The organism is Phenylobacterium kunshanense, from assembly GCF_003254525.1.
GTDB lineage: Bacteria > Pseudomonadota > Alphaproteobacteria > Caulobacterales > Caulobacteraceae > Phenylobacterium > Phenylobacterium kunshanense.
This window is the reverse complement of sequence record NZ_QFYS01000006.1, coordinates 108647-163467: the sequence shown is the minus strand read 5'-3', so window position 1 is coordinate 163467 and position 54821 is coordinate 108647. Positions and strand designations below refer to the sequence as shown.

Sequence of the window (54821 nt, the reverse complement as noted above, 5' to 3'; positions counted from 1 at the left end):
CGCCGTAGACCGCGAGCGGCAGGGGCCTGGTCACACCACCTCGGCAGGGGCGAGGCGGCAGGCGTGCGCGGCGTCAGTCTCGATCTGCAAGGTGGCGTGGCCGATGCGGAAGCGGGCCTCCAGGCCTTCGCAGGCCATGTGGAGGAACTGGTCGCCGTCGCCGTTGGCCGGCCGCAGGATGTGCGCGGTCATGGCCGTCTCGGTGGTGGACATGGCCCAGACGTGAAGGTCGTGCACGTCCTCGACGCCCGGCAGGCCCTTCAGCCAGGTGCGGACCTCGTCGACATCGATGCCGCGCGGGGCGGCGTCCAGCGCCAGGTCCATGGAATCGCGGAGGAGGCTCCAGGTGCCCAGGACGATGACCGCGGCGATGATCAGGCTGAGCGCCGGGTCGATCCAGAGGATGCCGGTCTGGGCCATGGCGAAGGCGCCCGCGACGACGGCCAGCGACACCCCGGCGTCCGCCGCCATGTGCAGGAAGGCGCCGCGAACGTTTAGGTCGGAATGGCTGCCGCGCATGAACAGCATGGCCGTCGCGCCGTTGATCAGCACGCCCAGGCCGGCGGTCAGCATGACGATGTCGGTGTCCATGTGGGCCGGCGCGCCGATCCGGCGGACAGCTTCGGAGACGATTGCGCCGACCGCGACCAGCAGCAGGATGGCGTTGGCCAGCGAGGCCAGGATGGTGCCCTTGCGCAGGCCGTAGGTGCGGCGACCGGCGGGCGCACGCCGGGCCAGGATCGTGGCGCCCCAGGCCAGCAGCAGCGACAGGACGTCCGAGAGGTTGTGGCCGGCGTCGGCCAGCAGGGCGAGCGATCCGGTCCAGAGGCCGGCCGCGACCTCGGCGACCACGAAACCGGTGTTGAGGATGACCCCGATGGCGAAGGCCCGGCCCATGTTGGCGGGCGCATGGTGGTGATGGCCGCCGTGGTGGTGATGCCCGTGCGCGTGTCCGTGCCCGTGATCGTGGTGATCATGGGCATGGTGGTCGTGATCGTGGGCGTCGTGGGCCATTCGGGCCTATGTCTCACCCTCGCGCAGCCAGGGCAATGCGGGCCGCCTGGGTTCAGACCGTTCCGGCGACGTGTGCCGCCTCTTCCCGGTCCGGCGACGTCACGATGGCGGCCTGGGCGTCCGCCACGTCCGCCAGCAGCCAATCGCGCTGATCTTCCGCAGCGGCAGAGGCGAGGACCAGTCCCACGCCGCTGCGCATCTCCAGGGCGAAGCGGTCGGCGCCCCAGTCGCCGGCCAGCCACGCCTCGGTGACGCCGGAGATCGTGCGGAGCAGGGCGTCTGTGGTGGGGACGGCCTTCAGGGACGCGGACAGCTGGCCGGCGTCCATCGCTGCGCCCACGAGGCCGCACCAGAGCTGCCGGCCTTCGCCGGACATGAAGTCGCGAACCTCAGGCGAGGCGCTGCCGAGGGCGGCGTGGAAGAGGCCGCGATAGAAGGGCCGATCCTCGACGTAGTGGTCGACCACCAGCCGCGTGGCCGCCAGCAGCCGCTGGAGCGGGCCGTCCGCGGGCAGGGCGCCCAGCTTGCGGCCGAACCGCTCGAACTCGTCGCGAACCACCAGGCGCAGGACATCGGCCTTGCCGCCGACGAGGTTGTAGGGCGTGGCGGGGCTCAGCCCCGCGCGGGCGGCCAGGTCCTTCATCGAGAAGCCGGCGTCGCCAGCCTCCCGCATCAGGACCTGCGCCGTCTCCACCAGATGGCGGCGCCGGGCCTCCCTGCGTTCGGGGGACAGCGCCAAGGCTAGACCGCCGCCTGGGGGATGTTCTCGTAGTAGGGGATCATGACGTCGCGGCTGCCCTCCGCGACCTGTCCCAGCATCGACACCGTGACCGGGTGCACGATGTCGGCGTCGACCATGATCTCCACCAGGGCCGGGCGGCCGGCCGACAGAGCGCGCTCCATCGCCGGGCCGACCCCGGCCAGCGTCGTGACGCGCTCGGCGTGGCAGCCGAAGGCGGCGGCGATGTCGGCATAGTGCGTGCCGGCGATCTGGGTGATCACGTTGTAGTTCGCCCCGTACATGAGCTGCTGGCCGTGAATCGACATGCCCCAGACTTCGTTGTTCAGCACGACCGTCACGATGGGCAGCCGATGGCGCACCATGGTGTCGAATTCCTGGACGTGGAAGCCCATCGCGCCGTCGCCGGTGACCTGCACCAGGCGCCGGTCTGGGTGCGCGAGCTGGGCGCCGATGGCGAAGCCCGGTCCGATGCCGAGGCAACCCAGATAACCGTGGCTGAGGACCCGCGCCGGCGCATCCACCCGCACCGCGCCTCCGGCCCATGAGGCCGCTTCGCCGCCGTCCAGCACGAACACCGCCTCCGTTCCCGCGGCCTGCGCCACCGCGGCGGCGGCGTGGGCGGGATGGATCTTCCCCGTCTCCGAGGGTGGCGGGACCATGGCCGCCATCGCCGCGCGTACGGACGTCGCCTGGGCCGCCCACCCGCTCCAGTCCTGTCCGGCGAAGCCTGCGGTGGCGGTGTCGAGCGCCGACAGGGTCTCGGCGGCGGCGGCCGCGATGGCGAGGTCCACGTCGCGAATGCGGCCGATCTCCCCCGCGTCCAGCGCCACCTGCGCCACCCGCGCGTCGTGCGGCACGATCGCGCCTGAGCGTCCGCCCAGCAGCAGTCCCATCCGCGCGCCCAGCAGGATCACCAGGTCGGGCCGCGGCAGCCCCAGCATCGGCAGGACGCCCAGCCCGCTCGCGGCGCCGCCGTCCAGCGGATGACCGGGCGGCAGCAGGCCGGCCGCCTGCGACTTGACGAAGACGGGGATCCGGAGACGCTCGACCAGCGGCCGGATCGCCGTGGCCGTGGCGTCGTTCGCCGCTTCAAGGCCGGCGATGATCACAGGGCGCTGCGCCGCGGCCAGCAGGTCCACGAGCGCCTGGGTCTCGGAAGGCGCGGGCGCTGGCCGGGGGCGGACGTTGACGCCGGCGGGTGGCGTGGCCTGCGAGAGCGGGACGCTCTGGTGGAGGATGTCGATCGGCAGTTCCAGCACCACCGGCCCCGGCCGTCCGGTGACCGCGCGGCGGATCGCCATGGCCGTGAGGTCGGGGATGCGTTCGGTGGCGGGGATGCTCAGCGCCCACTTCGAGACGGGCCGGGCCATGGCGATCTGGTCGATGCCGCCCTGCAGCGGATTGGTCTCCACCTCGCGCAACGGCGGGGCGCCGATGATGAACAGCACCGGCGAGCCGTCGAGGTGGGCGTTGGCGATGGCGGCCGTGGCGTTCGCGTAGCCGGGGCCAGCGGTGATGATGCAGACGCCGAGCCGGCCGGTGGTGCGCGCATAGGCGTCGGCCGCATGGCCGGCGGCGGCCTCGTGCCGGAAGTCCGTGATTGCGATGTCGTGGTCCACGCAACCCTTGAAGAGCGCTTCATGGTGACCGCCGTGGAGGGCGAACACCCGGGTCACGCCCGCGGCCTTGAGCGTGCGCGCGACCAGTTCGCCTCCCGTCACGCGCGTCTGCGAAGTTTCCATGCAATCCTCCCGCGTCGCCCTGTGGCGGCTTGCGCGCCGGGCGTTTCCATAATTAGAGTACAATATAATTATACAGTAGGGCGGAGCTGACCAGCCCTTCGGGAGGACGTGAGGATGCGGTTTTCCAACAAGGTCGTGATCGTCACGGGCGGCGCGTCGGGCATCGGCCTCGCGGCGGCGCGGCGCTTTCATGCCGAGGGCGCGGCGGTCGTGATCGCCGACGTGCAGGACGAGCTGGGGCAGCGCGCTGCGGCCCAGCTGGGCGAGGGTCGCTGCGTCTACCGTCACACCGACGTCGCCTCGTGGGATGACGTGCAGGCGATGGTGGCCACGGCCGAGGCCGAGTTCGGCGGACTGGATATCCTGTTCAACAACGCCGGCGTCGGCTGCTTCGCCGCGACCCCGGACCTCACGCCCGAGGAATGGCGGCGGGTCATGGCCATCGACCTCGACGGCGTCTTCTACGGCTGCAAGGCGGCGCTGCCGGCGATGCGCAAGCGCGGCGGCGGGGCGATCGTCAACACGGCCTCGATCTCCGGGATGGCGGCCGACTTCAGCTTCGCGGCGTACAACGCCGCCAAGGCGGGCGTGATCAACTACACCCGCGCCGTCGCCATCGACCACGCGCACGAGCGAATCCGCGCGAACGCCGTCTGTCCGGGGCCGGTGGACACGCCGATCATCGCTGGCATCAACGAGATGCAGGGCGTCCGGCAGGTCTGGGACAAGGCCGTGCCGATGGGCCGGTTCGCGCGCGCGGAGGAGATCGCGGCCGTAGTGCTGTTCCTGGCCTCGGACGATGCTTCCTACATGACGGGCGCAATCGTGCCGGTGGACGGCGGCGTAACGGCGCACACCGGCCAGCCAGACCTCCCCGGCATGCTGGGCCTGCGCGGCGTCTAGCGGCCAGAGACCATCGCTTCGGCCCGGCGAGTGGCCGCAGAGAGGCGTGCGGACCAATCGGCGATCAGCCCGGTGATGACGGCGTCGTCGGCGTCGGCGGGCACGTGGAGCGGGCCTTCCCAGACCACGGCGCCGCGCCCGAACGGGGCGGCGAACATCACCTTGTCCCAGGTGTTCTGCAGCCGCCACGCCGGGGCGGCGGCTATTCCCATCAGGTAGACCGGCTGGCCGGAGCGGCGGGCGATCTGCAGCGAGCCGGCGGCGATCACCTCGTTGGGGCCGCGCGGCCCGTCGGGCGTGACGACCAGGGCGCCGCCGTCCTTCACCCAGGCGGTGGCCTCGCGGATGGCGGCGACCGCCTGCCGCGCCTTCGCCGCGTCGCCCTTCTTGGCGGAGGAGGCGCGGATGGCGGGGAAACCCGACATGTCCAGCGCGCGGGCGATGAACTCGCCGTCGGCCGAGGGCGAGATCAGGCACTTGGTCCGCTTGCGCCACCATTGCGGCGCGGTGGCGAGGCAGAGCGGGATGCGGCCGTGCCAGAAGAGGGCGATGGCGCCCTTCGCGTCGTCGGCCAGCACCGGCTCGACGCAGGCGACGTTCTCGTGCCGCCAGCGCACGGTGCGCAGCACGAGGCGCAGGTAGGTCCCCAGCACCCAGCCGAGAACGGCCTGGACGCCGTCCGATCGCAGGAAGGCCTTCACGCGGCGGGCTCCGCCTCCAGGTCCTGGCTCCTGGCCAGCCGGGCGTAGAGGCCGCGCTTGGCGACCAGGCTCTCGTGGTCGCCGGTCTCCACGATGCGGCCGCGGTCGACGACGTAGATCCGGTCGGCGCCCCGCACGGTGGAGAGGCGGTGGGCGATCAGCAGGGTCGTGCGGCCGGCCATCAGCCGCTTCAGCGCCGCCTGCACCTGCGCCTCGCTCTCGGTGTCCAGCGCGCTGGTGGCCTCGTCCAGCAGCAGGATCGGGGCGTCCTTCAGGAAGGCGCGGGCGATGGCGATGCGCTGGCGCTGGCCGCCCGACAGGCGCGCGCCGGCTTCCCCGACCAGGCTGTCGTAGCCGTCGGGCAGCTCGCCGATGAAGTCGTGCGCCGCCGCCGCGCGGGCCGCGGCCTCAACCTCGGCGGGGCTGGCGTCGGGGCGGGCATAGGCGATGTTGGCGCGGATGGTGTCGTCGAACAGGAACGGCTCCTGGGTGACCAGGGCGATCTGGTCGCGCAGGGAGTCCAGCGCCACGTCACGTACGTCGCGGCCGTCCAGGGTCACGCGGCCGGCGGTGACGTCGTAGAAGCGCGGGATCAGGTTCAGGATCGTGCTCTTGCCGCCGCCGGACGGGCCGACCAGGGCCACCGTCTCGCCGCGCCGAGCCTCCAGGCTGACGCCGTCCAGGGCGGGCGGGCCTTCGCCGCCGTAGCTGAACGCCACGTCCTCGAACCGGATCGTGCCCTCGGCGCGGGCGAGGCGCGGGGCGCCCGGCCGTTCGCGCACCTCGGGCTCCACGTCCAGGGCGGCGAACAGGCGGCGGGCGGCAGACATGCCCTCGGCGAAGACGGTCTGCAGGTTGGCGAGCTGGCGCAGGGCCTGGCTGGCCATGGTCAGGGCGGCGATGAAGGAGAAGAAGGCCCCGGCGTTCATCTCGCCGTGGGTGGAGCGCCAGCCCGCGTAGGCGAACACGATCGCCACGATCAGGGTCATCAGCAGCTCGGTGGCCGGGGCGGCGCGGGCGCGGGCGTTGGCGCCCTTGGTCAGGTGCTGCTGGCGGCGGCGGACCACCTCGGCGACGCGGGCCTCCTCATAGGCCTCGCGGTTCTCCAGCTTCACGACCCGCACGCCGTCCAGGCTCTCCATAATCGCCGAGGAGAGGGCGGAGGTCTCGGCCATGGCGCCCTTGGCGGCCTTGGTGGTGCGCTTGGAGAAGCGGCGCATGATCACGCCGGCCAGGGGCACGACGCCGATCAGCACCAGCGAGAGCATCCAGTCGTTGGCCACCATCACCAGGACGGCGCCCAGGAAGATCAGAAGGTTCTGGGTGTAGTTCACGACCCCGGCCGTGGCCGCCTCGCGGATCAGGCCGGCGTCGTAGAGCACCGACGACACGTAAGCGCCCGAGTGCTGGCTGCGCAGGTGGGCGAGGTCGGCGCGGACCAGCTTCCCGAAGAGCTGCACCTGGACGTCGCCGACCACGGCGTTGCCGATGCGGTTCACCAGCGTGGCCTGGACGACCTGGGCGATCGTCCGCGCGGCGGCCAGGGTGGCGATGGTCAGGGGCAGCCAGAGGAGAGCGCCGGGCTTGTGGAAGACGAGCAAGTCGTTGGTGGCGGGCTCGATGATCCGCACCAGCTCGGCGCTGCAATAGGCGACGACCACGGCGGCCAGCATGGCGACCACCCAACCCTTCCAGCGGGGCGCCATGTAGATGCGGGCCACCCGCGCGATCAGGTCGCGGGCGGTCGGCTCCGGCCGGCCCGGGTCGCTCATGAGGCTCGATCGCTCATGGGGTTGGGGTCGGATGTTGCGGGGGCGAAGTCAAGCGCCGCTCAGCGGTCGGCCAGCGCCGTCTCGATCTCGGCGATGGCCTCGGTCACCGCGCCGTCGTCGTCGCCGAAGATCCCGTCCCAGACCATCTTGAAGAACGGGCCGGCCTGGCGGGCCCGGTCCTCGTCGTGCTGGACTTTCCAGGCCGTGAGCCGCGCCAGCACCCGGCGGGCGGCTTCGGGATCGGCGCCGTCCCGGTGGGCCCGCCACCAGGCCAGGTCGGCTGAAATCCCCTGCGGCTGCGCCATCTCGCCTTCCTGCACACTCCGGGCGGCATCCTGACCGCATTTTGCGCGCGGAGCCATTTCCTTAGCCGGAAGTTAGGCGCCTGGGCGGGAGAATGGCCCCTCGCTTTCGGGGGACGCATGAGTCTGAAGGGGATCGACATCGGCCAGAACCGATCCGACGCCTTCGCTGGGGCAGCGCAGCTGCTCCGCCGCGCATGGGGCCAGGAGGGCCGCGCCCGGCGACCGGACACCCCCGTTGTCGAGCAGCTCCTCAGCCTGGAGGCCGGCTTCGACTTCGGCGCCGCGGCGCTTGTGCCCCCGGAGGCGATCGCGATCGCCGTGCTCGGGCGTCGCAACGAGGTTCTCGACGCCGACGCGGCCTTCGCCGCCGCCTTCCCGGAGCCGGCCGCCGTTCCCGACCTCTACCGGCTCGCCGAAAGGGCGCGGCGGGAAGGTTCGGCGATGGGCCTGATCGAGGCGGCCGACGGCGCCCTAGCTCCGGCCTGGTTCGGGCGGGGGGAGGCCGCGCTTCGCTGGGTCAGGACGCCGACCGGGGCCCGCGCGGCCAGCCAGCCGCAGGCGATCGTCGCGCTCCTCTTTGCGCCCTCCCGGTCGAGCGATCTTGCGGCGCGGGCGGCCGCGGCGTTCGGTCTGACGGCGCTGGAGGCTCGGCTGGCCCAGGCCTTCCTCTTCGCGCCGACCTTGGAGATCGCTGCGGCCCAGGCCGGTGTCGGCGCGACGACCGCGCGCGACGCTCTGAAGCGGATCATGGGCAAGCTGGGGGTCTCCCGGTCCAGCGACGTGGTGCGTCGGCTGGCCGAGACGATGAGCGTCGCTCACGAGGCCCCTGAGGCGGACGCCACCCTACTGAGCGACGCCTTCGGTCTGACCCTGGCCGAAGCTGGCGTCGCCGCCGAGCTGGCGGCCGGCGCCACGCAACGCGAGGCTGCCACGCGGCTCGGGCTCCAGCCCGAGACGGTTCGGACCTACGCCAAGAGCGTGCTTGCCAAGACGCGGGCCAGGCGCGCCAAGGATCTCGGGCGCCTCGCAGCCGAGACCCGCGCGCTGCGGGGCCTGGTGGATGTCGCCGAGCCTGTGTTCAGCTCGGACGCCCCGGTCGCCCGGCTGCGGCTGCTGCCGAGGGAAGGGGAGCGCCGGCTGGCGTTTCTGGACTACGGACCCGCAAGCGGGCGGCCAGCGGTCATCTTTCACGGCTTCACTGCCGGGCGGAGCCTGCCGGCCGAGCTGGCGACCGCCCTTCAGGGCCATGGGCTGCGGCCGCTGATCCCCCAGAGGCCGGGCTTTGGTCTTACCAGTCCAGCGACGCGAGACTACCTGGTCGAGGCGGCCGACGACCTGGAGGCCCTGATGGTGGCCCTGGGCGCTCGCAAGGTCAGTCTGTTCGCACGGGATGGCGGGACCGCCGCCGCTCTCGCCTTCGCCGCCGCCTATCCGCATCGCATCGCCCGAGGCGTTCTCCTCAACCCTCGCGCGCCCGGCCACCTGTCGGCCGAGCACAAGAACGGCGTCGTCCTTCGCATGACCCGGCTCATCCTCGATCATCCGCACCTGATCGACGGGCTGGGCGAATTCATCCGCCGGCGCACGCGAAGCGACTTCCTGGATGCGGCGCTCGACCGGACTTTGCGGGCGATCCCGGCGGACGAGCAGGCGCTGCGGGACCCGCTCGTCCGGGCGCAGCTGATCCGCGACATCCAGGCCCAGTTCGCGCACACGAGCGCAGGCTATGCGGCGGAGCATGCGATCTACGCGCGGGGCTGGCGTCCGCCTGCGCTGACATGCGGTCCCTGGCTGGTGGCCGAGGCCACCGGGGTGGGGCAGGCGTCGCGCGAGGCTTGGCGGGCCCTGCCGGAAGTCTCGTTCCATCCACTGGCGGACGCCGGGATCCTCGTGCAGTTCACCCACCCGACGGCGCTCGCCGCTTTGATCGCCGGTTGACAGGCGAGGCGCGGGTCAGGCCCCGACGAACCATCGGGGCCTTTCCCAGGCCTCCCGCTGGGGTCAGGCCGTCAGCGCCTGGGCGGACCTGGCCCGACGCAGGACGGCGCCCGCGCCCCCGAAGCCGAGGATCATCAGGGCCCAGGTCGTCGGCTCGGGAACACCCGCCACGGGATCAACGATCGCGTTGCAGGCGGCGTTTCCATTGGTCGTGAAGCAGATCGACTGGTTGTCCTGCAGGATCGCTTGATTGTGGCTCCACTGCACGAACTGGCCCTGGGACTGGATGCCCTGGATACCGACGGTGGCGCTTGCGCCATGGTCGAAACCGGCGTTGCCGAACGTCGTCTGGGTGTAGCGCATCAGGATGTCGCCCGTGGCCTCGTCCAGCACCGTCTGGAAGTTGATGGACGAGCCGCCGATCGAATAGGAGTTGGCGATCTGCTGGACCACGAACTTGCGGCTGCCCGGCGTCGTGCCGATCGTCTCGTAGTAGACACCCCGCATCGGATCCGAGTCCGGCGTCACCAGGTCGTCCCAGTAGGTGAAGATGGCGGGTCCACCCGAGAACTGGGACGCTGTCAGGTCATAGTTCGTGTAGCCCGTGTTCGGTCCGCCGAACATGATCACGCCGTTGCTCGACAGGAAGGCCGTGTCATAGGTCTGGCCGTAGAAGTCGAAGTTCATGCCCAGCGACACCTGAACGTATGAGTCGTCGACGTTCGTCAGCACCTTGGCGCCCGTGCCGGTGATGTCGTTGAACGTATAGGTCACCTGGTCGGTGGCGACATAGCCGAAGCTGTCGGGCCCCCGCGTCTCGGCATTGGCCGCCGTCGCCAGGGCCAGCGCCATGGCCGCGCTCGCGCAGATCAGAACTCGTTTCATTTACAACCCCACAACTGAACGCACGCTCCACAGCGAAGCGTCGGATGCGTTTCCGGCCCGAGCTGTAGGATTTGGCGATCGCCGCCAGCCACCCCCTTTTTGAGGTGCGGCGGATGCGCAACGCTTTCTCGTGAAAGGGGAATTTCACTTCGCGCAGGCATGGCGAGGCGCGAAAGCACCGGCAGCCCGCTGCTCGCAGCAGGTCGAATGCATTGCCGGAGGCGGTTCCCACCACAGACCGCCACGTCTAGGCTCAGGACCACGGAGCCTCATTCGAGACGGAGCTGGCCGCGTGACCAAGCCTATGAAGATCGACTTTGTCTCCGACGTGTCCTGCCCTTGGTGCGTCATCGGCCTCGGCGGGCTTGAGGAGGCCTTGGCGCGGGTCGGCGATCTGGTCGATGCGACGATCACCTTCCAGCCGTTCGAGCTCAATCCGGGCATGCCGCCCGAGGGCCAGAACCTTCGCGAGCACGTTTTCGAGAAGTACGGCGCGACGCCCGAGCAATCCGCGGCGAACCGCGAGCAGATCCGCGCCCGCGCGGCCGAGGTGGGCTTCACCATCGCCACAACCCCCGAGAGCCGGATCTACAACACCTTCGACGCCCATCGCCTGCTGCATTGGGCGGGCCTTGAGGGACGCCAGCTGCCGCTGAAGCACGCCCTGTTCGAGGCCTATTTCACGCGTGGCGAGAACCCCTCGGATCACGAGGTGCTCGTCGCCGCCGCCGAACGGGCCGGGCTCGATCCCGTCGCGGCCCGTGACGTGCTGACCTCGGACCGCTTCGCCGGCCACATCCGCTCTCTGGAGCGCCAATGGTACGAGGCCGGCATCAGCTCGGTCCCGGCTGTGATCATCAACGAAAAGTACCTGATCTCCGGCGGCCAGCCCGCCGCCGCCTTCGAACGGGCGCTCCGCACGATCGCGGCGGAGTCGTAGCGGCGCCCCCATCCTCGTTTCGCAGCCGCCAGCCAGCCGCGTCTGCGACGTCAGGCCGTGCGGCGCGCATACGCCCCGCGCCATCCTGCGCCCTTCCACCGTCCGGCGGCTGGCCTTACCTAGGCGGCATGAGCTCCGCCCCTGCCGAGGACCGCTTCGACCTCTCCACGCCGTGGGGACGGACGCGGACCTATCTGGACTACCTCTGGAACGACCACGCCTATCTGCGGCTGGGGTTTTCCAACGCGCACTGGATCTCGGACGAGCTGGTGCGGGCGAACCAGCCGTGGCCGCATCAGATCGCGGCGTGGAAGGGCCGGGGCATCCGCACGATCGTGAACCTGCGGGGCGGGTTCGACGCGAGCTTCCATGCGCTGGAGAAGGACGCCTGCGAGCGGCTGGGGCTGAACTTCGTCAACTTCACGATCACCTCGCGCGAGGTGCCGTCGCGCGAGCGCGTGCTGGGGGCCAAGCGGCTGTTCGAGACGCTGGAGTATCCGGCGCTGATGCACTGCAAGTCGGGCGCGGACCGGGCGGGCATCATGAGCGTGCTCTACATGCACTTCCGAAAGGGCAAGACGATCCGCGAGGCGCTGGACCAGCTGCACATCCGCTACCTGCACGTCCGGCACGGCAAGACCGGGGTGCTGGACTATACGTTCGCGCGCTACCTCACCGAGGGCGAGCCGGCGGGGATGAGCTTCCTGGAATGGGTGCAGAGCCCCATGTACGACCCGGCCGGGATGAAGGCCGACTTCCGCACCAACATGTGGGGCAACCTGCTGACCGAGAGCGTGCTGCGCCGGGAGTAGGCGAGATCCTCCCCGCAGGGGGAGGGGGACCACGAAGTGGTGGAGGGGGTTCCGCCGCAGAGGCCGCTGATGAACCCCCCTCTCCTGCTTCGCAGGAGCTCCCCCAAGGGGGAGCATCTTCGGCGCTCCTAGTCGTCCGCGCCCGGGGTCAGCAGCTTGTGGGCGTGGAGGATGAAGTAGCGGACCAGGGCGTTGTCGACGGTGGCCTGGGCCTTGGCGCGCCAGGCGCGGACGGCCTCTTCGTAGCTGCCGTAGGCGCCGGCGAAGTCGATCTTGGAGAAGTCCTTGAACTCGGGCGGACCGTCGAGGGACTTCAGTTCGCCGCCGATGACGAGGTGGAGGAGTTCGGTGCTGGGCATGTGTGAGGTCGTTTCAGCTGAAATCAATTGCGCGCGCCCATATGCCGGACGCGCTCCAGGATCAATGGGGCGAGACCAGGGGTCGCACAGATGAGGCTGGCCTGCGAGGGGCGGGGGGCGTTGTAGCGGAAGGCCGATCCGGTGTGATCGCCGACGAAGCAGCCGGCCTCGCGGGCGATCAGATCGCCGGCGGCGACGTCCCAGTCAGACTTGCGCACCGGGGCCACGGCGGCGTCGAAGTCGCCGGCGGCCACCAGGCACATGCGCAGGGCGGTGGAGCTGCGCTGCTCGACCTGCATGGCGGGCCAGGGCGTGGGCCAGGACCAGTGCTCGAAGACCAGGGTGTCGCCGACCATGCGGCAATTCTCCAGCGCCATCGTCTCGCTGGGGCGGATCGGCAGGCCGTTGCGGGTGGCGCCGGCGCCGGCGGCCGCGGCATAGGCCTCGTCCAGCTCCGGGGCGAAGACCACGCCGGCGACCGGCAGGCCGTCTTCCACCACCGCGATCGCCACGGACCACCAGGGGCGGCCCTTCAGGAAGGCGCGGGTGCCGTCGATCGGATCGACGACGAAGATGCGCTGGTGGGCGAGGCGGCCGTGATCGTCGGCGGTCTCCTCGGACAGCCAGCCATAGCCGGGGCGGGCGGCGCGCAGGCGCTGGGTGAGAAGCGAGTCGGCGGCGAGGTCGGCGTTGGTGACCGGGGTGCCGTCGTCTTCCTTGTATTCGATCTCCAGGCCCTGGCGGCGGATCGTGCGGGCGAGGTCGCCGGCTTCGCGGGCGGCGTCCAGGATCAGCGTCAGGTCGTCGTCGACCGCCAACTTGGTCAGCGTCCCGCGATGGCGAGGGCGTCGATCAGCAGCGAGGGGGCGTTGGCGGCGCCGCGAATCTCCAGATCGGAGCCGGGGACGACGCGGCTGAAGATCTCCAACAGGTTGCCGGCGACGGTGATCTCGCTGACCGGATAGGCGATCTCGCCGTTCTCGAACCAGAAGCCCGAGCAGCCCACCGACCAGTCGCCGGTGTTGGCGTTGAGCGAGGGGCCGAACATGGAGGTGACGAGCAGGCCGGCGCCGGCGTCCTTCATCAGCCCCGCTTGGTCCCTGTCCCTCGGCTGGAACGTGAGGTTGGAGGTCGAGACGCCGGGCGGGCCGGCGAGGCCGCGCGAGGCGTGGCCGGTGGTGGAAAGGCCGAGCTGGCGGGCCGAGGCGGTGTTGAGCAGCCAGGTGGTGAGCACGCCGTCGTCAATGAGGTTCACCGGCGCGTTGGCGACGCCCTCGTCGTCAAAGGGCGAGGAGCCGAGGCCCCGCAGCCGATGCGGGTCGTCGCGGATGACGACGCCCTTGGCGAAGATCTGCTGGCCCAGCCGGTCCTTCAGGAACGAGACCCCGCGGGCGATGGAGGGGCCGGAGATGGCGCCGATGAACGGGCTCATCAGCGAGCCGGCCAGGCGGTTCTCGAAGATCACCGGGGCGGTGGTGGAAGCGATCTTGCGCGCGCCGAGTCGGGACGCGGCGCGCCGCCCCGCCTCCGCGCCGAGGCTCTCGGGGCTCGGCAGGTCGGATTGCCAGCGGGCCGAGCGACCGTCGTAGCCGGTCTCCATGCCGCCGCCGTCGCTGGCGATGGCCGAGGCGCCGATGGAGAATCCCGAGGCGCGGTGCACGCCGCGGAACCCGCCGCTGGTGACCATCGTCCACTGGGAGGACGACCAGGAACCGCTGGCGCCGTCGGTGTTGGTGACCTTGGGCGCGGCGCGGGCGGCCGCCTCGGCGGCCCGGGCGCGGTCCTCCAGCGCTTCGGCCGAGGGCTCGGTCGGGTCGAAGAGGTCGAGGTCGGGCAGCGGGCCGCGCGCCAGCCGGTCGGGATCGGCGAGGCTGGCGTAGGGGTCTTCCGGCGCGAGCCGGGCCATGGCGACGGCGCGCTCGACCAGCTTGGCGCGGGCCTCGGGCGAAACGTCGGAGCCGGAGACGGTGGCCTGCCGCTGGCCGACGAAGACGCGCAGGCCGAGGTCGCGAGACTCCTCGCGCTCCACCTCTTCCAGCTCGCCCATGCGCACGGAGATCGAGAGGCTGCGGCGCTCGGCGCCCACGGCTTCGGCGGCGTCGGCGCCCGCCTTGAGGGCGGCGGCCACGACGTCGTTCAGCAGGTTTTCGTCCATGGCCCGGATATGGCCGACCGGAGCCGTCGGAACAACCCTAAGGGAAGGCGTAGAACAACAGTGACGCAGCCATGGCCACGTAGGCGATCCAGGTGGCCAGCACGCCGACGGCGCGGGGCCAGGTCGCCGCGATGCTGCGCGAGAGGCCGAAACCGTGCAGCACGCGACCCACGAACAGCGTCAGGCCGACGGCGTGGATCAGCAGCGGCAGGGCGCCCACCAGCGCCAGCAGGGCCAGGCCCGCCAGGGCGGTGGGGACATACTCCGTCGCATTGCCGAAGGCGCGGATCGCCTGGGTCAGGGCGGGCACGCCGCCATCGCCGATCTCGACCTGGTGCTTGCGGCGCTGACGGGTGACCAGCACGGAGAGCACCAGCAGCAGGATGACGTGCAGGCCGGCCCAGAGGGCGGCGGCATGGGCGGAAGCCAGCGGGTCCAACAGCATGTCTCTCCTAGCCGACCGGCCGGCCGTCGCCGGGCAGGCCCAGCCTGGACCACTTCTCGGTCACCGTGTCGATGACGGCCTGGTCCATGCCGAGCTTCTCGCCCCACTCGCGGTGGGTCTCGGGCGGCCATTTGTTGGTGGCGTCGAGGCCGATCTTCGAACCCAGGCCGCTCTCGGGCGAGGCGAAGTCGAGGTAGTCGATCGGCGTGTTCTCGACTACGGTGATGTCGCGGGCCGGATCCATGCGGGTGGAGATCGCCCACATGACGTCCTTCCAGTCGCGGGCGTCGATATCGTCGTCCACGACGATCACCCACTTCGTATACATGAACTGCCGAAGATAGCTCCAGACGCCCATCATCACGCGCTTGGCGTGGCCGGGGTAGGCCTTCTTCATCGACACCACGGCGATGCGATAGCTGCAGCCCTCGGGGGGCAGCCAGAAGTCCACGATTTCCGGGAACTGCTGGCGGATCAGGGGGATGAAGACCTCGTTCAGCGCCTCGCCCAGCACGCTCGGCTCGTCAGGCGGCCGTCCGGTGAAGGTGGTCAGGTAGATGGGGGCCTTGCGCATGGTGACCGCGGTCACCTCGAAGACCGGGAACTTCTCCACGCTGTTGTAGTAGCCGGTGTGATCGCCGTAGGGGCCCTCGTCGGCGTACTCGTCGAGGTGGACCAGGCCCTCCAGCACGATCTCGGCCTGGGCCGGGACCATCAGGGGCACGGTCTTGGCCGGGACGAGGTCCAGCTTGGCGCCCCGCAGGAGGCCGGCGAACTGGTACTCGGACAGGGTGTCGGGAACGGGCGTCACGGCGGCCAGTATCGTGCCCGGGTCGGCGCCGATGACCGCGCAGGCCGGCAGGGGCTCGCGCTTGCCCGACTTCTTCCAGCGCTGGTGGTGCTGGGCGCCGCCGCGGTGCGCCAGCCAGCGCATGATGGTGCGGTTCCGGTCCAGCACCTGCATGCGATAGATGCCGAGGTTGTAGTCGTCCTCGCGCGCCTCGGACGGGCCCTTGGTGACCACCAGCGGCCAGGTGATCAGCGGCGCCGGTTCGCCCGGCCAGCAGGTCTGGATCGGCAGCTTGGTGAGGTCGATCTGGTCGCCCTTCAGCACGACCTCCTGCACCGGGCCGGACTTCCGGACCTGCGGGCGCATGCCCATCACCGTCTTGGCCAGGGGCAGCATGTCCCAGGCGTCCTTCAGGCCGCGGGGCGGCTCGGGCTGGCGAAGGAAGGCCAGCAGCTCGCCCACCTCCCGCAGCTCGCCGGCGGTGGTGCGTTCCTTGCCCTCCAGGGTGACGCCCATGGCCACGCGTTTCACCGTGCCGAAGAGGTTCACCAGGCAGGGCATCGACGAGCGCTCGCCGTCGGCGCGCGTGACGTTCTCGAACAGCACGGCGGGCCCGCCGGTCGCCAGCAGGCGCCGCTGGATCTCGGTCATCTCGAGGACGGACGAGACGGGCTCGGAGACGCGCACCAGTTCCCCGGCCGCCTCCAGCTTGTCGAGGAATTCGCGCAGCGACCGATATGCCATGCGCGCGGTTTACCCGCGCCCGCGGAACCGGTCTAGGATGGGCCATGGCTCAGCTCGACCTCGACGACCTGCCGCCCAAGATCGCGGCCCTGCTCGCCGGCCTGTCGGCGGGCGACGAACTGGTGCTGGTGCAGCACGGCGCGGTCGTGGGGCGGCTGGCGATGTCCGAAGCCTCGCCCGCCGCGGCGCCCGAGCCGCCGCTCCCGCCCGAGCAGCACGCCGCCGAGGTGTTCGAGAACTTCCGCGCCTCGATCGAGGACGAGTTCTAGGCGTCCGCCGCTGTCGGCCGTCCGCGTAGAGCGCTCCCCGCCAACCCGAACCCCAGGATCATCAAGGCCCAGGCTTGCGGCTCCGGGACTGCGGCCCCAGCCGCGGTGAGGGAAACGTCATCCAGCGCGGGCGCCCCGCGCGCCGTGGAGCCACTGGCGCCGATGAACTGAACGCGTACGGTTCCTGAGGTCGGCGCGATCGCCGTCACGACATACTCGGTCCATGTCGCGCTGGTGGCGCCAGGTGCATACGGTAGGGTGACCGTCGTGCTGCCAAGTACGGTTGCGCCATCCATCAGGCTCGCCACTAGTGTGCCGGAGCTGTTCTGCGCCCATCGCCCGGACCAGAAGCTCATGGTGAGGAGGCTGCCGGGTGTGAGTCCGGAAATGTCCTGATAGAGGCCGCCCGTCGGGCTGGCGCTGTTCGTATCGAGATACCGGTTTCCACCGTGCGCCGAGAGCAACTGCGCAAATCCAGCGCCGGTCTGGACATAGGCGCTGCTGAGGATGTCGGGCGGGGTGTAGCCGGGCAGGGCGCTCCAACCTGTCGGCGTCAGGGGGCCACGGTAATAGGTCCCGAAGTTGAGGGCCGGCCCCTCCTCGAAACCGCCGTTGGTCAGCAGGTTTGCCGCTTGGGCGCCTCCCGCTAGGCAACATGCAGCTCCAGCGAGCGCCAGGGTAAAGAAAGGTCTCACAGTCACCTCCGCCACCACCCGTTTGGTGGTGGCAGACAAGCGCACCTCCGTGATCCGGGCATCCCCTGAAAGGGGGTCCTGACGTATCGTGGGTGGGTCAGTCGGTTACGCGTCGCTCGGCCTCCCAGGCCTTCACCACGCTCTTCTTCGCGATCTTGCGGAAGCGGCGTTCGAGAAAGGCGCGGAATGAGCCGGGATCCAGGGTCGCGATGCGCGCCAGGACGCTCGGATAGTCCTTGTAGTGCGGCGTGATGTGGAAGGTCTGCGGCTCGGCCTCCATCAGCATCTCCCGCTCGTCGAAGCCTACTTCCAGCAGAACCAGGCTGTCGTCCTCATCCCGGATGCGCGTGAAGAACTTGCCGTTCAGCTTGAAGGAAGGGCGGCCGTAGCTGAGCCCCTGCTCGCAGCCGGGGAAAGCCAGGGCGATGGCGGCGACCTCCTCGCGGGTCATGGCGCGGCGTCCTGAAATAGAGAGGCGAGGATCATGCGCTGGCCCCGCGCAGCGTCAATCGGGGGTGGCGCCGAACCGGCGGAGATGGGAGTTACCGGCTCATGGGCATGGGATCGTTCGTGCGACGCGTGGCGTCCGGGGTCCGCCGGGCTGTCCTCTCGGTGGTGGGGCCGAGGCTGGACCGCGCCTACCTGATCCCGGACCTCCCCAGGCCGGACCTTACCGCCCACCAGGCGCTGCAGGAGCGCGTGATCGAGGCGGGCGACCGGCCGGGCTTGCGCATCCTGGAGGTGGGCAGTCGGGAGGTGACCGGCAGCTACGGCCTCAGGCAAAGGCTCAAGCACGCCGAGTACGTGGGCTTCGACTACTATCCCGGCCCCAATGTGGACGTGGCGGGCGACGCGCACCGGCTGTCGAAGCTGGTGGAGGGGCGCTTCGACGTGGTGTTCTCGACGGCGGTGTTCGAGCATCTGGCCATGCCCTGGGTGGTCGCCGAGGAGATCGCGAGGGTCCTGAAGCCGGGTGGGATGCTGTTCCTCGAAACCCACTTCTCGTACTCGGCGCACGAGCGGCCCTGGCATTTTTTCCAGTTCAGCGACATGGGCCTCAGGGCCCTGTTCTCGCCGGCCCTGGGATTCGAGTGCGTCGAGGCCACCCTGCAGAACCCGATCGTCGGGCGCTTCTCGGCCTACGCCGACCGCTACCTGCGCTTCAGGCCCGTGCCGGCGCTCTACTGCCACGCCACCATCGTCGCCCGGAAGACCCGCGACGTGGAGGGCTTCGACTGGCGCAAGATCACGGTCGCCGAGGTGGTCGGCGAGACGCACTACCCGCCGCCGGTGGGCTAAGGGTTCAGCGGCTTGGCGTCAGGGACAGCGCGCGCAGTGCGTCATCGATGGGGATGAAGAGGTTGATGCCCACCGGCGCGCCGCCGATCTCCATTCCCGACACTGTGATGCCGACGACGGAGCCCTCTTCGTCGAGGAGAGGCCCGCCGCTGTTGCCTCCGTTCACCACCGCGTCGCTCTGGATGTAGGCGCGGCCTTCGTAGACGCGAGTCGCTGAGACCACGCCCTTGGTGACCGAGCCCTGGAATCGCTGGTCCAGCGGCGTGCCGACCACGAAGACAGCTTCGCCCAGCCGTGGCGCCAACGTGCGTAGAACCAGTGGCGACGACCGGGGCGCGCTGGTTCGCACCAGCGCCACGTCGCGACCGGGGTCGGAACGCAAGACTTCCCCAACACCTTCCCCGCCGTCCGGCCAGCGCACCTTCACGTACCGGGCGCTTCCGACCACATGATGGTTCGTGAGCAGCAGGCCGTCGCCGGCAATCAGGAAGCCACTGCCCATGCCGTCACCCGCAAAGATCGTGACCACGGCGCCGGCGGAGCTGGCGATGGTGCGGACCGCCGGTGGCGGCGCAGCGAAAGTCATGGGCGGGAGGCTGGGCCTGCTCGACTCCTGCGTGGGCTGCGTCATCAGCTCCCGATACTGAGTAGACGCCAGCAGGGCCCTGACGTTCTGGCGAAAGGCGTCGTAGAACGTGCGCTCGACACCGTCCGAGGTATAGCGCTTCTGCTCTCCGCCCGCCGTGGTGGGGACGCGTGCGACGATCTGCCGGCGCACACTGTCGAAGACCTGCCATTCGACCGACATCCGCATGCGACCGCTGTAGACGACGGGGTTGGCCTCCACATTGCTGCACAGGCGAGCGTCCATCCCCGTGATGAGTGCGGCGACCTGATAGCGCTCAGAGCTCGGGCCCGTCTCGAACAGGTTGACGTTCTGGCTGCTGGCGAACCCCGCCTGCCCAGACTCCTCGCGGAAGACGGCCCCCAGCCGGGCAGGATCGAGCTCCCAGTCCGCCGCGTTCCAGCGAAGAGGGCTGGAAATGAGGCTGCAGGTGAGTATCGACCCTGTGTAGGCCCAGGTTGCACCTTCGTTCAGTTGGAAGGCGCCTCGGACGAACTTCGCTCCTTCGACCCGCGTCCCGGCCGCCAGCGGCGCCACCTGGACCGGCGGGGGAAGATCGAGCGACGGCGCAGCCTCGGCGCCGCCAGCCATGGCCACGCAGCCGATGGCCGCCAAAAGCAGGTCGCGAATTCTCAACGCATTGCCCCCAACTCGATAGTCCGATTCTGCAGCAATCTTGGGTTGCGATCTACCCCTCGCTCCACACCGCCAGCTCGTTGCCCGCCGGGTCGGCGAAGTGGAAGCGGCGGCCGCCGGGGAAGCTGAAAATCGGCCGGGTGATCTTGCCGCCAGCGGCGCGGACCTTGGCCTCCATGGCCTCCAGGTCGTGGGCGTAGAGCACCACGAGTGGCGCGCGTGTCGCCTCCGCGGGGTCGGCGTCGAAGCCGCCGTCGAGGCCCTCCTGGAAGGCGGCATAGCTGGGGCCGTAGTCGGTGAAGACCCAGCCGAAAGCCTGGCCATAGAAGGCCTTCAGCGTCGGGAGATCGCCACCGCCGGGCAGTTCCACATAGTCGATCTTGCCGTCTTCGCGCACGAGAGCGCCTCCCGATTGTTCCCAATTTGTTCCGAGCCTAGATCGTCGTCACGGCAGTGTCCAGACGGCCGTCTTCTTGACCTCCATGTCCTCCAGCTCGCGGGTGGTCGGGACCTGGTATTCGGCGAGCTTCGTGAGCCCCTCGCGCGGGAAGTAGCTGCGGCCCGGGTCGCCGATCAGCACCGTCTTGCCGGCCGCGCGGGCCTGGCCGAGCCAGGCCATGACCCGATCGGCGAGCGGCTTCTCATAGCAGATGTCGCCCGCCAGGATGACGTCGGCCCAGGCCGGCGGCGGCGCATCCAGCAGGTCGTCGCCGGTGAAGTCGCAGGCGACGCCGTTGGCCTCGGCATTGACCGCCAGCGCTGCGCCGCAGAACGGGTCCACGTCGGCGGCGAGCACGCGGGCGGCGCCGGCTCTGGCCGCGGCGATGGCGACGATCCCCGAGCCGGAGGCGAAGTCGACCACCGCCTTGCCCGCCACGATCTCGGGATGATCCAGGACATAGCGCGCCAAGGCCTGCCCCCCGGCCCAGGCGAAGGCCCAGAACGGCGGCGGCAGGCCGATCTGCTCGAGGGCCTCCTCGGTCATCCGCCAGATCGGGGTGATTTCATCGGCCAGGCGCAGGACCAGTTCGGGGGTGTGGGGCGGAGCCTGTGGCCGGGTGTTCTCGAGAACGAAGGCGCGGCGTCCCTCGGGCGTGGGGTCGATCATCCGCGACCTCTCGCCGCAGAACGCCTGTGGATCAACCGGGTGTGCTCGATATTTGCGCGCGGTTAAGCTCTGGCTGAACAGGGTTCGGATTGGGAGTAGCGGCCTGGGAGGCGGCGAATGGGCGTGTTCCGCCGGGCGGACGCGCTGCGAACGGAGGGACTGGGACGGAGCCTCGAGGCGCGCGTTGTCGGCGTGGCGCTGCTCTCGACGCTCACGGCGCTGGTCGTGGCCTTCGCGGTCTATCAGTGGCGAAACTGGTCTTCCGACCGGTCCGAGCTCGCGCGTGAGTCGCTGATCCTGGCGGCGGCCATCGCCGCGGCCGCCGATCGCGAGCTGGACATCGGCTCCACCGAAACCCAAGCGGCGACCGCAGCCCTGCTCTACAGCAGCAAGAGCGCCGCGGTGGCTGTCTACCGGGACACCGAGGGACGCGAGTTCAGGCTCGCCAAGCCGGGGGCCGAGGATGTGCGCCTGTCCCTGACCGGCGCCATCCGGCCGACGGCCCGCTATCGGGGCGCCGTGCTGGAGGTTCATGCGCCACACCTGGTCGAGGGGCGTCGGGCCGGCGAAGTGGCGCTGTGGGTCGATGGCGGCCACCTGATCACCGAGCGGCTGGCGAACATCGGCATCGCCCTTGGGCTGTCCCTGGCGGCGACGCTCGCAGGCGGGTTTGTCGCCCGCCGCCTGGCGCAGCGCGCGCTCGCGCCGCTCCGCGCCCTGGAGCAGGCCATGGACGCGGCGGCCTCGTCGCGCGACTTCAGCGTTCGCCTGCCCGTGGCGCACGACGACGAGGTCGGCCGGCTTACCGAGCGCTTCAACCGCCTGCTGGGCGGGCTCGAAACCTATGACGAGAGCCTGAAGAGCGCGCTTCGGGACGCGACCGCCGCGCGCGACGCGGCCGAGGCCGCCGGCGCCATGAAGGCGCAGTTCCTCGCCAACATGGGCCACGAGCTGCGCACGCCTCTGAACGGCGTGCTGGGCATGAGCCAGGCGCTGCTTCGCGACCCGCTGACGCCCGCGCAGCGCGAGCGCGTCGACGTGATCCTGAACTCGGGATCTGCGCTGCTCACGGTGCTGAACGACATCCTGGACCTCGCGGACATGGAGCGGGGTGAGGTGCGTCTGGAGAACCAGGCGTTCGATCTCGCACAGATCGTCGAACAGGCCTGCGCGACCGCCTCGCTGCTCGCCCGGACGAAGGCGCTGACCCTGGAGGTGGACATCGCGCCGTCGGCCGGCGGCGCCTGGATGGGCGACGCCGCGCGGCTGCGTCAGGTGGTGTACAATCTGGTCTCGAACGGACTGAAGTTCACCGACCGCGGCGGGGTCACCGTGCGAGTGACCGGGGGTGAGCGCGGAGTCGTCATCGTCGTCACCGACACCGGCATCGGCGTGCCGCCGGACGTCCTGCCCCGCCTCTTCGAGAGTTTCACCCAGGCCGAGGCCGGGGCGACGCGCAGATACGGCGGCGTCGGCCTGGGGCTGGCCGTCTGCCGGCATGTGGTGGCGCTGATGAACGGCACGATCGCCGCCGAAAGCGAAGCCGGAAAGGGCAGCACCTTCACCGTTCTCCTGCCGCTTGATCGGGCGGAGGCGCAGATGGGCGGGCCGCAAGCTCACGGCGTCGCAGGGCTCAAGGTGCTGGTGGCCGAGGACAACGAGACCAACCAGCTTGTCGTGCGCACGGTGCTCAACGCCCTGGGGGTGGACCCGACCATGGTCGCCGACGGCAGGGCGGCTGTGGACGCGTGGAGCGAAGCGGACTGGGATCTCGTGCTGATGGATATCCAGATGCCCGTGCAGGACGGCGTCGCGGCCACGCGGGAGATCCGCCAGAGGGAGGTCGAGCGCGGCCTCGCGCCGACGCCCATCATCGCCCTCACGGCCAACGCCATGCCAGGCCAGGTCGACGGCTACCTCGCCGCCGGGATGGACGGGGTGGTGCCGAAGCCGATCATGATCGAACAGCTCCACGGCGCGCTGGTCGCCGCGGCGGCCAGCCGGACCGAGGCGCATCCCCGGATCGAGTCGTCGGCCTCGATGTAGGCGGTGGCTGTCGCTACTGCAGCGCCCGGAAGGCGCCGGGGCGCACGCCCCGCTGCTCGGGCGTCGCGCCGCCGCCCTGGTCCTCGTTCGCCGGCTTGGATGACGCCATGCGCAGGACGTCCATGTAGCCGGGCGCGGTCAGCATGCCGGGCAGCACGCCCTTGGCCTTCAGCAGCCGGTGGGTGCGGGGCAGGTGGTAGCAGGGCACATGCATGAACATGTGATGCTCGCAGTGGTAGTTCACGTAGTACGGCGCCAGGAACATCCGGGCGACCAGGCCGGCGCGGGTGGTGCGGGCGTGGCGCAGGGGATCGGGCTCGTCCTTCGCGACGCAGGCGTGCTCGGCGATGTTGCGCAGGCGGGTGATCATCGGCAGCCACGTGGCCGACGGCAGCCACCACAGCACAGGCCAAGCCCACCAGTAGCCGAACGGCGCCGTCAGCGCGATCGTGACCGCCCCACCGATGAAGAAGCGTGGGCGCCGCTTCACGAACGCCCAGACGACGCCCAGCGCGCTCTCGCCGGGTTTCCGCTCGCGGATGCGGCGGAACAGCGGAGCCCAGCGCTGTTTGAAATGGGTCTGGCCGCTTAGGTCGCGGACGATCTTGCGCCGCAGGCTGAGCGGCGTGATCGGGAACGGAGCCGACAGCCCGAGGTCGGGGTCTTCCGCCTGCTGGGCGTACTTGTGGTGGCCGAGGTGATAGGCGCGGTACTCCGCAAGTCCGCCCGGCGTCAGGTATTCCCCAAGCCAGTCGTTGATCTTCAGGTTGGGGTGCAGCGCGCCATGGGCCGCGTCGTGCATCAGGATGGCGAGGCCGAGCTGGCGGCCGCCGATGATCATCACCGCGAGCGGGATGGTGATCGGGAACAACATGGCCATGGCCGCGGCCGCGCCGATGACGATCCACGCATGGGCGACCAGGGCGGGGCCCTTCCACGCGGACTTGCGCGCGAGCGGCGCCCATTCCTCTGGCGTGAAATAGTCCTTGGGGGCGACACGGGCGGCGGCGGCCATCAGGCGTCTCCAGTCTGGTTGTCGGCGGTGGCCCGGACGACAGGCGCGGCCCGCAGCAGGGCCATCATCTCTTCGGCGGCGTCGGCGACCGTGGCGTCGGTCGCGCCCTCGCGCAGGGCGACGCCCAACGCCAAGGTCCAGAAGCGGCGGGCGACGGTGGCGGTGGGCTCGGGTCCGGTCCAGCCGCGGGCGCGGCGGGCGTCGGCGTAGGCGCGGTCGCCCTCCGCGTGGAGCCGCTCGAACGTCCGCTCGATCAACGGCGCCAGGTCCTGGCGCCGGCGGGTCAGTGAAAGCGCCTCGACGAACAGCGCCAGGCCAGGCGACCCAACCACGGTCTCCACGAGCCGCCGATTGTAGTCGGAGCCGGTCGTCGCGCCCGCGGCGGCGGACTCGGCCTGCCGCGCCACGTACAGCACCTCGCGGCAGGCCGCCTCGACGAAGAGGGCCTCCTTGGTGCGGAAATAATAGGTGACCTGGCTGGGGTAGGCGCCGGCGGCCCGGGCGATCTCGGCCACCGAGGCCGCAGTCAGACCCTTGGCCTTGAACAGCTCCACCGCGGCGTCCAGCAGGCGCGAGCGCATCCGCTTGCCGGGCTCGCGCACGGCGCGCACTTCCGCCAGGGATTGCACGTTCGCCATGTCTTGTTTGTATGGCGTACAAATTCAGTAGGCAAGGCCCGCGCACGCCCGCGGCAAGCCGCCGGATGCGTCATGCGCGCTTTCGCCGCTGGCTCTTCACCATGCTTCGTCACCTCGCGGCCACGAACACAGGCGACTCTCTCCTGCGTGAGGAGATGCAACCTATGCTGAGTGGATTGATGCGACTGTTCGGCTTCCGGCGGCGGGGCGCGAAGGCGAAGAAGATGGCCCTCCCGGGGTGGGCGGGTAAGCGCTAGTAGGCGCCCGCCGCGACCGCCGCCGCGAGCAGAAGCCCGGCGGCGGAATTGGACTTGAAGAGGCGCAGGGCCAGCGCCGGATCGTCGGTGCGAACCCGGCGCGCCTGGACGATCAGCAGCGCGCCGTAGGCGGCGGCGAGCCCCCAGAACGGCGCGCCGAGGCCGGCGGTCCAGCCGGCGGCCGCCACCAGCGCCAGCGAGGCTAGGTAGAAGCCCAGCACCGCCCGCGGCGCGCCCGCGCCCAGGCGACGGGCTGAGGACTTCACGCCGGCCAGTGCGTCGTCTTCCAGGTCCTGGATCGCGTAGATCGTGTCATAGCCGAGGGTCCAGAAGACCCCCGCCGCGTAGAGCAGGAAGCCGGGGAGCCCTAGGGCGCCAGCGGCGGCCGCGAAGCCCATCAGGGCGCCCCAGTTGAAGGTCAGCCCCAGCCAGGCCTGCGGCCACCAGGTGATCCGCTTCATGAAGGGATAGGCGGCCACGAGGCCGAGCGAGGCCACGCCCAGGGCCCAGCACAGCGGCGGCAGGCTGAGGAGGATCAGCAGCGAGACGAGGCTGCACCCCACCACGAACGCCCAGGCCTGCTTCACCGAGATCTGGCCCGAGGCCAGCGGCCGGCCGGCGGTGCGGGCGACCTTGGCGTCGATGTCGCGGTCGACGATGTCGTTGTAGGCGCAGCCCGCCGCCCGCATCAGCGCCGAGCCCAGGAAGAACAGGATCAGGAGCCAGAGGTCGGGCGTATCGTCCTGCATCGCGCCGGCCAGGGCGATCCCCTGCCAGCCGGGCAGCATCAGGAGCCAGATGCCCGCCGGCCGGTCGAACCGCCCGAGTTTGAGCCATGGCCGCAGGCGCGCGGGCGCCCAGCGGTCCACCCAGTTGGTCGGGGCGGCGTCGGGCAGGGGCGCGGCGGAAGTCATAGGCGGCGGCTTAGCAGAACCCGGGGTGTTGCCGAAATGCCGCTCGTCCGGTCGCACGCTGACGTTGCGGCCGGGCTTCCTTGACCGCCGTTCGGCCAGCCCCTAGCTTTTCATCCTTCGAGGCCTGAACGAGGGAGGTTCGTCAGAATGACAGCTGTCGACATGACCGCCTTCAGCGTGCATCGCCTCGGGCCGCCGCCGCACCATTAAGCTGCCCGAACCGCTTCGCCGCACGGCCTGACCGGCCGCCCTCGCGAAGCGATCCCGCGCGCCCGCCACCCACCGCCCCTCCGGCTACCGCCCATTCGTGGCCCGCCGAGCCGTCTGCGGCTCCAGGGCCCGAGCATTCCATCCCTGATTCCGCGCCGGCCCGGCGCAGCTCCCGCGTCGGAGCGCCCGGGCGGCGCCTTCGATTTCGAGACGAGCCATGACCGACCACTACGAGGACGAAGAAGAGAACCGCCAGCGCCAGCTCTCGAACCGCCAGGTCCTGGGGTTCGTCGCCGGCTACTGGAGGCGGCGCCCCTGGCTGATGGCCGGGACCGTCGTCCTGACCCTGATCGCCATCGGGTTCGACCTGATGCTGCCTTGGGCCGCGGGGCGGCTGGTGGACGCCGTGGCGGCAGGGCCGGCCAACCCCGACCCGGCCTGGCGGGCCTGGTTGCTGTTCGTGGGGGTCTATCTGGCCTTCTCGGTGATCCGGAACACCGCCATGCGGTTCCTGATCCCGTTCTCGGCGACCAACATGAAGGAGCTGACCGACGACGGGTTCCGGCAGGTGCAGGGCTTCTCGTCCGATTGGCACGCCGACACTTTCGCGGGCTCCACAGTGCGCCGGCTGAGCCGGGCGATGTGGGGCTACGACGTCGTGACCGACGCGGTGCTGATCTGGTTCGGGCCGGCGGCCGTGGTGCTTGGCGGCCTGTGCGTGATGATGCTGCTGCGCTGGCCATCGGTGGGCCTGTTCGCCTGCGCGGTCACGGTGATCTACGTGCTGTCCAACATCTATCTGACGGCGCTCTGGGCCCGGCCTGCCAACCTGAAGTCGGTGGCGCTGGACTCCCGGATCGGCGGCGCCTTGGCCGATTCCATCTCCTCGAACGCCACGGTGAAGACCTTCGGCGCAGAGGCGCGGGAGGAGGCCCGGATTGGCGGCGTCACCGAGATGTGGCGCAAGGCGACCATGAAGACCTGGGGCCGGTTCACCGACCTCTGGCTGCTGCACAACATGATGCTGGTGGCGCTGCAGGCGGGCCTGACCGGCCTGCTGCTGCTGGAGTGGAGCCGAGGCCGGGCCAGCACTGGCGACATCGCCTTCGCCGTGACGGCCTTCATGCTGATGAGCGGCTACCTGCGCAACATCGGCGAGAACATCCGCACGGCGCAGAAGGGGATGGACGACATCGAGGACGTGGCCCGCTACGCCCAGACGGAGCCCCAGGTCGTGGACGCGCTCGCGGCCGCGCCCTTCCGGCCCGAGTTGGGGGAGATCGTCTTCGACCGCGTGGTGTTCCGCTACAAGTCGGCTGAGACGCCGCTGTACGACCGCTTCACCCTGCGAATCGCGCCGGGCGAGCGGGTGGCCCTGGTCGGGGCGACGGGGTCGGGCAAGTCCACCTTCGTGAAGCTGATCCAGCGTCTTTACGACGTGCAGGACGGAACGATCCTGATCGACGGCCAGGACATCGCGAAGGTGACCCAGGGCTCTCTGCGGCGGGCGATCGCCGTGGTGCCGCAGGACCCGGCCCTGTTCCACCGGACGTTGGCCGAGAACATCAGCTACGCGCGCCCGGACGCCACCCACGAGGAGATCGTGCTGGCGGCCCGGCGGGCGCGGGCCCACGACTTCATCATGCGGCTGCCCAAGGGCTACGACACCCTGGTCGGCGAGCGCGGCGTGAAGCTGTCGGGCGGCGAGCGGCAGCGGGTGGCCATCGCCCGCGCGTTCCTGGCGGATGCGCCGATCCTGGTTCTGGACGAGGCGACGAGCTCTCTCGACGTTGAGACCGAGCTGCAGGTGCAGGCGGCGATGGAGGAGCTGATGGTGGGCCGCACCACCATCGTCATCGCCCACCGGCTGTCGACCATCCGCAGCGCCGACCGGATCCTGGTCTTCGACCACGGCCGGATCATCGAAGAGGGCCGCCACGCAGAACTGGTCAAGCAGGGCGGCGCCTATGCCCGGCTGCACGCGGTGACGGAGGGGGTGGTCTAGAGCGCCCCCTCCAGCATCGGGGCGAGGTCGCCCCGACGCTCGACCCGCACGGTCTCCAGGCCCAGCCAGGCGGCCATGCGCTGAAGCTCGGCGGCGAGCTTCGGCGCGGTCGCGTCGCTGGCCCAGGGTTCGGCGTGGCTGGACTGGACGATCAGGACGCCGGACTTGCGGTCGGCCTTCAGGTCGACGCGGGCGGTGAGGGCGTCGCCCTCCAGGAACGGCAGCACGTAGTAGCCGTGCTGCCGCTTCTCTGCCGGGACGTAGATCTCGATCCGGTAGCGAACGCCGAACAGCCGCTCGGTGCGCTCGCGGAACCAGATCAGGTTGTCGAAGGGCGAGAGCAGGGCGGTGTGGGAGATGCGCCGCGGCCGCCGTGCGCCGGGGTCCAGGTAGGCCGCCTCGCGCCAGCCCTTCACGGCGACCGGCAGGAGCTCGCCGCCTTCGACCAGCTCGGCGATCCGGGCGCGGGTCTCCTCGAGCCCCATGCGGAAGTAGTCGCGCAGGTCGCGTTCGGTGGCGATCCCCATGGCGCGGGCGGCGATCCGCACCAGCTCGCGCTGGGCGTCCTCCCGCGGCGGGGTCGGCGCCTCGACGATCGCGCGGGGCAGCACTTTTTCCGGCAGGTCATAGACGCGCTCGAACGTGCCGCGGCGGGTGGCCGTGGTCAGCTCGCCGGCCCAGAACAGGCCCTCAACCGCCCGCTTGGCCTCGCTCCAGCCCCACCAGCCGCCTTGTCCCTTGTGGCCCATCTCCAGCTCGCCGGCAGACATCGGCCCGCGCCGGTCGATCTCGTCGCGGACGGTGTCCAGGAAGTCGCGCCGCTCGCGGATGAACCGGGCGATGCCCTTCCAGGCGCCGCGGCCCTCCTGAGCGTCCGCCATGCGCCAGCGCAGCAGCGGCTGGGACGAGAGCGGCAGCAGGGAGGCTTCGTGCGCCCAGTATTCGAACAGCGGGCGCTTACGCGCCCAGGCCACCTCCTCCAGAAGCTCGCGCGGATAGGCGCCGAGTCGGGAGAAGGCGGGCATGTAGTGGGTGCGCGACACCACGTTGACCGAGTCGAGCTGGACGACGCCGAGGCGCTCGATCGTCTTCACCAGCTGGCGTTTGCCGACCGTCGCCTCCCGGTCGCCGCCGAACCCCTGGGCGGCCAGGGCGATGCGGCGGGCCTCCCCGGCGGTGAGGGTGTCCTTCATCTCAGCTCCCGATGGGAATCGACCCGCGCAGCCTAGCTTGCGAACAAAAAACGAACAATCATCGTAAACGCATGGTTAAGCGATGTGGTTAACGTCTCGGTGGCCGCGGGAACAAAGCGGGACCTGGATTATGCGTGAGCAAAACGCCGATCTCTGACGCTGGCGTCAAGTTCCGTGCTTGACGACGGATCTCAGCGTTGCAGGCGGCCGTCGGTGAGGGCCGACGCCTCGAACTGGAACACGACGCGGGGATCCGGCGGCGGCACGGAGCCGGCGATGGCCGGCGGGGCGAGCAGCTTCAGGAGGTGCCGCATGATGTTGATCCGCGCTTCGGGCTTGCGGTCGGTCCGCACGATCCACCAGGGCGCCTCGCGGCTGTGGGTGCGCGTCAGCATCTCGTCGCGGGCGCGGCTGTAGTCGTCCCACTTCTCCTGGGCCACCGCGTCGAGCGGGCTGACCTTCAGCGCCTTCAGGGGATCGGTCCGTCGGGCCTCCAGCCGCCTGGCCTGTTCCTCGCGGGAAATGTCCAGCCAGAGCTTCACCACCTGCACGCCGCTGTCGGTCAGCATGCGCTCGAAGATGGGCACGTCGCGCAGGAACACTTCCTGCTCAGCCGGTGTGGAGAACCCCATCACCCGCTCGACACCGCCACGATTGTACCAGGAGCGGTTGAAGATCACGAGTTCGCCCGCCGCCGGGAGATGGGCGGCATAGCGCTGGAAGTACCACTGGGTGCGTTCCCGGTCGCTGGGCTTGGGCAGGGCCACGACCCGGGTGTTGCGGATCGACAGGTGCTCGACGACGCGCTTGATCGCCCCGTCCTTGCCCGCCGTATCGCGGCCCTCGAAGATCACGAGGTCTCGTTCGCCCGCCTCGATCGCGTGCTGCTGGAAGCGCACGAGGGCGAGTTGCAGCGCCTCGATCTGGTCGTCGTCGTCCTTGGCCATGGCGGGATAATGCGCGGGATTGCTATCAGGGGCCATGATCCGTCTGTTCGTTCCGCACGATCTTTCGGCCAGCGCCCGGCTGGAGCTGGATGAAGGCCAGAGCCGGTACCTGTCGGCTGTGATGCGGCTCTCGGTCGGAGACGCCGTAGCGATATTCAACGGCCGCGACGGGGAATGGCGCGCAACCGTGTCCGCGGTGGGCAAGCGTGCGGTCGCGCTCACGGCCGAAGCCCAGTCGCGGCCGCAGGCGACCGGGCCTGACCTCGATCTGGTCATCGCGCTCGTGAAACGCGCGCGGCTGGAGACCATCATCGAGAAGGCGGCCGAACTGGGCGCCCGGCGGGTGCGGCCTGTGATCACCGAGCGCACGAACGCCGACCACACGCGCGTTGACCGGCTGCAGGCGATCGCGGTGGAAGCCTCGGAGCAGACGGGCCGGCTGGACGTGCCGCAGGTCTGCGAGCCGGTGAAGCTGGACCGGATGATCGCCGACTGGGAGACGGGGCGCCGGCTCCTCTTCTGCGACGAGGCCGGCGACGCCAGGCCGGTGCTCGAGGCCGTCGCCGAGGGTGGGCCGTGGGCGGTGCTGATCGGGCCCGAGGGCGGGTTTTCGCCGCGCGAACGCGAGACCCTGAGGGCCTTGCCGTACGCCGTTCCCGCGACGCTGGGCCCGCGGATCCTGCGCGCCGACACGGCCGCGATCAGCGCGCTCACCCTCTGGCAGGCCGCCGTCGGCGACTGGCGCCCTTGAGCTTGGCGCGATTGCGCCCACCTATCCTGACGACGTAAAGACGCGGGCCGCGGGGCCGTCAGAAGTCCCCGCGACGGCGTTATGGCCCGGGGAGAGACTATGGCCGAAGCCGCCTGCGACGACCGTCCGCTGGTGTTCGAAGACCTGGTCCGCTGGATGGCGGACGGGGGCAAGCCCAAGAGCGAGTGGCGCGTCGGCGCCGAGCACGAGAAGTTCGTCTTCCGGCTGAAGGACCATGCGCCGGTTCCCTACGAGCCGAACGGCATCAAGGCCCTGCTGGATGGACTGACCCGCTTCGGCTGGACGCCGGTGATGGAGGGCGAGAACGTCATCGCCCTGGAGCGGGGCAAGGCGAACGTCAGCCTGGAGCCGGGCGGCCAGTTCGAGCTGTCGGGCGCGCCGCTGGAGACCGTCCACGAGATCTGCGAGGAGACCGGCCAGCACCTCAACGAGGTGAAGCAGGTGGCCGACGAGCTGGGCCTGGGATTCCTCGGCCTCGGCTTCACGCCGATATGGACCCGCGATCAGGTCCCGGTGATGCCCAAGGGCCGCTACAAGATCATGCGCCAGTACATGCCCAAGGTCGGCGGGCTGGGCCTCGACATGATGTTCCGCACCTGCACGGTGCAGGCGAACCTCGATTTCGCGGACGAGGCCGACATGGTGGCCAAGTTCCGCACCAGCCTGGCGCTGCAGCCGATCGCGACCGCGCTGTTCGCCAACTCGCCCTTCATCGAGGGCAAGCCTTCGGGCTACGTCACCGCGCGGGCCAACGTCTGGACCGACACCGACGCCGACCGCACCGGGATGCTCGATTTCGTGTTCCAGGACGGTTTCGGCTTCGAGACCTATGCCCGCTACGCCCTCGACGTGCCGATGTATTTCGTGAAGCGTGGCGACCGGTACATCGATGTCGCCGGACGGTCCTTCCGCGACTTCATGGACGGCAAGCTTCCCGAGCTGCCGGGTGAGCGGCCGACGATCAAGGACTGGGCCGACCACACCACCACGATCTTCCCAGAGGTCCGCCTCAAGAAGTACCTGGAGATGCGCGGCGCGGACTCCGGGCCCTGGAGCCGCCTCTGTGCGCTGCCGGCCCTGTGGATGGGCGTGCTGTACGACAGCGCCTCGCTGGCCGCGGCCTGGGACCTCTGCAAGGACTGGGACATCGCCGACCACGAGCGCCTGCGCGCCGACGTCACCCGCCTGGGCCTCAAGGCCGAGATCGGCGGGCGGACGGTGCAGGACGTGGCCAAGGACATGCTGGCCATCGCCAGGGCTGGGCTGAAGGCCCGCAACCGCCTCTCCGGGGGCATGGTGGACGAGACCGGCTACCTCGCCGAACTCGACCAGATCGCCGAGACCGGCGTCACCCCGGCCGAGCGGCTGCTGGAGCTGTACGAAACGCGCTGGAACCGCGACGCCGGCCGGGTCTTCGACGACTTCGCGTACTGAGGCGCGGGGACGTCGCGCCGAGTCCACGGCGCAGTATCTGGCTCTCTCGTCCCTTGGCCGGACCGGCTATCTCTGCGCCATGCCCGTCTGGTCTGGATCGTGCCACTGCGGCGCCGTGCGCTTCCGCGTCGAGGCGGAGATCGACGAGTTGACCCGCTGCGACTGCTCGCTGTGTCGCCGGCGGGGCGCGCTGATGGCGAAGGTTCCCGAAGCGGCGCTGACGATCGAAGCCGGCCAGGACCGGCTGCGGCTGTACCAGTGGAACACCCGCGTCGCGCGGCACTGGTTCTGTGGCGACTGCGGCATCTACACCTTCCATCGCAAGCGGGCCGCGCCGGACAGCTACGGCGTCAACGTGGGCTGCCTGGAGGATTTCGATCCCGGCGCCTATCCGTTTCGCCTCGCCGACGGCTTGACGATGAGCGTTCGGTCTGGCGAGGCTCGTGCGGAGTGGCCGGGGCCGCGCGAGGACTGACATGGCCGTCAAGCTGCCGAAGTACGCGCACTGGGTCGCGGAGCGCCGCTTTCTGGTCGATCCCGCCAAGCTGCCGGCGCTGGACCCCGGCACAGCCCGGCTGATCGAGGACCTCTACATCGACGGCGGACGGCTGCGCCTCCGGCGCATCACCCACGCCGCCACCGGCGAGCAGGAGTTCAAGCTCGGCAAGAAGTACGCGCCCGACAACCCGCTGATCGGGCCGATGACCAACCTCTACCTCGACCCCGAGGAATATGCGGTGCTCCAGGCGCTGCCTGGCCGCCGGGTGACGAAGGAGCGTTACAAGATCGGCGCGTTCGTCATCGACATCTTCCGGCCGCCCTTCGAGGGCCTGGTGACCGCGGAGTGCGAGGCCTCAAACCGCATGGCGGCTCTGCGCTTCGACGTGCCGGAATGGTGCGTGCGCGAGGTCACGACCGAGGTGGACTACACGGGCTGGAGCCTGGCCCAGGCGCAGGCCACGCCGAAAGCCTAGCGGCCGCCCGCTTCGGGACCGGGGGTCTCCACGTTCGGCGGCCAGTGATCGCGCTGAGCGACGCCGGCCCCGGAGTCGGTGTGCTGAATCACCTCGTCGATGGCGCGCCGGTCGACCGCTCGGTCCTCGTGATGCCGGAGATTCACCGCCGCATCGTCGACGGCGTAGACCTCGACCCGGTCGGCGTAGAAGGCGATCCGGCCGGCGATGTCCGCGACGGTGTCATGCGGCGTCTCGTACGACCAGGCGACGTTCTCCTCGATGCCGCCGTCGAGATCGAGCGTCCAGTAGCTGGCGTCGCCCTTGTAAGGGCAGGTCGTCGTCCGCGACGTCCGGCCGAAATAGGCCATCTCCACATCCGCCCGGGGGAAATAGACCACCTGCGGATAGCCGGCCTCGCTGAGCAGGATGGCATGGTCGCTGTCGGCGATCACATGGCCGCGGTAGCGGGCGCGCCAGCGCGCGGGCGCCTCGGTGAGCGTGATCGGATGGTCTGGTCCTGGCGTCATCATCGGGGGCTCCTTCGTGATGCTAAACGCGTTCGACGCGATCCGGCTGCCGCGCCCCGGGTGGATGAGCGTCGGTCCATCGAAGGCCGCCTCAGGGCGCAGCCTTGCTTGTGCCGGGGCGATCCGCGTGATTTTCTCCCGCCAAATCCCGGCGCGCGGGCCGAACGCCCCGCCGCGCCCAGCTTAGGGAAAGCGGAAACTCCTCCAGATGAATCTGATTGTCCTTCTCGGCATCGTCGTGACGCTCGTCACCGGCGCGCCGGTGCTGATGCAGCTCATGCGCAACCACCCGCGCGGGCTGATCATCCTGTTCTTCGCCGAAATGTGGGAGCGGTTCTCCTACTACGGGATGCGCAGCATCCTCATCTTCTACCTGACCCAGCACCTCCTGTTCGACGACGAGACGGCGAACCTCCAGTACGGCTCCTACACCTCGCTGGTGTACCTGTTGCCGTTGCTCGGCGGCATCCTCGCCGACCGCTACCTCGGCACCCGCAAGGCGGTGGCGTTCGGCGCCCTGCTGCTGGTGGCCGGCCATCTGACCATGGCGGTCGAGGGCACCCCGGCCAAGCAGACGCTGACCTACGCCGGACAGACCTACGAGGTCGTCTCGGAAGGCCGGATGGAGAACCGTGAGGTTCGCCTCGTGGTCGCGGGCCAGCCCTACGAGTTCGGCCCCGCCGCGGCGGGCGGCCTGGAAGTCAAGAACCTGCCGGCCGGCGCGCCGATCCCGGCCGTACTGCCCGAGGGTTCGTTCGAGCTGAAGAACCAGGTCGACCTGCTGGGCAAGAACGCCTTCTACCTGGCCGTCTCGCTCATCATCATGGGCGTCGGCTTCCTGAAGCCGAACATCTCCACGATCGTGGGCCAGCTCTATCCGCAGGGCGACCCGCGGCGCGACTCCGGCTTCACCCTCTACTACTACGGCATCAACCTCGGGGCGTTCTGGGCCTCGGTGCTCTGCGGCCTCCTCGGCACCACCTACGGCTGGTGGGCGGGCTTCGGCCTGGCCGGCGTCGGCATGCTGGCCGGCCTGATCGTCTTCGTGCTGGGCAAGAAGCACCTGGAAGGCAAGGGCGAGCCCCCGAACCCGGAACTGCTCAAGAAGCCGGTCGCCGGGCCGATCAACCGCGAATGGATCATCTACGCCGCGGGCGTCGCCGGGGTGCTGCCGATCTGGTGGCTGGTCCAGCGCAACGACGTGGTGGGCCAGGCCCTGACCTGGTCGTCGGTGCTGGCGTTCGCCTTCATCGCCTACGTCATCGCCGTGGTCTGCAAGACCTGGGTCGAGCGCCAGCGGATGATGCTGGCCGTCGTGCTGATCCTCGGGGCGGTGGTGTTCTTCACCCTGTTCGAGCAGGCGGGCACCTCGCTCAACCTGTTCGCGGCCCGGAACGTGGACCTCGTGGGCGTCACCGCCGCCCAGACCCAGTCGTTCAACGCCGGCTACATCCTGCTCTTCGCGCCGATCTTCGCGGCCATGTGGGCCTGGCTCGCGGCACGCAAGCGAGATCCGAACCCGACGCTGAAGTTCGGCCTCGGCCTGCTGCAGGTCGGCCTGGGCTTCATGGTCGTGGTCTGGGGCGCCAGCTTCGCCGACGACCAGTACCGGCTGCCAATGATCTTCCTGGCGCTGCTCTACATGTTCCACACCACGGGCGAGCTCTTCCTCTCGCCGGTGGGCCTCTCCGAGATCACCAAGCTGTCGCTGGCCAAGGTGGTCTCGTTCATGATGGCCGTGTGGTTCCTGGCCTCGTCGATCGCCCAGTACGTGGGCGGCATCATCGCCGCCATGGCCGGGACGCACACCGTCGGCGGCCAGGTCACCGATCCGAAGGCGTCGCTGGAGGCCTCGCTGACGGTCTTCAACATGCTGGGCCTGTGGGGCATGGGCATCGGCGTCGGCTTCATCGTCATCAGCTTCTTCATCAAGGGCTGGGCGCACGGCGTGAACGATCCGGGCAGCCATCCGCAGCCCGAGCCGATCGCCCCCGTCCTGGACGGCGAGCGCCAGGCGGTGAACCCGGCGGCGATCCGCGCCGACCAGTAGCTTCGCCGCCACGGCAGATACGACGAAGGCCGCGGATCGCTCCGCGGCCTTCGCTTTGTCCGGCGCCCGGGGGAGCGCCGGACCCGGCGCCGGGGCTAAGCGCCGAAGGTCTTGCGGATGCGCACGTAGTACATCCGGCCGAACTGCAGATCGCGGTCCTCGGTGAACTTGAGCTGGCCCGTGTCGCGCGGGCCGTCATAGACCTCGCGGATCCGGCGCAGGCCGCGCGACGTGACGTTCGGCAGTTCGAACCGCACGAACAGGTCCGGCTGCGGCCGCCATTCGGCGAACGGACGGACCCAGGTCTTCAGCTTCACCGTCTCGACCTGGTCGAACCGATAGAAGGTCCGCCGCCAGCCGCCGTAGGCGTCGACGCCGTAGCTCATCCGCCACTGGGGCAGGTCGTGGCTGAAGGTGGCGTTCCACTCCAGGGGCTTCAGGCCCGAGATCTCACGCGACTCGCCGGTCGTCGGATCCTCAACGCTCGACCAGCGCTTGGTGACGTCGCCCTTGAGCTGGGCGCCCTTCAGGCCGATGCGGTCGAACGGTAGCGTCAGCTCTGCGATCAGCTCGTCCTTGCTGCCCGAGCCGATGTTGGTCGGCTGGTCGTAGAAGCTGGTCGTGGTCTGGCCGGTGACCGGGTCGACGTTGGTCACGGGGACCGGGCCGCGGTCGATCACATCCGACAGTTCGGAATGGCGGTAGGTGACGACGATCACCCCGCCGCCCCACAGCTTCTGTTCCAGCGCCAGCTCGCCGACCCAGGCCTGCTCGGGGTTCAGGTCGGGGTTGCCGGCGGTGACGCCCGTGCCGGTGTCGAAGTCGCCCGAGGCCACGAAGTCGTCGAAGTCGAGCTGGCCGACGACCCGCTCGCCGCGCGCGCGAAGCTGGGTGCCCGAAGTCGGGGCCCAGGTCACCAGCAGGCGCGGCTTCACGAACGAAAGGGTCTTCTCGAGCTGGACATCGCCGTCGGCCGAGATTTCCGACCCTTCCACCCGCACGCCGCCGTCGACCGTCCATTGGGGTGAAGGCCGCCAGGTGCTCTTGACGAACACCTCTCCGCGGCGCTCCTCCACGCCAACATTGGCGGCGGGCACCTTGACCGGCTGGCCGTTCTCCAGGACGCCCACGCGGCTCTCGAGTTCGTTGATCGCCCCTTCGACGCCGCCCTCGACCGAGAACTGGTCGCTGAAGCGGTAGCGCAGCACGCCCCGGGCGATCGTCTCGCTGGAGTCGCGTTCGAGGTTGAAGACGTTGTCGCTGCCGGCCTTGCTGAAAGCCGAGCGTTCGCCCTCCTCCTGGTCCTTGCGCAGGCCGATCAGCTCGAGGTTCCAGGCGCCGAACGCGCGGTTGAAGCGTCCGCCGAACTCGGTCTCGTCGTTGAGGAAGGTCCCGTCGTAGCTTTCGACGCCGGGGACGGGCCTCAGGATGCGCTGGTCCTGCTCCAGCTTGAACTTGTCGTGGTAGCGGCGGCCGTTCACCCGCAGCTTGCCGCCCAGGACCGGCTGCTCGTAGGCGCCCGTCAGCGTCCAGTCGCGGCCATCGCCCTCGGAGTCGATCTGGGACTGCTGGATGACCGAGCCGGACGGGCTGACCCGCAATCCCGGGCCGTCGCCCGAACCATCGTCGATGCCGCGCCCGGTCCGCGCCGAGGCCTCCCAGTTGCGGCCGCTCAGCTCGAGCCGCGCGCCCGCGCCGTTGCGGCCGTCGTAGATGTGGTTGTTGGCGACCGCCACCAGCCCGCGGATGCCGCCCGACTGCTTGCGGACGACGTTCGCCACCACGGACTTGCCCTGCATGTCGATGCCAGGCGCTCCCCCGCGGATCAGGTCGACGCGCTCCACCTGGCTGGCCGGCACCCGCCGGAGGATTTCGTCGAGGTTGTCGGTCTTGCTGGTCGGCCGCTGGCCGTCGATCAGCACATTGCCGCCACCGCCCTCGAAGCCGCGGATGTCGTCGCCGTCATCGAAGGCGAAGCCCGGGAGCCGCAGCACCATCTCGTGCGCGTTCTGCGGCTGCTGGGCGGCGAAGAAGGCGGGCGGATAGCTGACTACGCCCTGCTGCGGCATGGCGGCGGCCTCCGGCGCGGCGGCAGCGGCCGCCTGAGCCAGCAGGTGGGCAAACAACATTCGAATTCTCTCCCCAAGTCGGGAGAGACGTGCCCGCCACTCAGCTCTGGCGCGAGTTAAATGCCCGTAAGGTGGATTAAATCGGAGACAGAATTGTCGCCGGATTGTTACCGCCGGATCAGACCGACGTGCCCCCCACGGTGAGGCCGGTGATCTTCAGCGACGGCTGGCCCACGCCCACCGGCACGCTCTGGCCCGACTTGCCGCAGACCCCGACGCCGGCGTCGAAGTCGAAGTCGTCGCCGATCATCGTCACGCGGGTCAGGGCCGAAGGGCCGTCGCCGATCAGGGTCGCGCCCTTCACCGGCGTGGTGACCTTGCCGTCTTCGATCAGGTAGGCCTCGGTGCACTGGAAGACGAACTTGCCGTTGGTGATGTCCACCTGGCCGCCGCCGAAGTTGGCGCAGTAGAGGCCGCGCTTGGTGGACGCGATCATCTCCGCCCGCGGCGTGTCGCCGCCGAGCATGGCGGTGTTGGTCATCCGCGGCATCGGCATGTGCGCATAGGACTGGCGGCGGGCGTTGCCGGTGGGGGCGAGGCCCATCAGCCGCGCGCTCATCCGATCGTGCATGTAGCCGACCAGCACGCCGTCCTCGATCAGGATCGTGCGCTCGGTGGGCGTGCCCTCGTCGTCGACGGTGAGCGAGCCGCGGCGACCGGGGATCGTGCCGTCGTCGAACACGGTGACGCCCGGCGCGGCCACCCGCTCGCCGATGCGGCCCGAGAAGGCCGAGGTGCCCTTGCGGTTGAAGTCGCCTTCCAGGCCGTGTCCGACGGCCTCGTGCAGCAGCACGCCGTTCCAGCCGGGCCCCAGGACCACGTCCATCTCGCCGGCGGGGCAGGGGACGGCGTCCAGGTTCACCAGCGCCTGGCGCAGGGCCTCGTCCACCTGGCCCTGCCACTTGTCCGGGCTGATCCAGGCCTCGAAGCCGGCCCGGCCGCCGGCGCCGGTGTATCCCGTCTCGCGGCGGCCATCGCGCTCGACCGTGATCTGCACGTTCACGCGGCAGAGCGGCCGCACGTCGCGGATCAGCCGGCCGTCGGCGCGCAGGATCTCCACCGTACGGCGCTCGCCGGCGATGGAGGCCATGACCTGGACGATGCGCGGATCGCGGGCGCGGGCCCAGGCGTCGATCTCCTGCAGCAGGGCGACCTTGTCCGAGAAATCGGGCGAGGCGAGAGGGTTCTCCTCGCCGTAAAGCTTGGTGTTGGTGGGACGCGGGCCCTCGGCGGCCGTCCCGGCGTAACCGCGCTTGGCCAGCCTGGCGGAGTCGGCCGCCCGGCGGATCGCGGCCTCCGAGATCTCGGAGGCATGGGCGTAGCCGGCGGTCTCGCCCGCCACCACGCGCAGGCCGAAGCCTTCGGTGGCGTCATAGGCCGCCGACTTCAGCCGGCCGTCGTCGAACAGGAACGATTCGCTCTCCGACCGCTCCACGAACAGCTCCCCGTCGTCGGCGCCGGCCAAGGCGTCGGACAGGATTTCGCGGGCGCGGGAAGGATCGACGCCGGCGGCGTCAAGGATGGAGGGAGCGGGGACGGGCGCGTTCATGCCGGCAAGATAGGGAGCGGCGGGCGTGGCGTCACCCGCGATGGCGTCGCGCACGCCATCGATTCGAGCGCGCCTGCGACAAAATGGACCCAGAGGCGCGCCGATGGCGGCGCGCGGCGCGCCCCTTGCGCCCACCTCGGCGGCGGCCGTCGCGGGCCTCCGCTCCAGCCTGTCGCCGCGTCAGCGCCTTGACCGACGTCAAACGGGGCCTCAACCGCCTTGGCAAGCTCACATGATGCGCGTATGGACCCCCCCGAAGGGGCCTGTCGGGCGGCGCAAGCTGCGTCCGTGCGTCCTGTTCATGTTCGTCGGCGGAGGCTTTTCGCCCGTCTTGCGGGGCGCCGTCGGCACAACGGACCGAGGGGACATGAAGTCGAGCTTTCAGGGATTGCGGACGCGGGCGGCCGGGGCGCTTGCGGGCGCTGCGGCGGCGTTCTGGAGCGCCTCCGCCATGGCCAGTGACCTGGTGGGCCAGCCGACGCCGGGTGGCATCGATCTGCAGCCGGGCGTCACGTCGCTGCGCCACGACGCCATCTTTTTCCACAACGTGATCCTGCTGCCGATCATCACGGCCATCACGATCTTCGTCCTGATCCTGCTCGCCTGGGTCATGATCAAGTTCAACAAGCGGGCCAACCCGGTCCCGGCGAAGTTCACCCACAACACGACGCTCGAGGTCGCCTGGACCCTGATCCCCGTGCTGATCCTGATGGTGATCGCGATCTTCTCGTTCCGGCTTCTGTTCGCCTACAACGACATGCCGAAGCCCGACGTGACGGTGAAGGCGGTCGGCTACCAGTGGTACTGGGGCTACGAATACCCCGATCACAAGATCGGCGAGTTCGTCTCCAACGTCCTGCCCGAGGATCAGTCCAAGGCCGAAGGGCGTCCGTTCCGTCTGGCCGCGACCGAGCCGCTCGTGGTGCCCGTGAACAAGGTGGTGCGCGTCCAGGTGACCGCGGCCGACGTGATCCACGCCTTCGCCGTGCCGGCCTTCGGCATCATCACCGACGCCGTCCCTGGCCGCCTGAACGAGACCTGGTTCAAGGCCGAGAAGACCGGCGTCTACTACGGCAACTGCCGCGAGCTGTGCGGCGTGGACCACGCCTTCATGCCGATCGAAGTCCGGGTCGTGACCCAGGAAGAGTTCGACGCCTGGGTCGCCAGCAAGGGCGGATCCAAGCCCGGCGCGGCGCCTGCCCCGTCGGTGACTTCGGCCTCCGCGGCCGCCGACGCGGGCCAGCCGGCCGCCGCCAGCGCGGTCAATCCGGCCGCTCCGGCGCCGGCGACCCCCGAACCCAAGGCGCCTGCTAGCGCTCCCGCCGCCACGTCCACGCCTGCGCCGACCGCGCCGGCCGCGAAATAATCAGGACCTGCGTACGATGGCTCACGCCGCCGCTCACGATCATCACGATCACGACCACAAGCCCAGCTTCTTCGTCCGGTGGTTCTTCTCGACGAACCACAAGGACATCGGCACGCTCTACATCATCTTCGCGATCATCGCGGGGATCATCGGCGGCGCGCTCTCGGGCCTGATCCGCCTCGAGCTCGCCGAGCCGGGCATCCAGCTCTTCAAGGAAGGCACCTGGCTGGCCCAACTGGGCCTGATCGACGCCTCGAAGCACGGCTACAACGTGGTCGTCACCGGCCACGCGCTCATCATGGTGTTCTTCGTGGTCATGCCGGCCACGATGGGCGGGTTCGGGAACTGGTTCGTGCCGCTGATGATCGGCGCGCCGGACATGGCCTTCCCGCGGATGAACAACATCTCGTTCTGGCTGCTCATGGCCGCTTTCAGCCTGCTGGTGCTGTCGATGTTCGTCGACGGCGGCCCCGGGCGCGGCTTCGGCGGTGGCTGGACGGCCTATCCGCCGCTGTCCACCAGCGGCCACACGGGCCCGTCGATGGATCTCGCGATCCTGTCGCTGCACCTCGCCGGCGCCAGCTCGATCCTGGGATCGATCAACTTCATCACCACGATCTTCAACATGCGCGCGCCGGGCATGACCCTGCACCGCATGCCGCTGTTCGCGTGGGGCGTGCTGATCACCGCCTTCCTGCTGCTGCTGTCGCTGCCGGTTCTGGCGGGCGCCATCACGATGCTGCTCACGGACCGCAACTTCAACACGCACTTCTTCAACGCGGCCGGCGGCGGTGACCCGGTGATGTACCAGCACCTGTTCTGGTTCTTCGGTCACCCCGAAGTGTACATCATGATCCTGCCGGGCTTCGGCATCATCAGCCACATCGTCTCCACCTTCTCGCGCAAGCCGGTGTTCGGCTACCTCGCCATGGCCTACGCCATGGTCGCCATCGGCTTCATCGGCTTCGTCGTGTGGGCGCACCACATGTACACGGTCGGCATGGGCATCGAGCTCCGCGCCTACTTCGTGGCCGCCACCATGGTCATCGCGGTGCCCACGGGGGTGAAGATTTTCTCGTGGATCGCCACGATGTGGGGCGGCTCCATCGAGTTCAAGGTGCCGATGCTCTGGGCGATCGGCTTCATCTTCCTCTTCACCGTGGGCGGCGTGACGGGCGTGGTCCTGGCCAACGCCGGCATCGACTACAGCCTGCATGACACCTACTACGTGGTGGCCCACTTCCACTACGTGCTGTCGCTGGGCGCCGTGTTCTCCATCTTCGCGGGCTTCTACTACTGGTTCGAGAAGATGTGGGGCGTGAAGTACAACGAGATCCTGGGCGCCCTGCACTTCTGGATCACGTTCGTCGGCGTGAACCTGATCTTCTTCCCGCAGCACTTCCTGGGCCTCCAGGGCATGCCGCGCCGGTACATCGACTATCCGGAAGCCTTCACCCTGTGGAACCAGGTGTCGACCTGGGGGTACTTCGTCACCATCATCGGCGTCGGCGTCTTCCTGCTGCTGCTGCTGGAGGCCGCGGTGCGTCGTCGCAAGGCCGAGGCCAACCCGTGGGGCGAAGGCGCGACCACCCTCGAGTGGACGCTCCCCTCGCCGCCGCCGTTCCACCAGTTCAACGAACTGCCGGTGGTCAAGCCCGACACCCACTGACACCCGGGCCTATCGATCCTATCTGGGGGGCGCGTTCCGGAAACGGGGCGCGCCCTTCGGGCATCTAGAGAGTAGTATCCATGGCCATGGCCACGGCTCCGACCAACTCCGCCCGCGCCGCCCGGTGGCAGGACTATGTCCAGCTCCTGAAGCCGCGCGTCATGTCGCTCGTGGTGTTCACGGCGGTCACCGGCCTCGTGTGCGCTGGCGCGCCGATCAATCCGGTGCTGGGCGCGGTGGCGGTGCTGTGCATCGCCGTGGGCGCGGGCGCCTCGGGCGCGCTCAACATGTGGTACGACGCCGACATCGACGCGAAGATGCGCCGCACCCGTGGCCGGCCGGTGCCGGCCGGCAAGGTGCAGGGGGCCGACGCCGCGGCGCTGGGCGTGGTCCTGTCGCTCTTCTCGGTGATGCTGATGGGCGTGGCCACCAACTGGCTCGCCGCGGGCCTGCTGGCCTTCACCATCGTCTTCTACGCCGTCGTCTACACGATGTGGCTGAAGCGCTGGACGACCCAGAACATCGTGATCGGAGGCCTCGCCGGCGCCCTGCCGCCCGTCATCGGATGGGCCGCCGCGACGGGGACGACCCCGCTGAACGCCTGGCTCCTGTGCGCCATCATCTTCATGTGGACGCCGCCGCACTTCTGGGCGCTCAGCCTCTATACGAGCGAGGACTACGCCAAGGCGGGCGTGCCGATGATGCCGGTGGTCAAGGGCGCGTCATCCACCCGCACCCAGATCCTGGTCTACAGCCTGCTGCTGGTCCCCATCTGCGTGGCGCCGGCCTTCACCGGGCTGGGCGGCGTCGCCTACCTTGCCGTCTCCGGCGTGGGCGGGCTGGTGTTCCTGCTGCTGGCGTGGCGCCTGTTCCGCAGTCGCGCGGGCGAGGCGGCCGATCCGCGCAATGACGACGGCCTCTACGACGTCCGGGCCGGCGCGCGGGATGCGCGCAACCTGTTCGCCTTCTCGATCCTGTACCTGGCCCTGCTGTTCGCCACGCTGCTGGGCGAGCATCTGCTTGGCGCCAAGCCTTTGGAGGTGTTCTGACCATGGTCAATTCGAACGGCGAGGATCCCGACGCCGCCAAGGCGCGGCGGGGTCGCAACATCGCCATCGCCCTCGGGCTCGTGGCCTTCGTGATCATCGTCTATGTCGTCACCGTAGCGCGGATGGGCGCCAATGTCCTCGAACGACCCCTCTGATCCCGTCCGCCGGCGGAACGTCCGCGTCGCCCTGGTGGCCGGCGCAGGCTTCTTCGTGATGCTGGGCGGGGCCTACGCATCTGTCCCGCTGTACCGCCTGTTCTGCCAGCTCACCGGGCTGGACGGCACCGTCCGCCGGGCCGACGCGGCCCCCGGCCAGGTGCTGGAGAAGACGGTCACGGTCCGGTTCGACGCCAACGTCCGCGATGTCCCCTGGAAGTTCACCGCCGAGCAGACCTCCCAGCAGGTGAAGATCGGCGAGACCAAGATCGCCTTCTTCAAGGTGACCAACACCTCGGACAAGCCGGTGACGGCGCGGGCCACCTACAACGTCGTGCCGGAGCAGGCGGGCGCCTATTTCCAGAAGCTTCAGTGCTTCTGCTTCACCGACCAGACCATCCCGGCCGGGGCCACGGTGGAGATGCCGGTGCTGTACTTCATCGATCCCGAGTACGCCTCCGACATCAACACGCGCGGCAAGACCGACGTCACGCTGAGCTACACCTTCTTCCAGACCGAAGCCCAGCAGGCCGCCGCCGAGCCGCCCAAGCGCGACAAGGCGAGCTAAACGCCGCAGCACGTGACGCGCCGCGGTCCGCCTTTCCCCCTTGGCGAAGGGTCGGGCGGGGGGCTATAGCGTCCGCGACTAAGTGCGCGCGACTCTCTATGGGCGCGCGTGAGGGGACAATTTGAGGGGTTGGCAGCGATGGCCGCTGGCGTGAAGCACGACTACCACCTGGTTGATCCGAGCCCCTGGCCGCTCGTCGGCTCGGTGACGGCCGCGATCATGGCGATCGGCGGCGTGGTCTGGATGAAGGGCCTGTTCGGCCTGCCGGAAGGCACGTCCTGGCTGTTCTTCGCCGGCTTGGCCGGCGTGCTGTTCACGATGGCCGGCTGGTGGACCGACGTGGTGAAGGAAGCCAACCGCGGCGACCACACCCCGGTCGTCTCCATCGGCCTGCGCTATGGCATGGTGTTGTTCATCGCCTCCGAGGTGATGTTCTTCGTCGCCTGGTTCTGGATGTTCTTCGAAATGGCCCTCTTCCACGGCGCGCGGACGCATGCGCCGATCGAGGAAGTGGCCGCCGCGTGGAAGAGCTGGCCGCCGCAGGGCGTCGAAGCCGTTCCCGCCTTCCAGCTTCCGCTGGTCAACACCCTGATCCTGCTGCTGTCGGGCACCACCGTCACGTGGGCTCACCATGCGCTCCAGGTCGGCGACCGCAAGAGCGCCAAGACCGGCCTGCTGCTGACGGTCCTGCTGGGTGCGGCCTTCACCGCCGTGCAGGCCTACGAGTACATGCACATCCTCGACCACAAGTACTTCTTCGGCGGCGAGGGCGCGGAGAACTCGGGTCTCTACGGTTCGACCTTCTTCATGGCGACCGGCTTCCACGGCTTCCACGTGCTGGTCGGCACCATCTTCCTGCTGGTCTGCCTCGTCCGCCTGATGGGCAAGGGCTTCACGCCCAAGCAGCACTTCGGCTTCGAGGCGGCGGCCTGGTACTGGCACTTCGTCGACGTTGTGTGGCTCTTCCTGTTCGCCTTCGTCTACGTGGTGTTCGGCGGCCCGGCCCACTGAGGCCGGTCGGTTGAGTGCGCCCAATCCGCTGGCGGCCGGCGCCCTCGGGCGCTGCCCGAACTGCGGTGAGGGCCACCTCTTCGAGGGCTTCCTCAAGGTCGCGCCGTCGTGCGAGGCCTGCGCCTACGACTTCTCCAAGGCTGACAGCGGCGACGGCCCCGCGGTGTTCGTGATCCTGATCGCGGGCTTCGTCGTGGCCTTCGCCGCGGTGTTCACCGAGTTCACGATCCATCCGCCGATCTGGGTCCACATGATCCTGTGGCTGCCGGCCACGCTGATCATCTCCCTGGGCCTGATGCGTCCGCTCAAGGGCCTGATGCTGGCGGCCCAGTTCATGAACAAGGCCTCCGAACACCGTCGTGGCGAATAGCGCCGTGGGTCGTGCCGAACCGCGCTTTCCGGTCGGGCTGACCGTCGCCACCGCCATTTCGCTGGCGATCCTCATCGGACTCGGGACCTGGCAGCTCCAGCGCCTGGCCTGGAAGCAAGAGGTCGTCGCGCGCATCGCCGCGCTGCAATCCGCGCCCGCCGTGGCGCTTGCGCCTACCCTCGCCCGCGCCGCCGGCGGCGGCGACGTCGAGTTCACCCGGGTGACGGCCGTCTGTCCCGGCCTGGCCGCCGCGCCCTTCCTCGAACTCTACGCGGTCCGGGATGGAAAGGCCGGGGTGCGGCTGATCTCGGCCTGCCCGATCGCCGCCGCGCCGTACGCCAGCGTCCTGGTCGACCGCGGCTTCGTGCCCGACACGGTCTCCGCCCGGCCGGCGGTGGACCCGGCGGCGCAGGCGCCCGTCGCCGTCGCCGGCGTCCTGCGTAGCCCTGAGCCGGCCAACACCTTCTCACCGGCCAATACCCCAGGCCGCTGGTACGTGCGCGACGTGGCCGCCATGGCCGCGCAGCTGAAGGCGCCGTCCCCGGCGCCGGTGTTCCTGATGGCCGAGACCTCCAGCAATCCGGGGTGGACCGCTCTGGAGCCGGCGCCCGTCCCGCTCAACATCGCCAACCGGCACCTCGAGTACGCCCTGACCTGGTATGGTCTTGCCGCGACCCTGCTCGGCGTCTATGCCGCCCTGCTTTTCAAACGCCGGAAGGGCTGATGCGCTACGTTTCCACCCGCGGCGAGGCCCCCTCGGTCGGCTTCACCGACGCCGTGCTCGGCGGTCTCGCCCCCGACGGCGGGCTCTACGTCCCCGAAATTTGGCCGACCTTCACGCGTGAAGAGATCGCCGCCTTCGCGGGCCGGCCCTACGCCGAGGTCGCCGCCAAGGTCCTCGGCGCGTTCGCCGGCGACGAAATCCCGGCGGCCGAGCTGCGCGCCATGTGCGACGAGGCCTACGCCACCTTCAGCCACGCCGCCGTGGTCCCGCTGGTGCAGATCGGGCCGGAGCAGTTCATCGCCGAACTGTTCCACGGGCCGAGCCTGGCCTTCAAGGACGTGGCGATGCAGATCCTCGCCCGCCTGTACGATCACATCCTGGGCCGGCAGGGCCGTCAGCAGACGATCCTCTGCGCCACCTCGGGCGACACGGGCGGTGCGGCTGTGGAGGCCTTCCGCGGCGCGAAGAATGTCCGCGTGGTCGCCATGTTCCCCGAGGGCCGCATCTCCGAGGTGCAGCGCCGGTTCATGACCACGGCCGAGGAGAAGAACATCGCCTGCGTGGCGGTGAAGGGCACCTTCGACGACTGCCAGGCGATCCTCAAGGACGCCTTCCAGGACAAGGCGCTGCGCCAGGCCGTCGACCTGGCGGCGGTCAACTCGATCAACTTCGCCCGCATCGCGGCGCAGTCGGTCTACTACTTCACCACCGCGGCGGCCCTCGGCGCCCCCGGCCGGGAGGTGAACTTCGTGGTCCCGTCGGGGAATTTCGGCGACGCCTTCGCCGGCTATGTCGCCCTGCGCATGGGCCTGCCGGTGAAGCGGATCGTGGTCGCCACCAACTCCAACGACATCCTGGCGCGCACCTTCTCGACCGGCCGCTACGCCCGGGGCGCCGTGCTGGCGACGCTGTCGCCGGCCATGGACATCCAGTCCGCCTCCAACTTCGAGCGCCTCTACTTCGAAACCGTCCAGCGCGAGCCAACCGAGACGGCGCGGGCGTTCGAGGCCTTCGCCAGGGCAGGGGCGATCGACATCCCGCCGGGCGCGTTGGCGGCCATGCAGTCCGTCTTCACGGGCGTCGCGATCGGCGAGGACGAGACGGTCCGGACCATCGTGTCGACGCTGAACGAGACGGGCGAACTCATCGACCCGCACACCGCCGTGGCCGTCGCGGCGCTGCGGCATGTGGATCTCGACGGTCCGACGGTGGTCCTGTCCACGGCCCACCCGGCCAAGTTCCCCGAAGACGTCGCCAAGGCCAGCGGCGTGACGCCCGCCCTGCCGCGCGGCACGGCCAGCCTCGCCGACCGCCCGGAACGCTTTGACCGCCTGCCGGGCGACGCCGAGACGATCAAGGCCTATGTCCGGGCCTTTGCGGAAGCCTGAGGATTTGACGCCGCGGGTGCATACCCTTTCCAACGGGGTGCGGGTGGTCTGCGACCCGATCCCGGGCTTCCAGACCGTGGCGCTGTCGGTGGTGGCTGGGCGGGGCGCGCGGTTCGAGGACCCGGCGCGCTCGGGCTGGTCGCACCTGCTGGAACACATGGTGTTCAAGGGGGCCGGCGGACGATCGGCCAAGGACATCGTCGAGGTCATCGAGGCCGAGGGCGGCCACATCAACGCCGCCACGGGCTATGAGCGCACCAGCTTTCAGGTCAGGGCGCTCAAGGGCGGGCTGGACCTTGGCTCGGCCGTGATCGCCGATCTCGTGCAGCGTCCGGCGATGGACGCCGGGGACCTCGTCCGCGAGAAGCAGGTCGTCGGCCAGGAGATCGCCGAGGCCGCCGACACGCCCGACGACTTCGTCTTCGACCTGGCCCAGTCCGCGGCGTTCGAAGGACAGGCGCTCGGGCGACCGATCCTGGGCGCGCCCAGCACCATCGGGACGGCCACGCCCGAGGCCCTGGAGGCCTGGCGCGCGGCGCTCTACGCTCCCGAGGCCCTGGTGATCAGCGCCGCCGGAGCGGTGGACGAGGACGAACTGCTTCGGCTGGCCGAGCGCGACTTCGGCGCGGCGCGCGGAACGGCCGCGCCGGGCCCGGAACCCACCGCCTTCACCGGCGCCGTGCGCACCGTGGCCAAGCGGCTGGAACAGGCCAACGTCGTCCTGCTGCTGCCTGCCGTTGGCGTGAAGGACCCCGACTACTTCGCCCTGCGCCTGCTCGCCGAGATCCTGGGCGGGGGGATGGCCTCCCGCCTCTTCCAGGAAGCGCGGGAGAAGCGGGGACTCGCCTACGCCATCGACGCCTATTCCGAGACCTATGCCGACGTCGGCGTGCTGGGCGTTTTCGCCGGATGCGACGCCAAGGACGCCGCGGAGCTGGCCCAGGTGACCATCGACGAACTGAAGGGCCTGACCGACCTGGTGGGCGAGGCCGAACTCTCCCGCGCCAAGGCCCAGCTCAAGGGGGCCATGTTCATGGGGCGGGAGTCCGCCCTGGCGCGCGCCGAGCAGGCGGCCGGGCAGGTGCTGGTCTTCGGCCGTACGCTGGACCCGGACGCCGTCGCGGAGGAGGTGGACGCGGTCACGGCCCGCCAGCTCGCCGACCTGACCGCCCGCATCCTCGCGCCGCGCAAGGCCGCGGTGGCGATCCTCGGGCCCAAGGCGGCCCTGCCCGCCGCCGAACGATTCCAGGCGGCGCTCACCGCCTGACCGCGGCGCACTTGACCCGGCCGCGAATTCCGCGACGCTCCGCCTATGGCTCTGCTGGACTGGATCGCGCCGGAAAGCGGCCTTCGCGTCGAAGGCGAGGGCGTACGGCTGCGTCCGCCGCGAGCGTCCGACTATTCCGAATGGCGCGAACTGCGCGCTCAGAGCCGCGCCTTCCTGCAGCCGTGGGAACCGACCTGGCCGGCCGACGACCTGTCGCGGGCCGCGTTTCGCCGGCGCCTGCTGGCCTATGCGCGGGATCGGGAGCTGGGGGTCGCCTATCCCTTCTTCATCATCCGCTCGTCGGACGACGCGCTCACCGGCGGCATCACCCTCTCCAACGTCCGAAGGGGCGTGGCCCAGATGGGCTCGGTCGGTTACTGGTGCGGCCGGCCGTTCACGCGCCAGGGCCTGACGCTGGCGGCCGTCAGGGCGCTTTGCGACTTCGCCTTCCGGACGCTGGCCCTCCACCGCCTCGAGGCGGCGTGCATTCCCGAGAACCAGCCCTCGCGCGATCTCCTGAAGAAAGCCGGGTTCGCGGAAGAGGGATTTGCCCAGGCTTATCTTAAAATTAACGGCGAATGGCGAGACCATGTGCTGTTCGGCCGTATCAGTCCCCACCGGGGTCACGAGGGGCCGGACGAGGGGGTGTCGGTCTAAAGGGGGCCGGCGCCCGCAACGCGGGCTCTAGTTCAGGACTCCATGGCGAACGACCGCTGGATGTGGGACGCCACGGCCACCTTCGAGGCCCTGGGCGCGGCTGAAGTCGCGCTCTGGATGTGGGAGCCGGAGAAGGACCGTCTGCGGCTGACGGGCGCGACGCGCGCCCTCGGCCTGGGACCGCTCGCGCCCGATTGCTCGTCCGCCGCCCTCCGCGCCCTCGCCCTGCCGCAGGACCGCGCGATCGCCGAGGACATCCTGCGAGTCCAGGAGCCGGGCAGTGAAGTCGCCGTCCGTCTGCGCCTTCGCGGCGGTGAGCCGTGCGTCTGGCGCGGGGTCTGGCTGGAGGAGGGCGTCCGCGCCGCCGGCGTGGTGGCGGCCGAGATGCGCTTCGCCGCCAGCGGCCTCGACCATCTGACCGGCCTCGCCGACCGCAAGAGCTTCATCGCCATGGCGCGCGAGCGCCTGCAGGCGCCCGGACAATACGAACTGATCGTCGCCGACCTCGACCGGCTGCGTCGCCTGAACGAGGCCTTGGGCCACGAACGCGCCGACCTGGTGCTGGCCGCGCTCGGCTCCCGCCTGGCCGCAGCCTTCCCGCCGGGCGCCCTGCTGGCGCGGATCGGCGAGGACGAGTTTGCGACGCTGGCCCCGGTGGAGGTGTCGCCGGGCGCCGAGGCGCTGCGGCGGGCGTTGGAGCAGCCGCTCCGCGTCGCCGGCTTCGACATCCACCCGACGCTGTCCATCGGCGCCGTCGAGGCCCCGGGCGGCGAGGACGCGCCCGAGGCCGCCGAACTGCTGCGCCGCGCCGAACTGGCCGTCGAATCGGCCAAGAGCAACGGCCGCGGCGGCGCGGCCGCCTATGGCCGGGGCCTGGAGACCGACGGCCTGTCCCGCCTGGCGCTGGAGGGCGACCTCAAGGGCGCCCTGCGCCGTGGCGAGCTGACGCCGTTCTATCAGCCGATCGTCCGCCTCTCGACCGGCGCCCTGTCGGGGTTCGAGGCGCTCGTGCGCTGGCGGCATCCGCGCCGCGGGCTGCTGATGCCCGAGCAGTTCCTGCCGCTCTGCGAGGAAATGGGGCTGATGGCCGAGCTCGGCGCGATGATGATGCGCGAGGGCGCCCGCCAGCTCGCCGCCTGGCGTCAGCGCCACGTGGCCGCCGGCGAACTGACCGTCGCCGTGAACCTGTCCACCGGCGAGATCGACCGCCCCGACCTGATCGCCGACGTGGAAGCGATCCGCCGCGAGACCGGCCTGCCGCCGGGCGCGCTGAAGCTCGAGGTCACGGAAAGCGACGTCATGCGCGATCCCGACCGGGCCGCCGTGGTGCTGCGCAGCCTGCGCGCCGCCGGCGCGGCCCTCGCCCTGGACGACTTCGGCACCGGATTCTCGTCGCTGAGCTACCTCACCCGCCTGCCGTTCGACACGCTCAAGATCGACCGCTACTTCGTCCGCACCATGGCCACCAACGAAGGCTCGGCTAAGATCGTCTCGTCGGTCGTCAAGCTGGGTCAGGACCTCGACATGGAGGTGGTGGCCGAGGGCGTCGAGAACGCCGGCATGGCCCGCCAGCTCCTGGCCCTGGGCTGCGACTATGGCCAGGGCTTCGGCTACGCTCCGGCGCTGAGCGCCCAGGAGGCCGAGGTCTATCTCAACGAAAGCTACGTCGACGGCGCGGCGCCGGTGAAGGCGCGCGGCTAGCCTGCTACGCCCGCCCGGCCTCGGCGCTGAGGAACTTCGGATCGATCCCGAGCTTGCCGAGCGCGCGGGCCCACTTGGTGTCGTAGTCGTCGTCGAACACCAGCGCCTCATCGGCCTCGACGGTCAGCCAGACGTTCTGGCGAATCTCCTGTTCCAGCTGCCCTCCGCCCCAACCAGCGTAGCCCAGCGCCAGCAGCGCCCGGCGCGGATGCGCGCCGCCGGCGCCCATGGCTTCCAGCACCTCGCGCGTGGTGGTCAGCGCATAGCCGCCGTCGACGTTGAGGCTGTGCTCGGCCTGATAGTCGCCGGTGTGCAGCACGAAGCCGCGCTCCATCTCCACCGGTCCGCCCAGCACGACCAGATCCTCCGGTGCGTCGTCCTTGACCTTGATCTCCAGCCGCTCCAGCAGGTCGGGGACGGTCAAGCCCTCCACGGGACGGTTCACGGCGATGCCCATGGCGTGCTCGGCGTCGTGGGCGCAGACGAAGATCAGCGCGCGCTCGAAGCGCGGGTCGCCGATCCCCGGCATGGCGATCAGCAGCTGGCCTGAGAGGAAACCGCCTTCCATCGCCCTACAGATTCGGCCGGAACGCGGCGACATCAAGGGGCAAGACGGAACCGGCGCCAGAAATCGTGGTTACGGCCGCGACCGGTTCTCGGCTATCTCAGCTGTCCAACCGGATGGAGGACCCGATGACGATCAAAGTGGGCGACAAGCTGCCGAACGTGACCCTCACCCAGGCGACCGCCGAGGGGCCGAAGCCGGTGCAGACCGACGACTTCTTCAAGGGCAGGACCGTGGCGCTGTTCGCCGTGCCGGGCGCCTTCACGCCCACCTGCTCGGCCAAGCACCTGCCGGGCTTCAAGCAGCACGCCCCCGACCTGAAGGGCAAGGGCGTCGACGAGATCGCCTGCCTGTCGGTCAACGACGCCTTCGTGATGCGCGCCTGGGGCGAGGACCAGGCGGTGGGCGAGGACATCGTCATGCTGGCCGACGGCAACGGCGCCTTCACCGACGCCATCGGCCTTTCCATGGACGGCAGCAAGTTCGGCATGGGCAAGCGCTCGCAGCGCTACTCGATGATCGTCAAGGACGGCGTCGTGAAGGAGCTGAACGTCGAGCAGGGCGGCGAATTCAAGGTCTCGGCCGCCGACTACATGCTGGCCCAGCTCTAGCGCGGAGGCGGCCGCGTCGTCCCCGACGCGGCCGCGCCGCAACCTCGGCGGGCCGACCCGATGACCGTGTCGCCCGACAGGGGAGTCGCCTTGTCCGCGCCCCCAGGAGTCGAGGTTAATGCGAGGCAAGGGCAGGGAGGCCCGAGCCATGACGATGAAGACCCAATGGGTTGCGGTGCTCGCCGCGACGATCCTCAGCTCGGCTGGTGCGGCGCACGCGGGGATCGTGTTCTCGGACAATTTCAATGGCGAGAACGGCGGTGTCTCCGCCCTCAACTACGCAGGCTTCGCCAACTTCACCGTCAGCGACGGTACGGTCGACCTACTCAACGGCTTCCCAGGCCTCTCCTGCGTCAGCGGTGGATGCGTGGACCTCGACGGATCGACGGGCAATGCCGGGACCATGATGACCAGCGGCCTGTTCAGCTTCAACGCGGGCGACGTCGTCACCTTCAGCTTCGACCTCAGCGGCAACCAGCGCAACGGCGCTCAGGACAGCTTCACCGCGGGCTTCAAGTTCGCGGGCGTGACGGCGCTTGACTACTACAGCACCGGCGGTGCGTTCGGCGTTGCGACGCCGTTCACCAATTTCTTTACCGGCGACATCAATACCTCCGCCGGCGTGGCCAGCGGCTCGCCCTTCCAGACCTACACCCTGAGTTTCCGGGCCGCCTCCGCCGGACAGACCCGCATCTACATCGGAGCGGCCGGCGGCGATAATATCGGCCCGATCGTCGACAACGTGACGCTTAGCACCACGGCTGTGCCCGAACCGTCCACCTGGGCGATGATGCTGCTCGGCTTCGGGAGCTTGGGAGCGATCCTGCGCCGCCGCCGGGCTCCGGCCTACGCCTGATGCGGAAACGGCCGGCTTACGAAGCGTGAGCCGGCCTCGCCGAAGCGCCAGGGCTTCTCGGCGGCCTTGGTGATCCCGATGCGTGGCCCAACAATGACCCCCGCCGCCCGTCCGGGCCGCAGCTCGAACGGGGCGTGGTCGAGCCGCGCCCCGTCATGCTCCCGCGTGACGCCCAGCGCCTGGCACAGCTTGCCGGGTCCCGAGCAGAGCCCGCGGGGCTCAGTGAGCCCGCGGCGCTCCGTCATGATCGACAGCCCCGCCGTCGGCTCCAGCGCCCGGATCAGCACCGCCGAACCCTCGCCGGCCTCGCCCGAGACGAAGTTCATGCACCAGTGGATGCCGTACGAGCGGTAGACGTACAGGTGCTCGGGCGGCCCGAACATCACCCGGTTGCGGGCGGTGGGCCCGGCATAGCTGTGCGAGGCGGGGTCCTCGTGGTGGTAGGCCTCGGTCTCGACGATCCGGCCGCCGACGCCATTCACGAACACCTCCCATCCGATCAGGTCGCGCGCGACCGCCGTGGGGTGGCGGGTCCAGAACGCTTGACGGTCCGCAATCGAAGGTCCGGAATGGCGAGAAGCAGAAGACGACATAGGGGGAGGATGCGCCATGGCGTACGTCGAAGGCCAGACGATCCACGACGCCGACAGCCACATCATGGAGCTGCCGGGCACGATCCATCGCTACATCGATCCGAAGCATCGCGCCGCGTTTGTCGAGAAGACGGGCCGCAAGGACGTGCTGCCCGAGTGGTTCGCCAAGGCGTCCGACCGCCACGATGATCCGGAGTTCCGCGCCGGGGCCGAGGCCAACATCCTGCTGCGCAAGAACTATGAGGCCCTGGGCGCCTTCCGCGCGGACGACCGGCCGGCGACGCTGGACTACCTGGGCTTCGCCAGCCAGCTCGTGTTCACCACCGCCTGCCTTTCGAACTGGGGCCTGGAGCAGATGGGCGAGGTCGAGCTCGCGATCGAGGCGGCCCGCGCCCACAACCGCATGATGACCGAGTTCTGCAGCGTCGATCGCCGGCTTCTGGCGACCGGCTACGTGCCGCTGATCGACCGCCAGCGCGCGCCGCAGATCGCCCGGGAGGCTATCGAGCTGGGCGCCAAGGGCCTGGTCGTTCCTTCCCGCCACCCGCCTGGCTTCTCGCCCAGCCATCGCGAGCTGGACCCGCTGTGGGCGGTGGCTGAGGAAGCGGGCCTGCCGATTCTCTTCCACGTGGGTGGGGAGGAGAAGATGGCCAAGGACTACCTGGAGAACGGCCTGCCCTACGTGAAGGACTTCCACGGCGGCGACGAGAATTTCACCTCCCTGACCTTCATGGCGATTCCGCTCAGCGT

Annotated in this window: 56 protein-coding genes (2 of these 56 running past the window's edge); 28 read left to right on the top strand and 28 right to left on the bottom strand. The window is 69.8% G+C overall.

What is annotated here, in order from left to right; all coding sequences use genetic code 11:
• The 4 genes in view from DJ019_RS14350 to DJ019_RS14335 are tightly spaced (at most 52 nt apart) and all read right to left on the bottom strand, a layout consistent with a single transcriptional unit that may run on beyond the window.
• On the bottom strand, nucleotides 1-34 hold the start of the coding sequence (locus tag DJ019_RS14350) for a 3-deoxy-D-manno-octulosonic acid transferase (RefSeq protein ID WP_240606485.1). The gene continues 1220 nt to the left of window position 1, outside the view; 34 of the gene's 1254 nt are visible here — the first part of the coding sequence; it begins with the start codon at nucleotides 32-34; the stop codon falls past the left edge of the window.
• Complete coding sequence (locus tag DJ019_RS14345; protein ID WP_111276735.1) at nucleotides 31-1014, bottom strand: cation diffusion facilitator family transporter; 984 nt, start codon at nucleotides 1012-1014, stop codon at nucleotides 31-33. The genes DJ019_RS14350 and DJ019_RS14345 overlap by 4 nt, the downstream gene beginning before the upstream one ends.
• 52 nt (nucleotides 1015-1066) lie before the next feature.
• A complete protein-coding gene (locus tag DJ019_RS14340) occupies nucleotides 1067-1753 on the bottom strand; it encodes a TetR/AcrR family transcriptional regulator (protein ID WP_111276734.1) in 687 nt (228 codons plus the stop codon).
• Between the two features lie 2 nt (nucleotides 1754-1755).
• Nucleotides 1756-3498 carry a thiamine pyrophosphate-binding protein gene (locus DJ019_RS14335; protein WP_111276733.1) on the bottom strand — a complete coding sequence of 581 codons (1743 nt, stop codon included), beginning with the start codon at nucleotides 3496-3498 and terminating at the stop codon, nucleotides 1756-1758.
• 114 nt (nucleotides 3499-3612) lie between these two features.
• Here DJ019_RS14335 and budC point away from each other — a divergent pair, with 114 nt between their 5' ends.
• A complete protein-coding gene (gene budC, locus DJ019_RS14330; RefSeq protein WP_111276732.1) occupies nucleotides 3613-4401 on the top strand; it encodes a meso-2,3-butanediol dehydrogenase in 789 nt (262 codons plus the stop codon).
• On the opposite strand, the gene DJ019_RS14325 is transcribed toward budC, so the two are convergent.
• The 3 genes from DJ019_RS14325 to DJ019_RS14315 are packed head-to-tail and all read right to left on the bottom strand — an operon-like array spanning nucleotide 4398 to nucleotide 7179.
• Entirely contained in the window at nucleotides 4398-5102 is a 705-nt protein-coding gene (locus tag DJ019_RS14325) for a lysophospholipid acyltransferase family protein (protein ID WP_111276731.1), read from the bottom strand. The two genes, budC and DJ019_RS14325, sit on opposite strands and share 4 nt — an antisense overlap.
• On the bottom strand, nucleotides 5099-6874 hold the full coding sequence (locus DJ019_RS14320; protein ID WP_111276730.1) for an ABC transporter ATP-binding protein: 1776 nt from the start codon (nucleotides 6872-6874) through the stop codon (nucleotides 5099-5101). The genes DJ019_RS14325 and DJ019_RS14320 overlap by 4 nt, the downstream gene beginning before the upstream one ends.
• A gap of 59 nt (nucleotides 6875-6933) precedes the next feature.
• On the bottom strand, nucleotides 6934-7179 hold the full coding sequence (locus tag DJ019_RS14315) for a hypothetical protein (RefSeq protein WP_111276729.1): 246 nt from the start codon (nucleotides 7177-7179) through the stop codon (nucleotides 6934-6936).
• A gap of 117 nt (nucleotides 7180-7296) precedes the next feature.
• Between DJ019_RS14315 and DJ019_RS14310 the strand changes: the two genes are divergently transcribed.
• Nucleotides 7297-9117: a bifunctional helix-turn-helix transcriptional regulator/alpha/beta hydrolase gene (locus DJ019_RS14310; protein WP_111276728.1), complete on the top strand. Its 1821-nt coding sequence runs from the start codon at nucleotides 7297-7299 to the stop codon at nucleotides 9115-9117.
• A 63-nt stretch (nucleotides 9118-9180) separates the two neighbouring features.
• Here the strand turns inward: DJ019_RS14310 and DJ019_RS21215 are convergent, their stop codons facing one another.
• On the bottom strand, nucleotides 9181-10002 hold the full coding sequence (locus tag DJ019_RS21215; RefSeq protein ID WP_205854171.1) for a PEPxxWA-CTERM sorting domain-containing protein: 822 nt from the start codon (nucleotides 10000-10002) through the stop codon (nucleotides 9181-9183).
• Between the two features lie 292 nt (nucleotides 10003-10294).
• On the opposite strand from DJ019_RS21215, the gene DJ019_RS14300 reads away from it, so the two are divergent.
• Together DJ019_RS14300 and DJ019_RS14295 are read left to right on the top strand one after the other, a co-directional pair.
• Complete coding sequence (locus DJ019_RS14300; RefSeq protein ID WP_205854170.1) at nucleotides 10295-10942, top strand: DsbA family oxidoreductase; 648 nt, start codon at nucleotides 10295-10297, stop codon at nucleotides 10940-10942.
• A 128-nt stretch (nucleotides 10943-11070) separates the two neighbouring features.
• Nucleotides 11071-11754, top strand: a complete 684-nt coding sequence (locus DJ019_RS14295; protein ID WP_111276726.1) for a protein tyrosine phosphatase family protein — start codon at nucleotides 11071-11073, stop codon at nucleotides 11752-11754.
• Between the two features lie 128 nt (nucleotides 11755-11882).
• Here the strand turns inward: DJ019_RS14295 and DJ019_RS14290 are convergent, their stop codons facing one another.
• Genes DJ019_RS14290 through DJ019_RS14270 form a run of 5 tightly spaced genes read right to left on the bottom strand, consistent with a single transcriptional unit; the run spans nucleotide 11883 to nucleotide 16247 of the window.
• The gene (locus DJ019_RS14290; RefSeq protein WP_111276725.1) at nucleotides 11883-12113 is read right to left on the bottom strand and encodes a DUF4170 domain-containing protein; all 231 of its coding nucleotides are present in this window, start codon (nucleotides 12111-12113) and stop codon (nucleotides 11883-11885) included.
• A 23-nt stretch (nucleotides 12114-12136) separates the two neighbouring features.
• Complete coding sequence (locus DJ019_RS14285) at nucleotides 12137-12931, bottom strand: 3'(2'),5'-bisphosphate nucleotidase CysQ (RefSeq protein ID WP_111276724.1); 795 nt, start codon at nucleotides 12929-12931, stop codon at nucleotides 12137-12139.
• A gap of 5 nt (nucleotides 12932-12936) precedes the next feature.
• The gene (locus DJ019_RS14280; RefSeq protein WP_111276723.1) at nucleotides 12937-14268 is read right to left on the bottom strand and encodes a TldD/PmbA family protein; all 1332 of its coding nucleotides are present in this window, start codon (nucleotides 14266-14268) and stop codon (nucleotides 12937-12939) included.
• A 37-nt stretch (nucleotides 14269-14305) separates the two neighbouring features.
• On the bottom strand, nucleotides 14306-14713 hold the full coding sequence (locus tag DJ019_RS14275) for an MAPEG family protein (protein ID WP_420849874.1): 408 nt from the start codon (nucleotides 14711-14713) through the stop codon (nucleotides 14306-14308).
• A 7-nt stretch (nucleotides 14714-14720) separates the two neighbouring features.
• Complete coding sequence (locus DJ019_RS14270) at nucleotides 14721-16247, bottom strand: UbiD family decarboxylase (protein WP_111276722.1); 1527 nt, start codon at nucleotides 16245-16247, stop codon at nucleotides 14721-14723.
• 44 nt (nucleotides 16248-16291) lie between these two features.
• On the opposite strand from DJ019_RS14270, the gene DJ019_RS14265 reads away from it, so the two are divergent.
• A complete protein-coding gene (locus DJ019_RS14265; protein ID WP_111276721.1) occupies nucleotides 16292-16516 on the top strand; it encodes a hypothetical protein in 225 nt (74 codons plus the stop codon).
• Here DJ019_RS14265 and DJ019_RS14260 read toward each other — a convergent pair.
• A complete protein-coding gene (locus DJ019_RS14260) occupies nucleotides 16513-17250 on the bottom strand; it encodes a PEPxxWA-CTERM sorting domain-containing protein (RefSeq protein WP_111276720.1) in 738 nt (245 codons plus the stop codon). The two genes, DJ019_RS14265 and DJ019_RS14260, sit on opposite strands and share 4 nt — an antisense overlap.
• Nucleotides 17251-17308: 58 nt before the next feature.
• Nucleotides 17309-17662, bottom strand: coding sequence for an MmcQ/YjbR family DNA-binding protein (locus tag DJ019_RS14255; RefSeq protein ID WP_111276719.1), 354 nt, complete (start codon nucleotides 17660-17662; stop codon nucleotides 17309-17311).
• Between the two features lie 101 nt (nucleotides 17663-17763).
• On the opposite strand from DJ019_RS14255, the gene DJ019_RS14250 reads away from it, so the two are divergent.
• Complete coding sequence (locus DJ019_RS14250; RefSeq protein ID WP_205854169.1) at nucleotides 17764-18510, top strand: class I SAM-dependent methyltransferase; 747 nt, start codon at nucleotides 17764-17766, stop codon at nucleotides 18508-18510.
• A 4-nt stretch (nucleotides 18511-18514) separates the two neighbouring features.
• Here the strand turns inward: DJ019_RS14250 and DJ019_RS14245 are convergent, their stop codons facing one another.
• From DJ019_RS14245 to DJ019_RS14235, 3 genes are read right to left on the bottom strand one after another with little or no spacing between them, the layout of a single operon-like run.
• A complete protein-coding gene (locus tag DJ019_RS14245; protein ID WP_133255309.1) occupies nucleotides 18515-19771 on the bottom strand; it encodes a S1C family serine protease in 1257 nt (418 codons plus the stop codon).
• A gap of 52 nt (nucleotides 19772-19823) precedes the next feature.
• Nucleotides 19824-20168: a VOC family protein gene (locus DJ019_RS14240; protein ID WP_111276717.1), complete on the bottom strand. Its 345-nt coding sequence runs from the start codon at nucleotides 20166-20168 to the stop codon at nucleotides 19824-19826.
• A gap of 48 nt (nucleotides 20169-20216) precedes the next feature.
• Nucleotides 20217-20879 carry a class I SAM-dependent methyltransferase gene (locus tag DJ019_RS14235; RefSeq protein ID WP_111276716.1) on the bottom strand — a complete coding sequence of 221 codons (663 nt, stop codon included), beginning with the start codon at nucleotides 20877-20879 and terminating at the stop codon, nucleotides 20217-20219.
• A gap of 117 nt (nucleotides 20880-20996) precedes the next feature.
• Between DJ019_RS14235 and DJ019_RS14230 the strand changes: the two genes are divergently transcribed.
• Nucleotides 20997-22925 (top strand): ATP-binding protein, encoded by a 1929-nt coding sequence (locus tag DJ019_RS14230; protein WP_111276715.1) that lies wholly within the window; start codon nucleotides 20997-20999, stop codon nucleotides 22923-22925.
• Nucleotides 22926-22938: 13 nt separating this feature from the next.
• Here the strand turns inward: DJ019_RS14230 and DJ019_RS14225 are convergent, their stop codons facing one another.
• From DJ019_RS14225 to ubiA, 3 genes are all read right to left on the bottom strand, one after another.
• Entirely contained in the window at nucleotides 22939-23940 is a 1002-nt protein-coding gene (locus DJ019_RS14225; protein ID WP_111276714.1) for a fatty acid desaturase family protein, read from the bottom strand.
• Nucleotides 23940-24578 carry a TetR/AcrR family transcriptional regulator gene (locus DJ019_RS14220; RefSeq protein WP_205854168.1) on the bottom strand — a complete coding sequence of 213 codons (639 nt, stop codon included), beginning with the start codon at nucleotides 24576-24578 and terminating at the stop codon, nucleotides 23940-23942. Before DJ019_RS14220 ends, DJ019_RS14225 begins: the two co-directional genes overlap by 1 nt.
• Before the next feature lie 253 nt (nucleotides 24579-24831).
• Entirely contained in the window at nucleotides 24832-25749 is a 918-nt protein-coding gene (gene ubiA, locus DJ019_RS14210; protein ID WP_111276712.1) for a 4-hydroxybenzoate octaprenyltransferase, read from the bottom strand.
• A gap of 427 nt (nucleotides 25750-26176) precedes the next feature.
• Between ubiA and DJ019_RS14205 the strand changes: the two genes are divergently transcribed.
• Nucleotides 26177-27964 (top strand): ABC transporter ATP-binding protein, encoded by a 1788-nt coding sequence (locus DJ019_RS14205; protein WP_111276711.1) that lies wholly within the window; start codon nucleotides 26177-26179, stop codon nucleotides 27962-27964.
• Here the strand turns inward: DJ019_RS14205 and DJ019_RS14200 are convergent.
• Nucleotides 27961-29157 (bottom strand): winged helix-turn-helix domain-containing protein, encoded by a 1197-nt coding sequence (locus DJ019_RS14200; RefSeq protein WP_111276710.1) that lies wholly within the window; start codon nucleotides 29155-29157, stop codon nucleotides 27961-27963. The genes DJ019_RS14205 and DJ019_RS14200 overlap by 4 nt on opposite strands.
• Before the next feature lie 191 nt (nucleotides 29158-29348).
• On the bottom strand, nucleotides 29349-30104 hold the full coding sequence (gene ppk2 / locus DJ019_RS14195; protein WP_111276709.1) for a polyphosphate kinase 2: 756 nt from the start codon (nucleotides 30102-30104) through the stop codon (nucleotides 29349-29351).
• Nucleotides 30105-30138: 34 nt separating this feature from the next.
• Here ppk2 and DJ019_RS14190 point away from each other — a divergent pair, with 34 nt between their 5' ends.
• The 4 genes from DJ019_RS14190 to DJ019_RS14175 all read left to right on the top strand — a co-directional run bounded on the left by DJ019_RS14190 (nucleotide 30139) and on the right by DJ019_RS14175 (nucleotide 33284).
• A complete protein-coding gene (locus DJ019_RS14190) occupies nucleotides 30139-30855 on the top strand; it encodes a 16S rRNA (uracil(1498)-N(3))-methyltransferase (RefSeq protein WP_111276708.1) in 717 nt (238 codons plus the stop codon).
• Nucleotides 30856-30954: 99 nt separating this feature from the next.
• The gene (locus DJ019_RS14185; RefSeq protein WP_111276707.1) at nucleotides 30955-32310 is read left to right on the top strand and encodes a glutamate--cysteine ligase; all 1356 of its coding nucleotides are present in this window, start codon (nucleotides 30955-30957) and stop codon (nucleotides 32308-32310) included.
• Between the two features lie 79 nt (nucleotides 32311-32389).
• The gene (locus DJ019_RS14180) at nucleotides 32390-32785 is read left to right on the top strand and encodes a GFA family protein (protein WP_111276706.1); all 396 of its coding nucleotides are present in this window, start codon (nucleotides 32390-32392) and stop codon (nucleotides 32783-32785) included.
• Nucleotide 32786: 1 nt separating this feature from the next.
• A complete protein-coding gene (locus DJ019_RS14175; RefSeq protein WP_111276705.1) occupies nucleotides 32787-33284 on the top strand; it encodes a CYTH domain-containing protein in 498 nt (165 codons plus the stop codon).
• Here DJ019_RS14175 and DJ019_RS14170 read toward each other — a convergent pair.
• Nucleotides 33281-33796 (bottom strand): DUF427 domain-containing protein, encoded by a 516-nt coding sequence (locus DJ019_RS14170; RefSeq protein WP_111276704.1) that lies wholly within the window; start codon nucleotides 33794-33796, stop codon nucleotides 33281-33283. The two genes, DJ019_RS14175 and DJ019_RS14170, sit on opposite strands and share 4 nt — an antisense overlap.
• Nucleotides 33797-34001: 205 nt before the next feature.
• Between DJ019_RS14170 and DJ019_RS14165 the strand changes: the two genes are divergently transcribed.
• Entirely contained in the window at nucleotides 34002-35843 is a 1842-nt protein-coding gene (locus DJ019_RS14165) for a peptide MFS transporter (protein WP_111276703.1), read from the top strand.
• A gap of 95 nt (nucleotides 35844-35938) precedes the next feature.
• Here the strand turns inward: DJ019_RS14165 and DJ019_RS14160 are convergent, their stop codons facing one another.
• Both DJ019_RS14160 and tldD read right to left on the bottom strand, forming a co-directional pair.
• Entirely contained in the window at nucleotides 35939-37972 is a 2034-nt protein-coding gene (locus DJ019_RS14160) for a TonB-dependent receptor plug domain-containing protein (RefSeq protein WP_111276702.1), read from the bottom strand.
• 118 nt (nucleotides 37973-38090) lie between these two features.
• Nucleotides 38091-39521 carry a metalloprotease TldD gene (tldD, locus tag DJ019_RS14155; RefSeq protein WP_111276858.1) on the bottom strand — a complete coding sequence of 477 codons (1431 nt, stop codon included), beginning with the start codon at nucleotides 39519-39521 and terminating at the stop codon, nucleotides 38091-38093.
• Nucleotides 39522-39888: 367 nt separating this feature from the next.
• Here tldD and coxB point away from each other — a divergent pair, with 367 nt between their 5' ends.
• The 12 genes from coxB (at nucleotide 39889) to DJ019_RS14100 (ending at nucleotide 51446) form a co-directional block, all read left to right on the top strand.
• Nucleotides 39889-40887: a cytochrome c oxidase subunit II gene (coxB, locus tag DJ019_RS14150; RefSeq protein WP_111276857.1), complete on the top strand. Its 999-nt coding sequence runs from the start codon at nucleotides 39889-39891 to the stop codon at nucleotides 40885-40887.
• Nucleotides 40888-40903: 16 nt separating this feature from the next.
• Nucleotides 40904-42556, top strand: coding sequence for a cytochrome c oxidase subunit I (gene ctaD / locus DJ019_RS14145; protein WP_111276701.1), 1653 nt, complete (start codon nucleotides 40904-40906; stop codon nucleotides 42554-42556).
• 80 nt (nucleotides 42557-42636) lie between these two features.
• A complete protein-coding gene (cyoE, locus tag DJ019_RS14140; protein WP_111276700.1) occupies nucleotides 42637-43605 on the top strand; it encodes a heme o synthase in 969 nt (322 codons plus the stop codon).
• Nucleotides 43606-43607: 2 nt separating this feature from the next.
• Nucleotides 43608-43760, top strand: a complete 153-nt coding sequence (locus DJ019_RS20995; protein ID WP_165844019.1) for a hypothetical protein — start codon at nucleotides 43608-43610, stop codon at nucleotides 43758-43760.
• A complete protein-coding gene (locus tag DJ019_RS14135; RefSeq protein ID WP_111276699.1) occupies nucleotides 43738-44328 on the top strand; it encodes a cytochrome c oxidase assembly protein in 591 nt (196 codons plus the stop codon). Before DJ019_RS20995 ends, DJ019_RS14135 begins: the two co-directional genes overlap by 23 nt.
• A gap of 138 nt (nucleotides 44329-44466) precedes the next feature.
• Nucleotides 44467-45339 carry a cytochrome c oxidase subunit 3 gene (locus DJ019_RS14130; RefSeq protein WP_111276698.1) on the top strand — a complete coding sequence of 291 codons (873 nt, stop codon included), beginning with the start codon at nucleotides 44467-44469 and terminating at the stop codon, nucleotides 45337-45339.
• 10 nt (nucleotides 45340-45349) lie between these two features.
• Nucleotides 45350-45709: a DUF983 domain-containing protein gene (locus DJ019_RS14125; RefSeq protein ID WP_111276697.1), complete on the top strand. Its 360-nt coding sequence runs from the start codon at nucleotides 45350-45352 to the stop codon at nucleotides 45707-45709.
• Nucleotides 45710-45713: 4 nt separating this feature from the next.
• Nucleotides 45714-46433: an SURF1 family protein gene (locus DJ019_RS14120; protein ID WP_111276696.1), complete on the top strand. Its 720-nt coding sequence runs from the start codon at nucleotides 45714-45716 to the stop codon at nucleotides 46431-46433.
• On the top strand, nucleotides 46433-47821 hold the full coding sequence (gene thrC, locus DJ019_RS14115) for a threonine synthase (RefSeq protein ID WP_111276695.1): 1389 nt from the start codon (nucleotides 46433-46435) through the stop codon (nucleotides 47819-47821). The genes DJ019_RS14120 and thrC overlap by 1 nt, the downstream gene beginning before the upstream one ends.
• Nucleotides 47822-47825: 4 nt before the next feature.
• Entirely contained in the window at nucleotides 47826-49088 is a 1263-nt protein-coding gene (locus DJ019_RS14110) for a M16 family metallopeptidase (RefSeq protein ID WP_205854167.1), read from the top strand.
• 45 nt (nucleotides 49089-49133) lie between these two features.
• Nucleotides 49134-49745 (top strand): GNAT family N-acetyltransferase, encoded by a 612-nt coding sequence (locus DJ019_RS14105; protein ID WP_111276693.1) that lies wholly within the window; start codon nucleotides 49134-49136, stop codon nucleotides 49743-49745.
• A gap of 42 nt (nucleotides 49746-49787) precedes the next feature.
• Nucleotides 49788-51446, top strand: coding sequence for a putative bifunctional diguanylate cyclase/phosphodiesterase (locus tag DJ019_RS14100; RefSeq protein ID WP_111276692.1), 1659 nt, complete (start codon nucleotides 49788-49790; stop codon nucleotides 51444-51446).
• Nucleotides 51447-51450: 4 nt separating this feature from the next.
• Here DJ019_RS14100 and DJ019_RS14095 read toward each other — a convergent pair whose 3' ends face one another.
• A complete protein-coding gene (locus tag DJ019_RS14095; RefSeq protein ID WP_111276691.1) occupies nucleotides 51451-52014 on the bottom strand; it encodes a YqgE/AlgH family protein in 564 nt (187 codons plus the stop codon).
• A 125-nt stretch (nucleotides 52015-52139) separates the two neighbouring features.
• On the opposite strand from DJ019_RS14095, the gene DJ019_RS14090 reads away from it, so the two are divergent.
• Together DJ019_RS14090 and DJ019_RS14085 are read left to right on the top strand one after the other, a co-directional pair.
• The gene (locus DJ019_RS14090; protein ID WP_111276690.1) at nucleotides 52140-52622 is read left to right on the top strand and encodes a peroxiredoxin; all 483 of its coding nucleotides are present in this window, start codon (nucleotides 52140-52142) and stop codon (nucleotides 52620-52622) included.
• Between the two features lie 148 nt (nucleotides 52623-52770).
• Entirely contained in the window at nucleotides 52771-53478 is a 708-nt protein-coding gene (locus DJ019_RS14085) for a PEPxxWA-CTERM sorting domain-containing protein (protein ID WP_205854166.1), read from the top strand.
• On the opposite strand, the gene DJ019_RS14080 is transcribed toward DJ019_RS14085, so the two are convergent.
• The gene (locus DJ019_RS14080) at nucleotides 53469-54071 is read right to left on the bottom strand and encodes a DNA-3-methyladenine glycosylase (RefSeq protein ID WP_240606484.1); all 603 of its coding nucleotides are present in this window, start codon (nucleotides 54069-54071) and stop codon (nucleotides 53469-53471) included. The genes DJ019_RS14085 and DJ019_RS14080 overlap by 10 nt on opposite strands.
• A 16-nt stretch (nucleotides 54072-54087) precedes the next feature.
• Between DJ019_RS14080 and DJ019_RS14075 the strand changes: the two genes are divergently transcribed.
• Nucleotides 54088-54821 carry the 5' portion of an amidohydrolase family protein gene (locus DJ019_RS14075; RefSeq protein ID WP_111276688.1) on the top strand. 448 nt of this gene lie beyond the right edge of the window, so 734 of the gene's 1182 nt are visible here — the first part of the coding sequence; the start codon lies at nucleotides 54088-54090; its stop codon lies off the right edge, out of view.

Bases quoted from the DNA above. Each gene is read 5' to 3' on its own strand.
- DJ019_RS14345 (WP_111276735.1), bottom strand. From the start codon at position 1,014: ATGGCCCACGACGCCCACGATCACGACCACCATGCCCATGATCACCAC.
- DJ019_RS14335 (WP_111276733.1), bottom strand. From the start codon at position 3,498: ATGGAAACTTCGCAGACGCGCGTGACGGGAGGCGAACTGGTCGCGCGC.
- budC (WP_111276732.1), top strand. From the start codon at position 3,613: ATGCGGTTTTCCAACAAGGTCGTGATCGTCACGGGCGGCGCGTCGGGC.
- DJ019_RS14320 (WP_111276730.1), bottom strand. From the start codon at position 6,874: ATGAGCGACCCGGGCCGGCCGGAGCCGACCGCCCGCGACCTGATCGCG.
- DJ019_RS14315 (WP_111276729.1), bottom strand. From the start codon at position 7,179: ATGGCGCAGCCGCAGGGGATTTCAGCCGACCTGGCCTGGTGGCGGGCC.
- DJ019_RS14310 (WP_111276728.1), top strand. From the start codon at position 7,297: ATGAGTCTGAAGGGGATCGACATCGGCCAGAACCGATCCGACGCCTTC.
- DJ019_RS21215 (WP_205854171.1), bottom strand. From the start codon at position 10,002: ATGAAACGAGTTCTGATCTGCGCGAGCGCGGCCATGGCGCTGGCCCTG.
- DJ019_RS14295 (WP_111276726.1), top strand. From the start codon at position 11,071: ATGAGCTCCGCCCCTGCCGAGGACCGCTTCGACCTCTCCACGCCGTGG.
- DJ019_RS14290 (WP_111276725.1), bottom strand. From the start codon at position 12,113: ATGCCCAGCACCGAACTCCTCCACCTCGTCATCGGCGGCGAACTGAAG.
- DJ019_RS14280 (WP_111276723.1), bottom strand. From the start codon at position 14,268: ATGGACGAAAACCTGCTGAACGACGTCGTGGCCGCCGCCCTCAAGGCG.
- DJ019_RS14275 (WP_420849874.1), bottom strand. From the start codon at position 14,713: ATGCTGTTGGACCCGCTGGCTTCCGCCCATGCCGCCGCCCTCTGGGCC.
- DJ019_RS14270 (WP_111276722.1), bottom strand. From the start codon at position 16,247: ATGGCATATCGGTCGCTGCGCGAATTCCTCGACAAGCTGGAGGCGGCC.
- DJ019_RS14265 (WP_111276721.1), top strand. From the start codon at position 16,292: ATGGCTCAGCTCGACCTCGACGACCTGCCGCCCAAGATCGCGGCCCTG.
- DJ019_RS14255 (WP_111276719.1), bottom strand. From the start codon at position 17,662: ATGACCCGCGAGGAGGTCGCCGCCATCGCCCTGGCTTTCCCCGGCTGC.
- DJ019_RS14250 (WP_205854169.1), top strand. From the start codon at position 17,764: ATGGGCATGGGATCGTTCGTGCGACGCGTGGCGTCCGGGGTCCGCCGG.
- DJ019_RS14235 (WP_111276716.1), bottom strand. From the start codon at position 20,879: ATGATCGACCCCACGCCCGAGGGACGCCGCGCCTTCGTTCTCGAGAAC.
- DJ019_RS14230 (WP_111276715.1), top strand. From the start codon at position 20,997: ATGGGCGTGTTCCGCCGGGCGGACGCGCTGCGAACGGAGGGACTGGGA.
- DJ019_RS14225 (WP_111276714.1), bottom strand. From the start codon at position 23,940: ATGGCCGCCGCCGCCCGTGTCGCCCCCAAGGACTATTTCACGCCAGAG.
- DJ019_RS14220 (WP_205854168.1), bottom strand. From the start codon at position 24,578: ATGGCGAACGTGCAATCCCTGGCGGAAGTGCGCGCCGTGCGCGAGCCC.
- ubiA (WP_111276712.1), bottom strand. From the start codon at position 25,749: ATGACTTCCGCCGCGCCCCTGCCCGACGCCGCCCCGACCAACTGGGTG.
- DJ019_RS14205 (WP_111276711.1), top strand. From the start codon at position 26,177: ATGACCGACCACTACGAGGACGAAGAAGAGAACCGCCAGCGCCAGCTC.
- DJ019_RS14200 (WP_111276710.1), bottom strand. From the start codon at position 29,157: ATGAAGGACACCCTCACCGCCGGGGAGGCCCGCCGCATCGCCCTGGCC.
- ppk2 (WP_111276709.1), bottom strand. From the start codon at position 30,104: ATGGCCAAGGACGACGACGACCAGATCGAGGCGCTGCAACTCGCCCTC.
- DJ019_RS14190 (WP_111276708.1), top strand. From the start codon at position 30,139: ATGATCCGTCTGTTCGTTCCGCACGATCTTTCGGCCAGCGCCCGGCTG.
- DJ019_RS14185 (WP_111276707.1), top strand. From the start codon at position 30,955: ATGGCCGAAGCCGCCTGCGACGACCGTCCGCTGGTGTTCGAAGACCTG.
- DJ019_RS14180 (WP_111276706.1), top strand. From the start codon at position 32,390: ATGCCCGTCTGGTCTGGATCGTGCCACTGCGGCGCCGTGCGCTTCCGC.
- DJ019_RS14175 (WP_111276705.1), top strand. From the start codon at position 32,787: ATGGCCGTCAAGCTGCCGAAGTACGCGCACTGGGTCGCGGAGCGCCGC.
- DJ019_RS14170 (WP_111276704.1), bottom strand. From the start codon at position 33,796: ATGATGACGCCAGGACCAGACCATCCGATCACGCTCACCGAGGCGCCC.
- DJ019_RS14165 (WP_111276703.1), top strand. From the start codon at position 34,002: ATGAATCTGATTGTCCTTCTCGGCATCGTCGTGACGCTCGTCACCGGC.
- DJ019_RS14160 (WP_111276702.1), bottom strand. From the start codon at position 37,972: ATGTTGTTTGCCCACCTGCTGGCTCAGGCGGCCGCTGCCGCCGCGCCG.
- tldD (WP_111276858.1), bottom strand. From the start codon at position 39,521: ATGAACGCGCCCGTCCCCGCTCCCTCCATCCTTGACGCCGCCGGCGTC.
- coxB (WP_111276857.1), top strand. From the start codon at position 39,889: ATGAAGTCGAGCTTTCAGGGATTGCGGACGCGGGCGGCCGGGGCGCTT.
- ctaD (WP_111276701.1), top strand. From the start codon at position 40,904: ATGGCTCACGCCGCCGCTCACGATCATCACGATCACGACCACAAGCCC.
- cyoE (WP_111276700.1), top strand. From the start codon at position 42,637: ATGGCCATGGCCACGGCTCCGACCAACTCCGCCCGCGCCGCCCGGTGG.
- DJ019_RS20995 (WP_165844019.1), top strand. From the start codon at position 43,608: ATGGTCAATTCGAACGGCGAGGATCCCGACGCCGCCAAGGCGCGGCGG.
- DJ019_RS14135 (WP_111276699.1), top strand. From the start codon at position 43,738: ATGTCCTCGAACGACCCCTCTGATCCCGTCCGCCGGCGGAACGTCCGC.
- DJ019_RS14130 (WP_111276698.1), top strand. From the start codon at position 44,467: ATGGCCGCTGGCGTGAAGCACGACTACCACCTGGTTGATCCGAGCCCC.
- thrC (WP_111276695.1), top strand. From the start codon at position 46,433: ATGCGCTACGTTTCCACCCGCGGCGAGGCCCCCTCGGTCGGCTTCACC.
- DJ019_RS14105 (WP_111276693.1), top strand. From the start codon at position 49,134: ATGGCTCTGCTGGACTGGATCGCGCCGGAAAGCGGCCTTCGCGTCGAA.
- DJ019_RS14100 (WP_111276692.1), top strand. From the start codon at position 49,788: ATGGCGAACGACCGCTGGATGTGGGACGCCACGGCCACCTTCGAGGCC.
- DJ019_RS14095 (WP_111276691.1), bottom strand. From the start codon at position 52,014: ATGGAAGGCGGTTTCCTCTCAGGCCAGCTGCTGATCGCCATGCCGGGG.
- DJ019_RS14090 (WP_111276690.1), top strand. From the start codon at position 52,140: ATGACGATCAAAGTGGGCGACAAGCTGCCGAACGTGACCCTCACCCAG.
- DJ019_RS14085 (WP_205854166.1), top strand. From the start codon at position 52,771: ATGACGATGAAGACCCAATGGGTTGCGGTGCTCGCCGCGACGATCCTC.
- DJ019_RS14080 (WP_240606484.1), bottom strand. From the start codon at position 54,071: ATGTCGTCTTCTGCTTCTCGCCATTCCGGACCTTCGATTGCGGACCGT.